This window comes from Haloarcula sebkhae (assembly GCF_014647415.1).
Taxonomy (GTDB): domain Archaea; phylum Halobacteriota; class Halobacteria; order Halobacteriales; family Haloarculaceae; genus Haloarcula; species Haloarcula sebkhae.
Window position 1 is genome coordinate 56682 of the sequence record NZ_BMPD01000003.1, and the last position, 55076, is coordinate 111757.

A 55076-nucleotide genomic window follows, 5' to 3' on the forward strand; every position below is an offset into this window, starting at 1 on the left:
CGTGGACGAACAGCGGCTCGCCGATGTACCCCTCGTCGATGAGGTCCTTCGCTCGCCGGACGGCTGGCTCGGTGTGCATCCGATAGGCTATCATCAGCGTCACGTCGTGTTCCTCACAGACCTCGACCATTCGCTCGGCGCGTTCGATGGTGGCCTCCATCGGCTTCTCACAGAGGATCGCCTTGTCCAGTTCTGCCGCCGTCTCGACGTACGGGAGGTGGAGCGCATTCGGGGTGACGATGTAAACGGCGTCGTACGCGTCGCTTGCGGCCCCATCGTGGAACCCCTCGTACGTAATCGCGTGTTCGACTGTCTCCGAATCAGCTGCCACGTCCGCCGCTTTCTCGCGGTCGCTGCTGACCAGCACAGTCGTTTCACAGAGCTCCGCCGCGTCGACGGCGGGCATCGCCTGTTCGGTGGTCCACCAGCCGACGCCGATCATCGCGAACCGAACTGGGTCGTCGGTCTCTGTCTGTTCTTGCCAGTCTCGACGGTCGAATCCTCCCGTGAGCGCGTTAACGTTCATGCCGCTGTCATCGACTGGCTGGATATTATCTTTTGTGTTGGGACGCCCGTGTCAGCCTGCACTGTTCCAGCGGAACGAATGATAGTTCACCAGTTGAGTAAGCTGGTCCCGACAGATGACATAGGTGTTTGGTACTGTGGAACGATATGATAGTCTCACCCGACGATATCTTACACCGACCGGGGCGACAATTCGAGTGGAAAATGCTGTCTCACGGTCCGTCTGTGGTCTGTCTTCGTCTCCGCTCTCCGGTTTTCCGTATCGAGAATAACGACAGTACAACCGTTACGGAAGGTGTTCCATCATTATGAACGGATGGCCGTGAGTGGAGTACCTCGGTTCGTTTGACAGAGGATCGATTCGGATCTCTGTCCCACCCGCTGTGTGCACACGTGGTATTTCTCGCCGCACTCAGACTGGCCCGGTTAGTGGTATTTCGCGGTAGTGACGCTTGGTCCGGATGCTGGGGCGCTAAAAACGAGAGTGGAACGTCTGTATGGGACAGACAGTGCCGATGCTGGGATCGGTCCACCATCGTCGGTCGGTGGGCTACGACCATGACTTTGCACGCTCTTGCGGTTGCCAAGAGCGACAAGAAGTATCGATTAGTACCATATAAAAACTATGTAGCAAAAATGCCACTTCGTAGTTAGCGGTGATGGCCGCCTCGATTAGCTGTTGCGGTACACCGTCTTGATGTAGCTGAAGAACTCCAGTCCGGCGTCACCCTGCTCGCGGTAGGTGTTCGTCGAGGAGCGCTTGAGGCCGCCGAAGGGAACGTGCAGCTCCAGCCCAGTCGTCTTCTCGTTGACTTTGACCACACCGGACTCGGAACGCTCGATGAACTCGTTTTCCTCCTCGATTTGGTCGGTCACGATGCTGGCCGAGAGCCCGTAGTCGATATCGTTGGCGACCTCGACACCTTCGTCGAAGTCGGAGACGGGAATCACGGCGAGCACCGGCCCGAATACCTCTTCCTGTGCGATTCGCATATCCGACTCGACGTCGGAGAAGACGGCCGGCGAGATGAAGTTCCCGGCGTCGTACTCGCCACCGGTGAGTTCCTCGCCGCCCGTTTCGAGAGTCGCCCCCTCCGACTGTGCGATGTCGATGTACTCCAGGCTTCCCGCGAGTTCGTCCTCACTGACGTGGGGGCCCATGCCGGCCCGGTCGAGGCCGTTTCCGATATCCAGGGACTCTGCATAGTCGACGATGGCGTCAAGGAACTCGTCGTACACGTCCTCGTGGACGATAGCCCGGGAGGTCGCCGTACAGGCCTGCCCCGTCCCGCCGAAGGCTCCGGCTCCAACGATGTCGGCCGCTTTGTCCACGTCGGCGCTCGGCATGACCACAGTCGGGTTCTTTCCGCCCATCTCCGCCTGAGCGCGCTTCCCGTTGCTCGTCGCCTGTTCGTAGACGTGTTCGCCGACCGAGGCACTGCCGGTGAACGACACTACGTCGACGTCGTCGTGGGTGGTCAGTCGCTCACCGACCTCGCTCCCGGGGCCACAGACCAGATTGATAGCGCCGTCCGGAATGCCAGCCTCGTCCAGCGCCTCAACGATCATCGCGCCGACGGTCGGTGCCTGCATCGCGGGCTTGATGACGACAGTATTGCCGACCGCAAGCGCCGGAGCAATCTTCCAGGCCGGGATCGCGATGGGGTAGTTCCACGGCGTGATGAGCGCCGCGACGCCCATCGGCTCTTTCTTCGTCTGCAGGCTGGCCCGTCCGCCACTTGGCTGTTTGACGGTCCCGCCGAAGTCGCGTGCCTTCTCCGCGTAGTAATAGAAGATATCAATCGCCCGCTGTACCTCGCCTTCGGCTTCGCCGAGCGGCTTCCCCTCTTCGCGGGTCAGTGTCTCCGCAAGCTCGTCTTTCCGGGATTTCAGGATTTCACCGGTCTCACGCAGGATCGCACCACGCTCCGGGCCGGGCATCTCGCCCCATTCGTCTGTTGCTGCTGCCGCGGCCGCGACCGCTTCGTCGGCGTCCGCCGCCGAGGCCACCGGAACCGTGCTGACGATGTCAGTCTCGTCTGCCGGGTTCGTGACGTCATGTGTCTCTCCGCTCCCGGTCCACTCACCGCCGATATAGTTCTCATACGTCTGCGTCATACGTTTGATTCATCTCATTCCCAATACTTACGCGTTTCCCATCCTTCGCCGTGCCGCGTCGTTCGACGGTATGGAACGACCGGTTGATGCCGGTGGGTCACGGCAATGCTCGAGAACACCGAAGTCGGTGCCATCGCCGCCTGTCCACCCAACCGGATTGTGACAACTGAATCACAGGGGAATCGCAATCGAAGATCACTAAAATAGCTACCGCTGTCAAACATCACGACAACACAATCTGTGTGTTGCCAGATCTGTCACAACGGGGGCGTGGCCGCGTTGCGATATCTGTGTTGCTGGAAATACTATGTCGGTCCGTACCGGTCTCTCTGATCTATTCTGTTGCCGTGTCGTTATGATTGCTCGTTGCTTCGCCCTCTTCTAGTATATAAATCCACTTCATAGTATAACATGTGTATGTATGTTATCGATCCGTTGCTGGTCGTTGCTGGATCGGCTGTCGCCGGTGCGCCGCTCACCCGCTATTTGATATAGCGATATTTAATTGATAGGGATAACCAGTACCGGCGAAAAAATACCAGTCAATGCGCTGTAGGGCGGCCCAATTCTCTCGAACCAGGTTAAATTTACCATGCTAACGGTTCCAATTTTACCCCTCGATTTCAGATTCTGGATACCAATTCAACAAGTATGTGGACAAATATCACATCAATCTTTCCAGGGGCCATTATTTAGTACTTAAGTTGATACTGGCGTCTGTACCGAAATTAAACCCGGGCTAACTCGTCGCTGTCCACTCTTTCGAGAAGTTCGTCAACAAGTGCACTCTTCCGGTGTGATACCAGCAGATGGCAGTAAATGTCCTCTTCACTGTCCGCACCACAGTTACATAGCGGGCATCCATATGCGTCGCTCTTTGCTCCCTCCGTCGCTCGTTTTGGGATGCTGGCTTGCATATGTAGCTGTAGTGCCTTGCCGAATATAGCGGTTTCTAGGACTGCTATGTTGCTTTCAATGTGTCTATAGAGACTTTCCACACGTCGGCATCGGACGCAACACTACCCGGCTACTTGTCTCGATCGGCGTCGCGACAGACCCACACAGTCGTGTTTCTATCCACGCCTCAAACGAGATTTTGGTCGGTCAGACCAGCTTACTGAAACCGGCGTGTTACGAGCAGTATCTATGACGAAACTGGCCGAATTCTGACTATATACTTCCGATATGGCTGTTGAATCTGGTTGTCTATGTCTGAAAGCGCTGATTGGACATGTTACTGCGCTTTCGCCGTTACTGAACGATACAACTACCGACGGCTGCCTGACGACTTGCTCACCTTTGCGGAGCTACCGTGCTGCGCTCGCTCCTGTAGCCGCTGTATTCGTTCGTCCATCGGTGGATGCGTCGATAAGAGGCGTGAAAGCTCACTGTCCGCTTCGTTGTGTACGTATAACTGCCGCAGGAGACCGGGGTCTGGTTTCGACGCCTGCTCGATCTTCGCGAGGGCACGAGCAAGTCCAAGGGGATTCTCCGTTATCTCGATCGCACGGTCGTCGGCTGCCAACTCGCGACGTCTGGAGTAGCCGAGTATCAGCAGCGTCACCGCGAATCCGAGACCGGCAACGACCTGTAGCGCGTATCGCTGTGCCCGCCCAAGCCAGGAGCGCGACCACGATGACGGGTCGCCGCGTAGCAGTGCGAGTGAACGGGCGATACCGCCGGTGAGTACCACGATGGGGAACACCACGAGGCCGACGAGCCCAATAAGCGTCTGTACGAGGCTGTACGCGACAGTCTGAACGAGCGCATCGCGAGTCTCCAGATGCGCGAGTTCGTGCGCCAGCAGCGCCTCAAACTCCGACACGGACAGCAGCCGGAACAGCTGCCTGTCGACGACGATCGCCCCAGCGCCGCCGCCGATGGCGAACGCGTTCGGAACTGGCAACTCCGCCAGTAGCAGCGTCGGCGTCTCGACGTCCATTTGAGCGACAAGCGTGTCGAGGCGGCGGTAGGCCTCTGGCACGCGCGCCCGAGAGAGTTCGACTGCATCGAGAGACCGCTTGAGCTGCGCCGTTGCAGCCCAGTAGTTCAGGACGCCAAGAGCAATCGCTGTCCCGATAATGACCAGCGTGGCCATCAGTGGCGATGGACGGCTGTCCCACACTGGCAGAAGCAGCATATACCCGACGTATGCCGCCGCGAGATAGACCAGCAGCGACAGCAGTCCGACGACGGCCATGAGTAGCCGTCGGGTCACAGACATGTATGCTGGTACGCCGCTGTGCGAAAAAGTCGCTTCGGTGGTGTCACCGCCGTTCCATCGTTTGACCCCTTCGATGCCTGTTCCGTGGTCGTCGGACTATTTGATATAGCGATATTAGATTTATCTTGACTACAGCAAACGGATCGATGATTTGCTATACCGGTCACAGAGTAGCGCTCTCGGCCTTGCGGCTGGTGATGGCTGTCGAGCGGTGTACGCTGTAGCCGACACGCCTTTTTCACCGCCACACAGACCACTCGGTATGCGAACTGCACGACTCCTGACCGAGGATGGACCGGTCACCGGCGAATACGTTGACGGTGTCATCAACGCCGACGACGGCCAGTACGTGGTTGGCCGCGATGGCCGACTGCTCCCGCCGTGTGAACCAACCGCGCTGTACTGCGTCGGCCGGAACTACGCCGCTACCAATGACCAGATGGATTACGACCGTCCTGAGGAGCCGGACTTCTTCATCAAGCCTCCGACAGCACTACTCGCCCACGAACAGGACATTCTCTACCCGCCGTTCACCGACGAGCTCACCTACGCCGGTGAGCTAGCTGCGGTCATCGGTGAGCGGTGTCACGACCTCGACCCGGCTGACGTTTCTGACGCCGTTACAGGCTACACGATACTGAACGACGTCGACGCGCTGGACCAGCAGGGCCGAACCGCACGCAAAGCCTTCGACGGCTCCGGCCCCCTGGGCCCGTGGATCGAGACTGACGTCGACCCCACCGGTATCGATATGTACACCGACATCAACGACGAGCGCCGACAGTCTGCCAATACCAGCGAGATGCTGTTCGGACCGCACGAGGTAGTCGCGTACCTCTCGGAGCGGTTCACGTTCCGCCCTGGCGATGTCATCGCCTTCGGCAGCCCAGCCAACCCAGGTACGGTCGCGCCCGGCGACACGATCGAGATAACCTACGAGGGTGTCGGGACGCTCCGCAACTCGGTTGTCGAGCCATAACGTATCAGGTCGCCGAAAACGTAGCGTAGCGGCTTTTTACGACATCTATACGGAGAATCGTGGGTTTGGCCAGCTATCGACGATAAACTACTATCTGCTATACGAAATCACTGTAGCCGGGTCCGAATCGTCTCCGCGGTTTGCTCGCCGATACCGTCGATAGCCGTCAGTTCCTCGTCGGAGGCCGCTCTGACGCTGTCCACGCTACCGAAGCGTCGGAGCAGCCGCTTCCGCGTCTCCGGGCCGATGCCGGGGACGTCGTCCAGCGTCGTCGAGACTTCGTCCCGTAGCGTCTGGTGGTACTGGACGGCAAAGCGGTGCGCTTCGTCACGCACTCGCTGGAGCAAGTGGAGCTGTGGGGCATCGTCGTCCCAGTCGTACACGCGGTCTGGCGTGATGACCAGTTCCTCGTCTTTCGCGAGCGCGATGGCCGGAACGTCCCAGCCAGTCTCTGCGAGGGCGTCGCGAGCCGCCCCGAGCTGGCCGTCGCCGCCGTCGATGAGCAGCAGGTCCGGGTCTGGGCGGTCGTCCCGGCCCTCGACGGCGCGCGCGGCCCGCCAGCGGAGGAGTTCGCGCATGTTCGCGTAGTCGTCGTTTTGCTCGGTGAGCTTCTTCCGCCGGTAGTCGCTCTTCTCTGGCGTCTCGTCGACAAACGTGACGTTCGAGCCGACAGCCGACCGACCCTGCGCGTGGCTCACGTCGAAGCCCTCGATACGGCTCGGACGGCTGATTCCCAGCGCATCGGCCAGCCGGCCGCTCTCGTCGTCGGTGCCACCGCGCTGGCGGGCGTTCTTCAGCGCGAGGTTGACCAGCGTCGCCTCTCGACCGGCCCCGGGCACCCCGAGTGTGACACCCTCGCTCTCAAGCCATGCTTCGATATCTGGGTCGGCGGGGTCCTCGGCACAGAGAATCCGGTCGGGTAGCTCCCGCTCGGCGTAGTACTGCGGGATGAACGCCCGATACACGCCGGCGGTGCCTTCGCCGTCCGGTGCTTCGAGCGTGTGCCGGTCCCGTTCGACGAGCTTGCCGCCCTCGGCGTGCAGTCGCGCGACGATAGCTCGCTCGCCTTCGATGGCGGCCCCGAGCACGTCCGTCGTCTGGTATCCTCCGGAGTCACTGACCGCGGTGTCGCCCTCGCCGTGGAGCGCTTCGACGGCCCCGAGCTTGTCACGGAGGTTTGCGGCGCGTTCGAACTCCTGGTTCTGTGCGGCGGCTTCCATCTCGCGGCGCAACGGGTCCGCGAGGACGCCGGTCTCGCCCTCGAAGTACCGCGTGACCGATTCCACGTCCTCGGCGTACTCGGCTTCGCCGATTTCGCCGGTACAGGGCGCGGTACAGATGCCCATTTCGTAGTCGAGACAGGGCCGGTCCCGGTTGCTGTACTTGTGGTCGGAACACCCCCGCAGGCCGTACGCCTCCCGCAGGGCCTTCACCACTGTTTCCACCCGTCCTTTGTCGGTGAACGGTCCGTAGACGGTCGCGCCGTCCTCCGGGTCGCGTGTCACCTCGATTCGGGGGACGGCATGGTCGGTCAACTGGACCAGTGGGTAGGACTTGTCGTCTTTCAACCGGACGTTGTACGGCGGTCGGTGGCGCTTGATGAGGTTCGCTTCGAGCAGCAGCGCCTGTGTTTCGGTATCGGTGACGGCGAAGTCGATCGTCTCGGCTCGCTCGACCATCTTGGCGATGCGCTCGCTCCGCGGGTCGGCGTAGGAGCGCACGCGGTCGCGCAGGTCGACGGCCTTCCCGACGTAGAGGACCCGGCGCGTGTCGTCCCGGCCCTGTTCGAACAGGTACACGCCGGGCTCCCGTGGCAACGACCCCGCGCGCTCTCGAACCTCGTCGGCGTCCATTACTCTGGGGTTAGCGCTCGGCGGGGTTGAACGTCACGGGAGCGGGTCGTCGGGCGGCGGCTGTGCCGTCCCTTCGGCATCGGACGGGGGAGTCTCCGGAACGATGGCGGCTTGGATCCGCTCGACGACGCTCTCGTCGTCTGGTGCGGTCAGTTCAATGTCGTCGTCACCGGCGACGCGCACGACGAGCAGTCGGTCGCGGCTCCAGAGATAGACTCCCAGGACGACAGCGGCAAAGGCCAGCGCGAGGCCGCCGAACAGCCGCATCAGGTCATCTAGCTGCGCCATCAGCGTCAGCATCGTCTGGAGCATTCCCAGCATCCCGCCAATGCCGACGGCGCTGGCGGCACCACCACTATCCAGCGAGACGTTACTGACGAGGCTGTCGAGGCTCACGGTCATCCCGGCTGCTACCAGTACGACGCCGACGACCAGTGCCTTCACGCCGAGTTCGAGGAACGACCAGTCGCCACTCGTGGTGACGTCGACGCCCTCGACGTTGGGGCGGTCGACCTGTCGGTAATTCGACCCCTCGCGGTCCGGCGTGAACACGAGCACGCGGTGGCTCGTCACGACGACGCCACCACGGTCCAGCCGAACGTCTGCTTCGATCACCTCACCGTCGTACAGGAGGCTTTCGGCCCGTGCGACCCAATCCATACACCCCGTTTACCCCGGAGACGTGTATATTCTCCCCCCGTAACCGCTAACTGTGCGCCCTCGAACATGACAGTATGACCGCCGATCCCCGCTGCCCTCACTGCTCGGAGAAAGTCAGTGCGACCGCGACGTGGTGTATGCACTGTGGCCGGGACTTCGATAGCCCGGTCGACGCTGGAACCGGGACAACGGTCCTCGACGCTGGCGGCAGTCAAACCACGTCGGACCTCGAAGCGGCCCTCAACGCCGGTGACCTCGACGGCATCCAGAACGCGCTCGCACAGAGCGACAACGGGCCGACAATCGTCGGTGTCGTATTCGCCGGTATCGCACTGTTCACGCTCCCACTCGTTTCGCCTCCGGGTGCCGCGCTGTATCTCCTTGTCGTCGCCGGCGTCGGGGCAATTGCTGCGACACAGTCGACGTTCGACGCGGCGCTCAGAACCGGCGGGAAGGCACTCGCGCTCGCGCCCTTCCTGCTGGTGTTTATCGACGTGTTCCTCGGATATCTGTTCAGCGGCATGGTAGCGACCAGTGCGACAGTTCTGGTCGGGCCGGCGATTTACGCCGGGCTGGTCATGTACGGTATCCGCTGGTATCGCCGTCGCTGAGCGGGTTGCGCTGGCTCAGTTGCGAGCCATCGTGCATCTCGACCAGCGTGTCGGCGACCTGCTCGACCGCTCTCTCGGCGACGGCCGCTCGCTGGATGTCTGTGAGCGGGGTGTGGCGGCCCATGGTCGAATGTGGTTGTTCAACTGATAAATACTTCGTGGCGGGTATAACTGCCATTTGTGTTTCTTCCCTGTGAGCGTACGCGTGCTTCAGGGCGTGCGCCGGTTCGCTCCGCCCGGTATCAAAACTACCATGCCCCCCGGATTCGAGAGTGTACCTACTACAGGTGGTTCTGTGACCGAAAAACGCGAATACAAAGACGACTACCAGGACAAGACGCTGTATCTTCCGGGGCCGACAGAGGTACGCGAGGACGTTATCGAGGCGATGGCCGAGCCGATGTTCGGCCATCGGATGGACCGGATGACCGACCTCTACACCACCATCGTCGAGGACACGAAGGAGTTCCTCGGGACCGACAACGACGTCATCGTGCTCACGGCGTCGGGCACGGAGTTCTGGGAGTCGACGACGCTCAATCTGGTCGAGGACAGCATGCTCGTGCCGACCTCCGGCGCGTTCAGCGAGCGCCAGGCCAACGTCGCTGAGCGCCTCGGCAAGGACGTCGACCGCATCGAGTACGACTGGGGGCAGGCGGTCAAACCCGACGATATCCGCGACGCGCTCGAAGCTGGCGACTACGACGCTGTCGGGGCCGTGATGAACGAGACCTCGACCGGCGTCCGAAACCCGATCGAGGAAATCGGCGACGTAATCGCGGAGTACCCGGATACCTACTTCATCGTCGACGCTATCTCCTGTCTCGGCGGCGACCAGATCGACATCGAAGCTCACGGCATCGACGCCATCTTCACGTCCACACAGAAGGCGTTCGCCATGCCACCCGGGCTGGCTGTCTGTGCCGTCAGCGACGCGGCCTACGAGCGGGAACTGGAGAAGGACTCTGCGTCGTGGTACGGGGGCTTCCAGCGCTGTCTGGACTACTACGACCGGAAGGGCCAGACCCACTCCACGCCGGCGATCCCGCTCATGCTCGCCTACCGCAAGCAGATGAAACACATGCTCGATGAGACCCACGACGCCCGCGACCAGCGCCATCAGGAGATGGCCGAGTACACGCGCGAGTGGGCCCGCGAACACTTCGACCTGTATCCCGAGGAAGGCTACGAGTCCCAGACGGTCACCTGCATCGAGAACACGCAGGATATCAACGTCGCCGAGACGGTCGAGGCCGTCTCCGAGGAGTACGACATGGTGTTCTCCAGCGGCTACGGCGACATCAGCGAGGAGAGTTTCCGCATCGGGCACATGGGCGAGCACACCGTCGAGAGTATCAAGGAGCTAACCGACGCAATCGAAGACATCGCCGACCTGTAAACAGAGCGATAATCGACGGAGGCCGGGGCTACAGGTAGATTTGGGGCAGTTCGATTCTACGATGTGGCATTTTCACAGTTTGATAATGCTGGGAAGACTATATTACTGATTGCTACTTTGATGTAAACAGACAAACCGTATGAGTAAAAGTAACAGGCGGAGTAGGGACGGCGACACCCCAACATCGATGAACGTGACCAGAAAACAGTTCGACTGGAGCGAGACGCGGCCCAGCGCGGCAGTGACTGAGTACATCTCTGCCATGACCGGCCGGGAACAGACTGACTTCGCACCGCTGTACGAGACTATCGACCCCGAAGCGCTCGATTCACTCCTCGACTCTCCGAAGCGCTCGACACCTGTTAGCATCTCGTTTGAATACGCCGATCACTCGGTCACCGTCCGAAGCGATGGGGAACTCGTCATCGAGGCCCCCAGTTCCAGTATCGGCCGATAGCTGGCAGTTTCTGCACTCTTTCTCTCCCCTTGTCACGGGCGGCAGCGACGTGGGTAACACTCACTCCCAGCTTCCGCCCGTTGCTCCCCTGACCTGAGGGCCGGAGCAGAGCCGTTTTTGTATCCGAGGCGCAACACTCCGTCAGCATGACCACTGCCGAGGACGCCGTCGAGAACCCCTATCTCTCCGATCCGCGGACTGAGTTCGAGCCCGTCGAGACCATCGACGCCGAGACCGCCCGCGACCAGGCGGACCAGTTGCGCGAGGCCATTCGCGACCACGACTACCGGTACTACGTCGAGAACGACCCGGCCATCGGCGATCGGGCCTACGATGCGCTGTTTACCCGGCTCCAGCGACTCGAATCGGCGTTCGATCTCGACACTGATGGCAGTCCGACTCAGCGCGTCGGTGGCGAGCCACTGGACGAACTCCCCGATGTCGAACACGTCGCCCGGATGGGCTCTATTGATCAGGGCGGTGAGGAAGTGGATGTACGGGAGTTCGACGAGCGGGTCCGGGGCCGGCTCGACACCGACGACGTGCAGTACTTCTGCGAGCCGAAGTTCGACGGCCTCTCCGTCGAAATCGTCTACGAGGACGGCGTCTACCAGCGGGCCGCGACGCGTGGTGACGGCGAGGTCGGCGAGGACGTGACCGAGAACGTCCGGACCATCTCCAGCGTCCCCCAGCGGCTCCGCGGTGAGTACCCCGAGTATCTGGCCGTCCGGGGCGAGGTGTACATCCCGCGGGACGCTTTCACGGCGTTCAACCGCGAGCGCGTCGAGCGCGGCGAGGACCCCTTCGCGAACCCCCGCAACGCCGCCGCCGGGACGCTCCGCCAGCTCGACCCGTCGGTGACCGCCGAGCGCCCGCTGTCAATATTCTTCTTCGGCGTCCTCGACGCCTCGGTCGACTTCGAGAGCCACAGCGAGATGCACGAACGGTTTCCCGAGTGGGGCCTCCGGGTGTGCCAGCGGACCGCCGTCGTCGAGGACATCGACGCCGCCATCGACTACCGGAACGACCAGCAGCAGGCCCGCGACGACCTCGATTACGAAATCGACGGTGTCGTCATCAAGGTCGACGACATGGATGCCTGCGACGCACTCGGGTCGACCTCCCGCGCCCCGCGCTGGGCGTTCGCCTACAAGTTCCCGGCCCGGAAAGAGGAAACCACAGTGCGGGACATCGTGGTGCAGGTCGGCCGGACCGGGCGGCTCACCCCCGTCGCGCTCATGGACCCCGTCGAGGTCGGTGGCGTCACCGTCTCGCGTGCCTCACTACACAACCCGTCGCTCATCGCCGACCTCGGCGTCGACGTGGGCGACCGCGTCCGCATCAAGCGAGCCGGCGACGTCATCCCGGATGTCGTCGAAGTACTCGACGACGACGGCGACGGTCACTTCGAGTTCCCGGCAACCTGCCCGGCGTGTGACAGTCCCGTCGAGCGCGATGGCCCAATGGCGTTCTGCACCGGCGGGCTGACCTGCCCCGCCCAGCGCGAGCGCAGCGTCGAGCACTACGCCAGCCGCGACGCGCTGGATATCGAGGGCGTCGGCGAGAAGGCCGTCCAGCAGCTGCTGGACGCCGGCCTCGTCTCGGACCCCGCGGACCTGTACGAACTTACCGTCGAGGATCTCACCGATCTGGAGGGCTGGGGCGAGACCAGTGCCCGGAACCTCGTCGAGGGGATGGACGCCGCCCGTGAACCACCGCTCGCGGACTTCCTCGTCGCGCTGGGCATCCCCGAAGTCGGGACTGTCACGGCGCGAAACCTCGCTCAGGAGTTCGGTACGTTCGAGGCGATACTCGACGCTGCTGACGAGGGCGATACCGACGCGTTCGAGACCGTCCCCGACGTGGGTGAGGCAGTCGCCCGCTCCATCGTGGAGTTCTTCGAGGGCGAGGGCAACCGTGCCGTCATCGACCGCCTGCTCGACTACGTCGATCCGCAGGCCGCCGAGGAAACGGGTGGCGACGCTCTGGAGGGACAAACATTCGTCTTCACCGGCTCACTCGACGGCTACACCCGCAGCGACGCGCAGGAACTGGTCGAGCGCAACGGCGGGTCGGCGACCAGCAGCGTCTCCGGCAACACGGACTATCTGGTGCTCGGTGACAACCCCGGTCAGCGAAAACAGGACGACGCGGCCGAACACGACGTGACGACGCTTACCGAAGCAGAGTTCGAAGAACTGCTGGACGTCGCTGGTGTGCTGTGAGCGGGGGGTCAAACGGTCCCGAGTGAGCCGCAATCGGCTATCGCGATACGTTCGGACGCACGCTCGAACCGACCAATCACGCTATCACCCGTCTCGCGTCTGTGTCCGTTGTTGACCCTATCTATTTTGTTCGCGTATTTCTATTATACTTGAAAGACTATGGACTTCGCCGGTGAGACAGTCCGCGTTCTTCACGTCGACGACAACTCGGACCTCGTGGACGTGACGGCGACAGTGCTCGAACACGAGGACGACCGATTGTGTGTCGAGACCGCGACGAATGTCGATGCGGCGATGGAGCGACTCTCCGTGGAGCGCTTCGACTGTATCGTCTCGGACTACGACATGCCGGACCAGAACGGAATCGAGTTCCTCGAAACCGTTCGTGAGGGCCACGGTGACCTCCCATTCATCCTCTACACCGGGAAAGGGTCCGAGGAAATCGCGAGCGACGCGATATCTGCTGGCGTGACCGATTACCTCCAGAAGGGCTCGGGCACCGAGCAGTACAAACTGCTCGCGAACCGGATCTGCAACGCCGTCGGCGCAAGCAGGTCCCGCCGAGAGCTCGACGAGCGAACCCGGCGATTGGAGTCGCTCATCAGCAGCCTTCCGGGGATGGTCTATCGCCGTCCCAACGCATCGGGCTGGCCGATGGAAACCGTCGAGGGCGAGATCGAATCTCTCACCGGCTACACGGCTGCAGACTTCGAGACTGGGGAGGTAGTCTGGGGCGACGACGTACTCCATCCGGAGGACTGCGACCGGATCTGGGAGACGGTCCAGGACGCGCTCGCGGCCCAGGGTGAGTTCGAGGTGACCTATCGGATTATCACTGCCGACGGCATCGAGAAGTGGATGTGGGAACACGGACACCGAGTTCCGGTGGCAGCGGACGAACCGGACGCACTGGAAGGGTTCGTCATGGACATCACCGACCTCCGGGAGCGAGAGCGCAAACTGGAGCGATACAAGCGGATGGTAAACACGATGCCGGAATCGGCCTGCATCTACGACACGGCGGGGCGGTTCGAACTCGTCAATCAGTATCTCGCCTCGTTCTACGGAACGACGAGAGAGGAACTGGAAGGGGAACCAAGCAGTCTTCTGCCGAAGATCCGGAGCGAGTACGAGGGAGATCCGTACCAGGACCTAATCGACGGTGAACGCGACGAACTCCGTGGGGAGGTGAGCGGCGAGTTCCCCGGCCACGGGTATGAGGTGCTAGAGTACCGGCTCACGCCGCTTGTGATCGACGGGACGGTCGAGGGCGTGGTCAGTGTCACCCGCGAAGTGACCGAGCAACGGGAACACGAGACGGAAATCGCCAGGCAGCGGTCGATTCTCAAAGCACAGCAAGAGGCGGTGATCGACGGGATACTCGTCGTCGACGAGGACGATACTATCGTCTCTTACAACGAACGGTTCGTCGATATGTGGGACATCCCGCGGGACATTGTCGAACGTGGCGACGAGGAAGTCGCTCTGGAGTGGGCAATGGAGCAAGTCGCCGAACCCGAGGCGTTTCGCGTAGATGTTGAGGCACTGTATGAACGCCCCGAGATGACCGCCAGAGACGAACTCGAACTCGCCGATGGTCGCGTGTTCGACCGCTATACCGCACCCGTCGTCGCCGAGGACGGGACGCGGTTCGGCCGGCTGTGGACCTTTCGAGACATCACGGACCTGACGGAACAAAAACGGGAGTTGGCCCAGCAAAACGAGCGCCTCGAAGAGTTTGTCAGCGTCGTCTCTCACGATCTTCAAAACCCGCTACAGGTGGCTCGCAGCCGACTGATGCTCGCTCGCGAGGAGTGTGACAGCGAGCACCTAGACTCGATGGATAACGCGCTCCAGCGGATGAACGACATCGCCGACGACGTCCTCAGGCTGGCCCGCGAGGGAGTTGATATCGGGATGACAGAGCCCGTCGATCTCCGGGAGACGAGCGACGCCGCCTGGACGATCGTCGCGGACGGCGACGAAGCCGCCGAGCTACGGTATGTGGCCGACGAGAACCGGGAGTGGATCGCCGAGGCCGACAGCGACCGACTGTCGGGCCTGTTCGAGAACCTCTTCGGGAATGCGATCGAACACGGCGGCCCGGGGGTAACCGTTTCGGTCGGGCTCCTTGACGACGGAACGGGGTTCTACGTGTCCGACGATGGCCCGGGTATCCCCGCCGACAAACGCGAGAAGGTATTCGAGGCGGGCTACTCAACCGCCGAGGACGGGACCGGCTTCGGGCTCCGGATCGCCAGACAGATCGCCGAGGTCCACGGCTGGGAGATCCACGTCACCGACAGCGAGGGCGGCGGTGCTCGGTTCGAAATCACCGGTGTCGAGTTTCCCGAGTGATGAATCCGTTGTGGTGCTACGACACTCCTGTCGGAGCCGTTGTGAACCAACACGCATCTGGTTGCCGTCGGGAGGCAATCGGTTTGGTACCGTTCCGACTGTTGCTATCGCCGTTCGTTGTGGCTGCAAAGTTGCCAGCACGAGATCGCCGTCAGCGACGACCGTTACAGGTCCTTGTTCTCGAAGACGTAGTAGCCGGCGACCAGCGGGACGACCAGCCACAGGAGGAGGTAGGCGATAACTGCGACAGTGCTGTACTGGGGCGGCAGCGCTGCGTTGGTACATTCGGCACCGGCCTGTGTCACTTCGAGCGTCCCGCCCAGCATTTCCTCACACGTCACCTGCGGACTCGATGTCAGGAGGAGTCGAGAGCGGATCGGCGACCCCTGCAGGATCTCCTGAACGAGCGTGCGGTACGATGCAATGGGACTCAGCAGCGAGACGAACAGCTCGACGTGAAGCTGGGTCACTTGGCCGATGTTCGCGTGGTCCGATAGCAGATTTCCGAGGCCTGCCCCGAGGTTCGACCAGAACACCTGCAGATAGACGTAAATCCCGAGCGACGCTGCCATCGCCCGGCGTGCGGTTTTCAGCGCCGCGGAGAGGCCGATCGCGAACGCCGTGAACACGACGCCGTACGCCATCGTGGCGAGCGCGAACAGCAGGAACGACTCCCACGCGATCTCGATCTCCGACGGGAGCAACACTAACAGGGTCGTCAGGAGTCCGACTGTCACCGGGATGAGCGTGATCGCGCTCCGGCCGACGAACTTGCCGGCGAGCAGTTCACCGCGTGTGTACGGGAGCGACAGCAGTATCTTCAGGGAGCCTCGCTCGCTCTCGCGGGCAATCGCGGCATAGCCGATGACGATTGCCACAGCGGGGAGCAGCGGTGCCGCAATCGGCAGTGCAAAGCGGACGTACGCGTCCGTCGTCAGCGACGCCCCGGCTTCGGCGAACTGCTGGCCGATGTTGAAATACAGGCCCAGCACCGCCGGCAGTGCGAAGAGGACGATGAAAATGAACGAGAGTACCCAGATCCACGGGGAGCGGACCGTGTCACGGAACTCCTTTTTCGAGATCGGGTACCAGTCGGCGAACTCGGAGTTCTTGATGCTCGTGTCGATGTCTCCAAGAAGGCGCTTGACCGGGTTCTGTTCGGCGCTCATGCGTCGACCTCCGCCTGCTCTTGCTCTTGTTGCTCGGTGTAGGCGGCGAACACTTCGTCAAGCGAGGTTTCCTCGGTCTCGAAGTTGGCGACCTCGCTCCCGCTTTCCTCGACAGCGTTGAGCACGGCCATCTTCGCGTCGCTATCACAGCCGACAGTGAGCGTCGTTCCGTCCGCGGTCACCGTCGACACCTCGTCGAGCCCCTCGATAGCCGCGACCGCGGCGTCGGTGCCGTCGCCGTCGGCAAGCGTCACGCGGAGGACGGTGTCTCCAGCGGCGGCCTCGCGCAGCCCGGCGACGCTATCTTTCGCGATGAGGCGACCGTCTTGGAGGATACCGACCGTGTCACAGACGGCCTCGACCTGGCCGAGGATGTGACTGGAGAAGAAGACGGTCGCGCCGCGCTCGTTCTCCTCGCGGATGATTTCGCGCATCAGCCGGGCTCCGTTCGGGTCGAGCCCGGTCGTCGGCTCGTCGAGGATGAGGAGGTCGGGCTCACCGACGAGCGCCATCGCCAGCACGAGACGCTGTTGCATCCCCTTGGAGTAGCCGCCGGCCTTGCGGTCGATGGCGTCGGCGATGCCGACTCGTTCAGCCAGTTCGTCGGCGTCCTCGTCGGCGTCTTTCGATTCGATGACAAATGAGAGGTGCTGGCGACCGGTGAGCCGGTCGTACACGTCGTAGCCTTCGGGGAGGACTCCAGTGCGGGCACGGATTCGCTTCGGTTCTTCGTGGATGTCGTGGCCGAGCACCGTCGCCGACCCGTCGGTCGCGCGGACGAAATCAAGGAGGATGTTGATCGTTGTCGACTTCCCGGCCCCGTTCGGGCCGAGGAAGCCGAAGATTTCGCCCTCCTCGACGGTGAGGTCGACCCCTTGCAGCGCGGTGAGGCTCCCGAACTGCTTGGTGACGCCATCCAGTTCTATCGCTGCCATACGGCGGGTTTGTGACGGCCGCTTGTATAGTCTTTCGTGTTTCAGTTATCAATCAAAAAACTCGATAGACAGGCCGTAGCTGCCGAAACGTTCGCTTACACTTCGGCGTCAGGGTCGTGGCGCTCGGCCATTCGCTGGGCCTCTGTGGCGTAGCGCTCCCGTGTCTCCTCGTCGTTGACCGGTTCGAGTCGTTCGGGTTCGACGTCGATAGCCGCCGTAATCCGTTTGCGCCTGAGCAGGTTCGGCGAGAGTTGCTTGGTCAGGTGGCGGTCGCCGTCCGGGGGCGCATAGATGAGCGTCACCATGCGCTCGTCGCCGTAACTGGAGCGCTCGACCAGCCAGCACTGGACCGTCTCCTCGTCGTCAGTCATTGCTGTATCGTTTGCGTGCCGGCGGTTTATATCTTACAACCCCTCTCGAACCGCCGTCAGCGGGGCACGTTTCGCCCGTGCTCGATTCTCGTGTCGCCAGAACAGAGTCGAATGACGCTCGCCGATGCATCGTCATTGTGTTGTCCGTCACAACTGCAGTGACTGGCAGCGCCGCCCCCGCCGCTGACAGCAGATTTATCCCGACAGCGCCGGGACGATACGGTAATCCGACGTGGGCTCCGACGACTCGCCGTTCGACGACGTATCGGCAGACCGGGACTACCTCCGTGTCCTCCTCACTGCCGTGTGTGTCGCCGCCGTGGTGCTGGCGACGGCGACGCTCCCGATTCTGGCACCTAGTGGGACACAGAGCCCGATGGAGTCGCTTATTCCGCTCCCGCAGGAGAACCCGTTCGGGTCGGCGGGAGGCACCTCGACCGGCGGCAGCGGCGGCCAACTCGGCGCGCTGAACCCGGGGAGCCAGACCAGTGTCGGCGGTTCGATTGGTAGTGGCGACAGTCCGTACCAGTCACAGAACACGGAGCCGCATTTCACCGTCACGAGTTCTGAGCCGGCGTACTGGCGGACCGGCGCGTACGAAACCTACACCGGTACAGGCTGGGACGGGCGGGCGGACCCGCAGGCCTATCAGGGACCGATGGCGGTCGACGGGATGGCTGACTCAACGGTTGACTACGAGGTGCGACTGGCAAAGTCCGCCACGTCGCTACCGACCGTCTGGCGGCCGAAGTCCGTCTCGCGCGACGACGTGATGGTCACCGAGTACGGCGCGGTCACGTCCGAGCGACCGCTCCCTGCCGGAACGACCTACAGCGCGACCAGCGTGACGCCGCCCGATGACCCGGAAGTGCTGCGGACGAGCGGCCGGGACTACCCCGACGCCGTGGAATCACGCTATACGGGCGTCCCGGCGTCGACCTCGGCACAGGTGGGGCCGTTCACCGACCGGCTAACCGAGGACAGCGACTCGCCCTACGAGACGGCGACGACCATCGAGCAGTGGCTGGAGGCGAACAAGGACTACTCGCTGAACGTCAGCCAGCCGCCAGAGGACGATGTGGCCTCGGAGTTCATCTTCCAGATGGACAAGGGGTACTGCGAGTACTTCGCCACGTCGATGGTAGTGATGCTGCGGAGTCAGGACATCCCGGCGCGCTACGTCGTCGGCTACTCGACCGGCGAACAGACTGGCCAGAACCAGTACACCGTTCGTGGCATGAACGCCCACGCGTGGGTCGAGGTGTACTTCGAGGGCGTCGGCTGGGTGAAGTTCGACCCCACGCCGGGGCAAGAGCGCCTTGCGTCCGAACAGCAGGCGATGCAAAACAGCAGTCAGGACTACAGTGCCGCGGAGTCCGGGAGCCCCGACGAGGAGTTCGCCGTCGGGACGCCGACGGACGAACCACAGACCGAAGTCCCGACTGCCGAGGCCGGAGAGCAGTCAGAGAGCGACGGAACCGAGGGCACTGAGACGGGGACGGACGGGACTGGTGAGAGCGACGGCACCGGCGACTCGGGCGACGGACAGACAGTCTCCCAGTCCGGCGAGTTCGTCATCGAACTCAACCGGACGGCGACGCCGGGCGCGGCGGTGGCCGCGACGGTGACCCGTGACGGCGCACCGGTGGAGGGCGTGACGGTCTCGTTCAACGGTGAGCCGGTCGGAACGACGGGCCCGGCCGGCACTGTTTCCGGGACGGTACCCTACGAAGACGAACTGACGATCACTGTCGATGCAGTCGGCGACGCGGACTCACTTGTCGCTCCGTCGGTCCCGCCTGACAGCACTCGTGCCTTCGCCGTGACCGGCCCACAGGCCCAGCAGTCGACGAACGCGAGCTACGAACTGAACACGACCGCGTCGGTGAGTATCACTGGCGAGCAGGTCACCGGCGGCGAGGTGACCGTCACCGCGACTGTCGACGGCGTGCCAGTGCGGGACGGCGATGTCTTGCTCAATGGCGAACAGGTGGCGACGACGGACCGGCAAGGGCGGGCAGCGGTCACGCTTCCGACTGAACCCGGCAACGTCTCGGTTGCCGTCGAGCGCGACGCCGTCAGCGGCAACACAACTGTTGTGCTCGAACGGCTCTCTATAGCAACGTCGCCGTCGCTCCCACTGGCCTTCCCCGTCGCTGGCCAGACGGTGAACGCGACGATGGGTGGGGACCCGGTCACGAACGCCACAGTTACACTCGGCGGCGAGCCGACGGCACGGACCGGCGCGGCCGGTCAGGCGACGGTCGGGATGCCAGTCGCGGCGAGTGCCGAAATTTCCGTTTCGAAGTACGGACAGACGGCCACGACGACCGTCAATGGCCTGTTCGTCAACGCCGCGGGCGTCGTGCTGGCTCTCGGCGTTCTCCTCGCCGGGACGGTCATCGCCGCTCGTCGGCGGAACGTCACGCCGGGGACGGTATGGGGCTGGGTTCGGGCCGCACGTGAACTTGCCATTGGGGCGCTCGTCGGCGTTGCGGTGGTGGCTGATGACCTGCTCGATCGCTTCCGAACGCGTGTTGAACTCACTGTCACAGCACTCCGTGACCTGCTCGCCGGTCACCGGTCGCCGGCGGCGCTGTTCGACGCGTTGCGAGCGTGGATTTCTGAACGCTTTGCAGCGGCCGAAGACGCAGCCAGCGATGCGGTGGCGGCTGTCTCCACAACCGAATCAAACGGAGACGACGGAACGCCCGCGGCTCGTGTTACCATCCGCGAAGCGTGGACGCGCTTTCTGACCCACGTTTCCCTTCGGCGGTACTGGACGCGGACGCCCGGAGAGATCGCGACTCACGCCATCGAACGCGACGGTCTTCCACCGGCCGCGGTTCGGACGGTCCGGGACGCGTTTCGGGCGGTCGAGTACGGCCAGCGGGATCCACAGGAACACGTCGCGGCCGTCGAGGACGCGATCCGGACCATAGAGACGGCCGCCGGACAGCAGTCCGGCGCGACCGACGACACTGACGACGCGATGGAGGGGCGGCCCTGATGCGCCTGCGAACGGTCGTTTTCGGAACTGTGGGGCTGCTGGCGACCGCGGTCGCGGCCTCCCTCGTTTTCGCGCCGACGGCCGCCGGCGAGTCGCTTGTCGCTGTGTTCGGTAGCGTTGCTCCGACAACCATCCTCCTCGCTGGCAGTCTGACCGTCGGACTCTGTGCGGTCTTTGCCGGCTGGCTCGGTGGACTCCTCGGCGGTGGCTCACCGACTGCCTTCGACGTGGCCGTCGACAGCCCCCCGGAAGACGTGACAGCGACGGAGAGTCGGCTGTTCGCCGCTGACATCGACGCGGCCATCGACGACGCCGTCGGTGGCGACGACGCGGCGATGGACACGGTTACCGAGCGCCTCACTGCGGCAGCGACGACGGCCTATGCTATCGAAGCCGGTGTCTCGCAGGCGTCCGCCCACCAGGCAGTCCGTACGGGGACGTGGACCGACGACGCCGTCGCGGCGGCGCTGCTCGCCCCGGACGAACCACAGTCGCTGCTGGCCCGGCTCCGCCTGTGGCTCGACCCGGAGAGCGAGCGCCGCCGCCGCATCCGCCGGACGGTCGACGCTATCGAGCAGGTTTCTGGAGGTGAGCGCTGACGATGGACCGTCGCGTGCGACGCTGGAGTGGCGGCCTCGCAGCCGCGCTGTTTCTCGTCAGCGTCTCGCTTTTGACCGCCGAGCCGTTGTTGCTCGCCGCGACCGCAATCCCGCTCATCTACGTCGCCTACGGCGCGCTCTCGCGGGTGTCGGCGGGAACCGACCTGCAAGCGACACGGTCCGTCTCTGACGCCCAGCCGACGCCGGGCGAGCCGGTTGCGGTCGAACTCACCCTGACGAACACTGGCAGCAATTCGCTGACGGACGTGCGGGTCATCGACGGCGTGCCCGAGGAACTGGCCGTCGTCGAGGGGTCACCGCGGCTCTGCACCTCGCTGCGGCCCGACGAGAGCGCGACCCTGTCCTACGCAGTGATGGCAAAGCGCGGAACCTACACGTTCGATGCCGCCGCGGTGCGGGTACGGACACTGTCGGCCAGCGACGAGGTGACTGTCGACCTGCCCGTGGCCGGCGACGGGACGCTGACATGTTCGAACACCGTCTCTGAAGTCCCGATGGCCGACGCGACACTCCCGCGGGCGGGCACACTTCCGACCGATACCGGTGGAAGCGGGCTTGAGTTCCACTCCACACGGAGCTACCAGCCCGGCGACCCGGTCAACCGCATCGACTGGCGGCGCTACGCCAAGACCGACGAGCTGACCACCATCGACTACCGGGAAGAACAGGCGGTCAGGACGGTGCTGGTCGTCGACGCTCGCCCGCCAGCCCGCGTGACACCGGTGCCGGGGTTCCCGACCGGAGCCGAACTGTCGGCCTACGCGGCCGAGCGCCTGTTCGACGCGCTCTCCCGGACCAGCGTCGTCGCAAGTGTCTGTGCCGTCGGCTTGGCCCCGGAGGATGTCCCCGGCGGGCTCGACCCCGACGGGCTGGCGTGGGTCGACGCCTCGGGCGGCCACGCGGCCGCCCACGCGAGACAGATATTCGACAGCGTGGGCCGCGCCGCGGCTAGACAGTCGGACACCGACGCGCCCGGTGACGCTGCCGTGGCCGAGGACGAGTCTCCACAACAGCCTCGGGGCGAAGCTACGAGGGTGACGACGGCTGACGGCGGTACTATCGAGGACCCGGACCTGCTCGCCGTGCTCGCCCGACTCCCGCCGACCGCGCAGGTGGTTGTGTTCTCGCCGGCCGCCGACGACTGGGCCGTCTCGCTGGTGTCGTCGCTCGCGGTCCGTGAGTACCCGACGACGCTCGTCAGCCCATCGCTGGCCCGCGGGGACTCGCTCGGCGCGGCTGTCGCGGGTACCGAACGCACCGCCCGCCTCCAGCGGGCCGAACTATCCGGCGCGACCGTCATCGACTGGGACCTCGACAGCCCGATCGACGTGGCGCTCCGTGCCTCGCTTGCGGACCTGTTCAGCGTGTAACAATGGACGACCACACCACACTCCCGACCCGGATGCCCTGGACCAGCCTCGCCACCGTCGTCGGCGTGACGGCGCTGCTGGTCGCGGGATTGCTGGGAACCGTTTCCGCCGATCGGGCCGCGCTCGTCGGCGTGGTGACCGGCGTACTGCTGTCGCTGTCGCTGTGGCTGAGCGGCTGGGACCGCTGGCAGGCGGTCGGGACCGTTCTGGCCAGCGTTCTCGCGCTGCCGGTCGCCGTCGGGCTGTCCGTCGCCACTGGCGGGACGGTCGTCTCGCTCGGTGCCGAACTGTTCCCCGTCACTTCCCAAGCTGGCGTCCGACCGGCGGTCGTCAGGCTGCTGTCGCAAGTCATCGTCGTCCTCGGTTGTCTGACCGCCGTCTTCGGCGCGACCGCGGCCACCCGCGGCGTTGTCGACACCGAGCGGGTGGGGGCCTACGGTGGCGTCGTCGTGCGGACGACCGCCGTTCCGTTCACCGTTGGTCTCGTATTGTTCACACAGGGGGCCGTCGACTTCTTGCAGTCTAACGCTGGGACGCCAGGCATTCAGCAACTGACTGGCAAACTGCTCACTCGGGTTCTGGACCCGATTTTCGACCCGGTGCCCGGACGAACGCATATCGCTATCTTCAGCCTGTTGCTCGCTCTCGCCGCCGCGGCACTGGCCCGAGGGCTCGACGCCCTGCCGCTTTCCGAACTCGTCCCGGAAACGAGCGACGCGCCCGACGTCGACAGGGCCGTCGCTGCCGTCGAACGGACGCTCCGGTGGACGGGCCGGCTCGCCTTGCTGGTCGCGCCGGTCGCCGGCCTGTTCGAACTGGGACTCGGTCAGGAATCACTGGCTGGACTGCTCCCGGTCGGGCTGTACGAGCTTATCGTCGCAGTCACGGCCGCGCCGGGCCTCCGCGGCCTCCTCTGGTGGCTGTTCCTCAGTGGGGCGGTCGTCTCGGTGGCTGTCTGGGTCCTCCGGCGGACAGTCCAGAGTTCGGCCGACCGCGTGGGGAGTGTCCTTGCGCCGTACGTCGGTGGCGGCGTCATCACGCTCGGCGCGGTGGCGGTCGCGGGACCGGCAGTCGATGGCATCGAAACGGCGCTCCGGGCGACGCCGGCCGCGGCGGCCGTCGAGCAGTTCCTCGTTCCGGTACTGGACGTGTACGGCGCGGAGACCGTCACGCTGGCGCTGGCCGTCGTAGCGCTGTTTTCGGTCGTCGGTGCAGTTGGACAGCTGTGGGTGGCGCTGGCGACGAATTATCTGCGTGCGCGGACGGCTGGCGTCACGCTCGCCGCGGCCGGCCTGTTCGGAGCGAGCGCCTTTGCCGCGACGCTTTCGACGCCGACGTGGCTGGTGCTCGCTGGCCTAGTCGGTGCAGTCGTCGTCTGGGACGCCGGGTCCTTCGGGACGACGCTGGGGCACGAGGTCGGCACCGGGGCCGCGACGCGCCGGGCCGAACTCGTCCACGTCGGCGGGACTGTCGCGGTGGGCGGCGTCGGCGCGGTGGCGACGCTGGGCCTCTCTGGCGTCGCCCGTGGTTCTATTGCCGTCGAGCCATCGGTCGCCGTGGCCGGCCTCGTGGTCTGTCTCGTCGCTGTGTTGGCGCTGGTGGCCGCGATACGGTAGTTACCGTTGAAACGCCCGTGCCGCCGTGACGCCGAGCGGCCCTGAAATGCTCAGGGACTGACCGCCGGCACCTCGACGCGGTCCAGCACGTCGTCAACGACGGTCGCCGGGTCGACGCCGCGGACGCCCGCGTCGGCGGTCAGGACGAGTCGGTGGGCGAACGCCTCCTCGACGACGCTTTTGACGTCGTCCGGGACGGCGTAGTCGCGGCCGTCGAGGACCGCGGCGGCGCGAGTCGCCTCGAACAGCCGCTGAATACCACGCGGGGAGACGCCGACGTCCACGCGGTCGTCCTCGCGAGTGGCGCGGCCGAGTTCGACGACGTAGTCCCGGAGCGTGCCGTCGACAGTGACTGATTCAACAGTTCGCTGGAGCGCCGGCAGCCGCTCGCCGTCGATGACACTGGTGACGCTCGGGGCCTGTGCTGTGCGGTCGGCCCGCCGGTCGATGAGTTCGCGTTCGCCGCCGAAGTCGGGATAGCCCATCGTGGTTTTGACGATGAAGCGGTCCCGCTGGGCCTCGGGCAGGCCGAAGGTCCCCTCCTGTTCCACGGGGTTCTGCGTGGCGATGACGAAGAACGGCTCGGGCAGGTCGTGGGTCACGCCATCGACGGTCACCTGCTTCTCGCCCATCGCTTCGAGCAGCGCGGCCTGTGTCTTGGGCGGCGCGCGGTTGATCTCGTCGGCCAGCACGACGTTGGCGAAGACGGGGCCGGGCTGGAAATCGAACTCGCCGGTGGCTTCGTTGAACACGTTCGAACCGGTGATGTCAGACGGCAGCAGGTCCGGCGTGAACTGCACCCGCTTGAACGAGAGGTCGAGCGCCGTCGCGAACGACTGGGCGGTGAGCGTCTTTCCCGTACCCGGCACGTCTTCGAGCAGTACGTGCCCCCGGGCGAGAATCCCGGTCATGACGGTTTCGAGGAAGTGGTCGTCAGCGATGACGGCACTGCCGACGGCGTCGAGAATCTGTCGGCTGGTTCGTCCGGCAGTGTCGTGGTCCATACCGGCGTGTAGACAGCCACCGACAAATACCCTCTCCCTCGGTTTTGCCGGCGGGCGGCCCGACTCCGTGTCACTTACCCACAATAAGAGAGTATTGCCGTAACTCTGAGTTATAGATAGCTAGAGATATATGCATACTGCACATGACTGACGACTACGGATTCGGGACGCGCTGTGTCCACGCCGGCCAGGAGGAGCCGGACCCGGTCACAGGGGCACGCGCGCCGCCCATCTATCAGACCTCGTCGTACGTCTTCGAGGACGCCGACACTGCGGCCGACCGGTACGCGCTAGAAGACGACGGGAACGTCTACTCGCGGTTCGACAACCCCACCGTCCGGATGCTCGAAAACCGCATCGCCTCCCTCGAAAACGCTGTCGACGCCGTCGCGACGGGGTCGGGAATGGCCGCCCTTGACGCCGGGACGTTCGTCCTCGCGGCCAACGGCGACAACATCGTGACGGCCTCCTCTATCTATGGCGGCACGCATTCCTATTACTCCAACACCGCCAGTCGCCGGGGTATCGAGACGCGGTTCGTCGACACGCTCGACCCGGACGCCTACGCCGAGGCCATCGACGAGAACACGGCCTACGTCCACTTCGAGACCATCGGGAACCCGTCGCTCGTCGTCCCACCGATGGAGGAGATCGCCGAGGTGGCCCACGACCACGGCGTGCCCGTCTTCGTCGACAACACGTTCGGGACGCCGGCCCTGTGCAACCCGCTGGACCACGGCGTGGACCTCCTCTGGGAGTCGACGACGAAGTGGATCCACGGCTCCGGGACGACTGTCGGCGGTGTCCTCGTCGACGGCGGCTCGTTCCCCTGGGACGAGTTCCCCGAGAAGTTCCCGGAACTGGGCGGGGAAAACGAGGCCTTCGGGAAGAACTTCTCGGAGGCCTTTGGCGACCGCGCCTTCTCGGTCGCCGCCCGCCAGCGCGCGCTCCGCTCGCTCGGCGACGGTCAGAAGCCCTTCGACGCCTGGGCGACCCTCCAGGGTGCCGAGACGCTCTCCCTGCGGATGGACCGCCACTGCGAGAATGCGATGGCTGTCGCCCAGCACCTCGACGACCACCCCGAGGTCGCCTGGGTCACCTATCCCGGACTGGAGAGCCACGAGACCCACGACCTGGCACAGCAGTACCTCTCCGGCGGGTTCGGTGGCATCGTTACGTTTGGACTGGAAGCCGGCTACGACGCCGGCCGGCGGTTCTGCGAGGAGACGGATCTGGCCCAGTTCCTCGCCAACATCGGCGACGCCAAGACGCTGGTCATCCATCCGGCCTCGACCACTCACGCCCAACTCAGCGAGGAAGAACAGCGCGCCAGCGGCGTCACGCCGGACCTCCTCAGGTTCAGCGTCGGCATCGAGGACCCCGAGGACATCATCGCAGACATCGACGCCACCATCGACCGGGTCACATGAACGTCGAACACAACACCGTCTCCCTCGGCGAGTTCGAGTTCGACTGCGGGGAGACGATTCCGGAGCTGGAAATCACCTACGAGGCCTACGGGGAGTTCGACGGCGACAACGCGGTGCTGATCTGTCACGCACTGACCGGCAGTGCCCACGTCGCCGGCCGGGACCGGGTCGACAGCGCCGATCAGGCCCGCGCCTGGTGGGACGACATCGTCGGACCGGGCAAAGCCATCGACACCACGGAGTACTACGTCGTCTGTGCGAACGTGCCCGGCTCCTGTTACGGGTCGACTGGACCGAAAAGCGAGAACCCGGAAACCGGTGAGCCTTACGGTACCGACTTCCCGCCGGTCACCGTCAGGGACTGGACCGAGGCACAGCGCGCGCTGCTTGACGAACTCGGGATTCCGCACCTCCACGCCGTCGTCGGCGGCAGCGTCGGCGGCATGAACGTCATCGAGTGGGCCAAACGCCACCCGGACCACGTCGACCGCATCGTTCCCATCGCCGCGGCCGCGCGACTGGACACGCAGTGTCTCTCGCTCGACGCCATCGCCCGCCGGGCCATCACGACCGACCCGAACTGGAACCAGGGTCACTACTACGGCGAGGACCAAGACCCGCCGAGCGACGGGCTGGCGCTGGCCCGCCAACTGGGCCACGTGATGTACCTCTCGAAGGCATCGATGGAGCGGCGCTTCGGCCGCCGCGCCGCCGGTCGGGACGCCGTCCGCACGTTCCCCACCGACGCCGCGGGCGCGTTCTTTCCCTACCGCGACGTGGAGTCGTATCTCGACTACAACGCCGAGAAGTTCACCGAGCGCTTCGACGCCAACAGCTACCTCTACCTGACTCGGGCGATGGACAACTACGACCTCGCCGCCGGGTTCGAGTCTGACACGGACGCGCTGGCGGCCTTCGACGGCGACGCGTTGGTGATGTCCTTCACCGCCGACTGGCACTTCACCACCCAGCAGGCGGAGGCACTGGCCGACTCGCTCCGCGATGCCGACGCGAACGTCGCCCACCACGTCATCGACTCCGACCACGGCCACGACGCGTTTCTGGTCGAACCGGACAACGTTGGGCCGCCGCTGGCGGACTTCTTAGAGGCCGGCATCGCCGGCAACGCCGTCACCGACTCGGTGGTCGAAGACAGTCAGGAGAGCGACTTCGCACCCGTCCACAACAGCCTGTTCTCGCGGTAGCGACGCGGGCCTTTCAGGGGTGACTGGGCGATTCGCTCTCCCTCGGTCGGCTCGCCGATCATGCAATTCTCGACTCACGCTAGCATTTAACACATTTCGGACCGACTAGCTCTATGTATGGCTGACATGACAACAAACATCGAAAGCGAGGAGTATTCGTTTGGACAGACGGTGTACGACGAGGACGGCAACGAACTCGGGACCATCCGCGGGTTCGACGAACACGGGTTCTACGTCACGGTCGAGAACGGCATCGAAGCGATGTCGAGCGAGCATCTCAGCGCCGGGGCCGCGGGCGAGGCCGAACTGATGTGGCGCTGCTGGGAATGCGGCGAAATGGGACAGATAGAGGACATCCCCGACGAATGCCCGTCCTGCAACGCGCCAAAAGAGGATATCTACTACTGGCAGGAAGATTGAGACGGCTCGGTGGCTGTCTGGAACCACCGACCGTATACGTGGCAGTGATTACGTCTGCTCGAATCGCTCTGCGACGGCCGGTCCGACTGTCTCCTGTACTGTCTCGGCGGCCGACGGCGGGAGCGAGAACCGAAGCGTCGTCCAGTCGAGTTCGAGAATCGCCCGTCCGTCCTCGTCACCGATGACGACGTACACCAGTGTCCCCCCGTAGACTCGCGCCAGCGCGTCGAACGTTTCTGCCGTCATCGGCACCGTCCCGGTCGTGTGTGTGTCAGTCGCGGACACGTCGGTGTGGCCTGCGAGTGTCTCGACAGCGAACCGTTCGTGCTGGGGGGTGTCTCGCCGTCCGACACCGAGGTGGACAAACGCCTTTTCGGGGGACCGCGGTGACGCGTCCAGCACCGCGGCGAGCACGTCCAGCCCGACCGCTTCGTCCGGGTCGGCCAGTTCGAACCGACGCCTAGTTTCGTCTTCCGGCCAGGTCGGCCCCGGTTCGCCGTTGCCACCGATGCCCTCCCACGCCGTGACGATCGTTTCGGTCAGTCGGTCGATACCGATCTCGTCGATAGCCCGAACTACTGCCTCGGCGTCGTCGGAGTCGCCCATGCCCACTCGTTCGCCACTCGCGGCCAAGTGCGTGCTGATTCCGGTACGCCGGTGGTAGGTTTTTGTCCGGGCCGTCCCTGCGAGGCGGTATGGATATCGTCGTCGTCGGGGCCGGGAGCCTCGGCAGCCTCGTCGGTGGCCTGCTCGCCCGCGAGCACGACGTGACGCTCGTGGGCCGCGAGCCACACGTGGGCAGCGTCAGCGATAACGGTCTCTCGGTAGTCGGAATCGAGCAATTCCGGGTCCATCCCCGAGCACAGACGGCGATTCCGCAGCGTGCCGACCTCGCGCTGGTGGCGGTCAAGGCATACGACACCGCCGCCGTTGCAACGGACCTTGCCGACTGTACGCTCGATGCGTGTCTCTCACTCCAGAACGGAATGGGCAACGAGTCGCAGTTGGCCGCCGAACTCGACTGCCCGGTGCTGGCGGGGACGTGTTCCTACGGCGCGCGACTTCGAGAACCGGGTACTGTCGCGTTTACCGGCCGCGGCGAGGTCGTGCTGGGGGACCGCGACGGCGGCCGGTCCGCAGTTGCCGACGACATCGGGGCGGCGTTCCGTGCGGCCGACATTGAGACGACCGTTGCGGCGGACATGCCGACCCGCCTCTGGGAGAAACTCGCGGTCAACGCCGGCATCAACGCGGTGACGGCGCTCGCCCGGGTGGAGAACGGCGCGCTGGCCGACCCGCCGGCCGACGCTATCGCTGCGGACGCCGCCCGCGAGACGGCCGCTGTTGCCCGCGAACAGGACATCGACCTCCCCGACGAGCGTGTGGTGTCGCTCGTCGAGCGTGTCGTCGACGACACCGCCGCCAACCACTCGTCGATGTTTCAGGACGTCTCGGCTGGCCAACGAACGGAAATCGACGCCATCAACGGCTATGTCGCCGAGACTGCGACCGAGCGGGCCCCGGTCAACGAGACACTTGCCGGGCTCGTCAGTACGTGGGAGCGCCACCGTGAGCAGTAACTAGCCGAAACTGACCGCTACCGACGCGATAGCGGGGGGTCTACGTTACTCACAGATACCGAGATGTCGACGCTGAAGGCCGTTCTGGAATCACACAATGACTATATACACGTCTCCTATGTGTGTCTCACATGACTCCACACACCGACGGAGCACGGTACGAAACACCGTGTAATACTCTCGACGGGACCGATGTGCATGGCACAGCGCGGAGGGCACCGGTATGACTGCGGATGACGCGGGTGGGAACCGTATCGCCGACTACGAACTGTTCGAGGTGCCGCCCCGGTGGCTCTTCCTCCGACTGGAGACGGCCGACGGCACCGTCGGCTGGGGCGAACCCGTTGTTGAGGGACGGGCGCATACGGTGCGTGCGGCCGTCGAGGAACTGCTCGATAGTTATCTCATCGGAGAGAACCCCGAGAACATTCAGGACCACTGGCAGGCGATGTATCGCGGTGGCTTCTACCGCGGCGGGCCGGTCCTAATGTCCGCTATCGCCGGCATCGACCAGGCGCTGTGGGACATCAAGGGCAAGCAACTCGGTGCGCCGGTTCACCAGCTACTGGGCGGGCAGGCCCGGGACCGGATTCGGGTGTACCAGTGGATCGGCGGCGACGAGCCTTCCGATGTGGCCAGCGCCGCTCAGGCACAGGTCGACGCTGGGTTCACGGCACTGAAAATGAACGCGACGCCCGAAATCGAGCGCGTCGACACCCCGGCCACGGTTGAGGCTGCCGCGACCCGGCTCCGTGAGGTCAGGGAAGCTGTCGGTCCCGAGGTCGACATCGGCGTCGACTTCCACGGTCGGGTTACGAAGCCGATGGTCAAACGGCTCGCGTCCGCGCTGGAGCCCTACGAGCCGATGTTCATCGAGGAGCCGGTGTTGCCCGAACACAACGACGCGCTGCCGGCGCTTGCGGCCCACACTGACATCCCGATTGCGACCGGCGAGCGGATGTACTCGCGCTGGGACTACAAGGAGGTGTTCGAAGACGGCGCTGTCGACGTGATTCAGCCGGACCTCTCCCACGCCGGCGGCATCACCGAGGTGTACAAGATCGCGTCGATGGCCGAGGCCTACGACGTGGCGATGGCCCCCCACTGCCCGCTTGGCCCGGTCGCGCTGGCCTCGTGTGTACAGGTCGACGCCTGCTCGCCCAACGCACTCATTCAGGAGCAGAGTATCGACATCCACTACAACGAGACCACCGACGTGCTGGACTACCTCGCCGACCCGTCGGTGTTTGACTACGAGGACGGGTTCGTCACCGTACCCACCGACCCCGGCCTCGGAATCGAGATTGACGAAGCGTTTCTCCGGGAACAGTCCCAGCAGGAGGTCGACTGGCACAACCCTGTCTGGCGACACGACGACGGTAGCGTCGCCGAGTGGTAGTCCGGTCGCAGTGCCCCGTCGAACTCCCCGTCAGAGACTGCGTGTGTAACAGCACGGGCACGTACCAAAGGAAAGGGCTCATATCCCGCGCCCGATACGTACCTGTATGGCCTCCTCAACGTCGTGGAAGCGCGATTTTGCGAGCGGCCTCATCGTTCTGTTGCCCCTGCTGGTGACGATTTACGTTATCCTCTATCTCTACTCCATCCTCGCGTCCGCGGCGGTCATCCCTGCGATCGATAGTGAACTGCTAGCGATGCTTGGACTCCCCTCGGGGACTTCGTCTGTTGAACTCGCACGGGTGTTCACGACGCTGATTATCTTCATCCTCATCGTGTTTTCCATCGGCTATCTGATGCGGACGGCCTTCGGCGACATCGTCGAACGCGCAATCGACGACGCGATGAACCACGTCCCCGGACTCCGAGTGGTGTACAACGCCTCGAAGATGGCGGTTGAGACGGCTGTCGGAGGAACGGAAGACCTCCAGGCCCCGGTGAAACTCGAAGTGTGGGACGGGATGCGCATGACGGCGTTCAAAACGGGACAGACGACTGACGACGGCCGCGACGTGCTCTTCTTACCGACGGCGCCGAACATCACGACCGGCTACGTCGTCGAGGTCGAACCGCACCGCTACGAAGAAGTCGACGAACGCGTCGAGGAAGCGTTGACGCGTATCCTCAGCGCCGGCTTCGGTGACACGGACCGAAGTACTGCCACGCCGATTCCGGTCGCCGACGAGGACGACCTCGCGAACGACTAACAGCGCCGTTTAGTGGGCTTTCAGACGTAGTGGAACCACTCTTCGCGGTCGCCGCTCTCGATCACGTCGAAGAAGGCCGACTGCAACTCGTCGGTGACTGGCCCTTTGGTCCCCTCACCGATCTCGTTGTCGTCGACGCTCCGGATCGGCGTGACCTCCGCCGCCGTGCCGGTGAAGAACAGTTCGTCGGCGGTGTATAGCTCACCGCGGGAGATGGTCGCCTCTTCGTGGACGGTGTAGCCCATTTCTTCGGCGAGCGTGATTGCGGTGTTGCGGGTGATGCCTTCGAGGATGCTCTCTGCCAGCCCGGGCGTGTAGATTTCGCCGTCCCGGACCATGAAGATGTTCTCGCCCGGCCCCTCGGCGACGTTGCCCTCCTTGTTCAGGACGATGGCTTCGGTGTAGCCGTTGCGGCGAGCCTCCTCGCCGGCGAGCATGCTGTTGACGTACAGCCCCGTGGTCTTGATGTTGGTCGGAATCTGGCTGGAGGCGTGCTTGCGCCAGGACGACACCATCACGTCGACGCCCTCCTCCAGCGCTTCCTCGCCCAGATACGCGCCCCACGGCCACGCTGCGATGGTTGTCTTCGTCGGGCAGTCTTTCGGACTCACGCCGAGCGAGTCGAAGCCGTAGTAGACGATGGGGCGGATGTAACACGATTCGAACCCTTCCGTCTCGATGAGTTCCGTCGTCGCCTCGGTGAGTTCGTCTTTGCTGAACTCGATGTCGAGGTCGTACGGTTTCGCGGACTTGTACAGGCGGTCCAGGTGTTCCTCCCAGCGGAAGATGGCCGGCCCCTGTTCGGTGTCGTAACAACGGACGCCCTCGAAGACGCCGGTCCCGTAGTGCAGCGCGTGGGTGAGGACGTGGGTCTGCGCATCCTCGAAGTCGACGAACTCGCCGTCCATCCAGATGCGCTCGGTTCCCTCGAACATCTCCGGACGGTCGCTCATCGCACGACCCCTCCGCTGAGTCGGCCGTCGCGATGCCCGCGGGTGATGCCTCCTGCTGTCTCGTCGTGTGTCATATCTACCCCATTGATTCCCGTGGTTAAGAGTGTTGACGATACCCTTGCGGATCAGGGCTGCGCCGTCTGGCACGTCTGGCACGGCGCACTGCCCTGCCGACCGCAAACGCTTTAGTCAAATCTGGCCGTTCGCACCTACATGTCCTCGCTGAAGCGGTCGCTCCACCGTAGCGTCGCTGTCCTGTTGCTGCCGCTGAGCCTGCTCCTGATTCAGACCGAGGTCATCACGCGCAATCTCTCTGGTGTCGTCGAGTCACCGGTCCCTGCGCTCTCTCGGGCCGTAGGTATCGCGTTGTTCACTGGAGCGGTGCTGTACCTCGTCGTCAGCGGTCTCAGACAACTTGCCGCGGCCGCGGATACACCCTTCTGACTCGAAACTCCGATTCGGTTCCGTGGGGACAAACAGTAGCTGCTCGCTTCTCGCGCTGTCGGACGTCGGTCCCGCAACAATCCTAGTACTACGGAGTGGCGACAACGCTGCCTCGGCTACAGCCGCCTGTCTCAGTCGAACCGCTCTAGCAGACTAGCGCCTTCGACGTACACGAGCCCCTCGCGGTCGGCGTAGGCCCGTGCTGCTGCCGGGGGCAACGCTGCACCCGTCTCGTCGTCCAACATCTCACAGACGACGGCGGCCTCGGGCTGGTCGGCCGCGGCCGCGAGCGCGAGCGCGAGTTCGGTGTGACCTTCGCGGTCGGAAAGCCCGTCCGGAGCCGCGCGGAGGAGGTGGACGTGACCCGGTGACCGGAAGGCATCGCTGAACACGTCCGGGTCCGGGTCCGCCGCGACAGTGGCCAGTTCCTGAATCGTCAGCGAGCGGTCGTCGTCGGTGATGCCGGTAAAGGTATCGCGGTGGTTCACCGTCAGCGAGAACGAGGAGCGCTCGTCGTAGGCGAGGTCGTGGTCGGCCGCCGTCGGGTGGTCGAGGACCTCCTGCATGAAAGGCAGTTCCAGCGCCTCGGCAACGCGGTCCGAGAGCGCGACGCAGACGAGGCCCCCGGCGTCGTTGCGCATCCGGGCGACGGCTTCGGGGGTGACGGCTCCGGCCGGGTAGACGAGGTCAGTCTCACCTTCGCGGTCGGCGGCGTCGTGGATCAGCACCGGCTCGCCACGGGCGAAGGCGGCGACGGCGTCGGCCACGCTGTCGGCGTCGACGGCGGTTTCCTCACTCCGAGACATGCACGATCACCTCGTCACCGTCGGCCAGTTCTAGCACGCCACGGAGCTTCTCGGGTGCGATCACTTCGAGTTGCTCCTCGCCGTGGTGGGTCCGTTCGGGCGCGATAACGTGGGCCGGCTCGTACTCGCCGTCGCTCCCCTCTATCGAGGCGGGGTAGCAGTACGCGGGGCCGTACGTCCGCTCGTCGTCCTCCCAGCCCTCGATGGTAACCGGCTCGATGGCGCTCATCCGCGCTCGTTTGCGAACGCTCTCGGCGGTGAGTTCGAGGTTGAGCGTGCCCGCGAACGGCTCGTACCCCAGCCGTTCGATGAACTGCTCCATGTAGCCCGGTAGCGTGATGTAGTGGCGACCCTCGCCCATCCCCGAGGTAACGACCCCGGTCAGATCGACGCTGGCATCGGATTCGAAGATGCGCCGGTAGTCGGCGTACTCGGACTGGAGGCGGCGCTCACCGTCGCCAGTCAGCTCCACCTCCTGCCCGTCGCTGACGATGTCCCGGGCCAGAAACCCGGCGTCTTCGAGCCGCTGGAGCCGCCGCGAGGCGGTCTGGTTCGAGGCGTCCAGCCGTTCGGCGAGATCGGCACAGGATACTTTCGTCGATTCGTCGAGCGCACCGTCGAGGGCGAGCAGTTTCAGCGTCGCCAGCTCGTCCCGACCGACGCCCTGTCCCGTTGATTCAGCCATGCACTGCAGTAGGGATTCCCGCCGGATAAGCATACCGAAGGTGGAATGCATTCCACTTTTGGAACGGAGAAAAACTAGGACAGGGTTGGTAGCAAAAGCGCGATTGTTCTTCTTTGCTGGATACAATTCAACCCGCTGCCTAACACGTTCAGTCCCGTCACACTGTTGTGATGGCGCTGCCTCGCCTTGTGATGCAGTCAGTACTCCACCAGCGGGTCCTGTTCCCAGAACTCGCTCGACTTCTCCAGTTTCGGGACCCACGTGTTCTCGTCCTCGGCGAGCATCGTCACACGGGAGTCTTCGACCTCCTTCAGCACGTCGTGGTCGGGGAGGTACTCGCCCATCTCCCGCGTGAACTCGCGGACCTCGCTGTGGTCGGGCATCGAGTCGCGGTCGAGACGGCCCCGCGAGTGGCCGACGTGCATGTACGCCTTCATCTCGACGAAGTCCGCGTCGGCCCGGTCACACATCGCCGCGTACCACTCGGGGTGGTGCATGTTGTGGCCCTTGACCAGCGTCGTCCGGATGACGGTGCGGGTGTCGTCTTTCTCGGCCAGCACGTCCAGCGTGTCGATGAGCGAGTCCCAGGCGTCGTCTTCCATCGCCTGCACCGTCGAATCGAACGTTTGGCGGTCGGCGGCGTCGACGGAGACGTACATCTGGGTCGGGTCACACCGCTCCAGCATCTCCGTGTTGGTCCCGTTGGAGACGAGGAACGTGGTGATGTCGCGATCGTGGAACTCCTCAATGAGTTCCGGCAGGTGCGGGTAGAGCGTGGGTTCGCCGTCCAGCGAGATGGCGACGTGGCGCGGTTCCATCGCCTGGTCGAACACCTCGCGCGGAACTTCGTCGTTGCCGCCGAAGCCGGAGAGAAGTTCGCGCTGGAGTTCCACGGAGGCGTCGGCGACTGCCGCGGGGTCGTCCCACTCCACGTCGCCGAGTTCGTAGGCGTGGCCGGCGTGGTCCCGCCAGCAGAACACGCATCGTTCGTTGCATTTCACGACCGGCGTCATCTGGATGCAGCGGTGGGACTCGATACCGTAGAAGATGTACTTGTAGCACTTCCCCTCCCCACGCAGGGCGTTTTTCGTCCAGCCGCAGGTCTGGGCGGCCGTGTGGTTCTCGCTGTGGTAGGCCGGGTCCGAGACCTGCTTCGGACCGTCGTCGGCGTCACTCATTGGACACCGGTTCAACAGCCAGCGGCAAAAACTCCCGGATGTTGCGCGTCAGTAGCGATGCTTCGGGACTGCGTTGCGCTTACGTCAGCTTGACGATGGGGTTGCTCATGTGGTGGCCGACGACGTTGCCGTTCTCCATGATCCGGTCGTACCCGTCGGCGTCGACTTCGATCCGCGTCTCGCTGTCTTTCTGCATCAGATAGAGTGTTTCGCTCATACACCTGTGGATGCCCCTGATAGGCAAGACCAGAACTACTAGGTGTATAGATACGCGCTGTGATGCATGCTATATGTATCAAACCGCGCCGGAAATGTGTCTCAGCCGGAAGATTTTGGGGGCTCGACGTTGAGTGCACTAGTATGGGTGTGCTTGACACGGTCTCCGAGCTGTTCGGCTCCGAGGACCACCACTACCGGTTCCGCTGTGACGACTGCGGGACCGAGTTCGCACAGCGCGCGGCGACGGTCGAGAACCTGACCTGTCCGGAGTGTGGCGCTGGCTCGGTCCGATCTGCCGAGGCGGCGTGAGATCGGGCGGCCAGCCGCCCGCCCCATCATCGGCCTAGGTCGTAGAACTCGTCGTTCGGGCGGATATCGGCGAGCTGTGCCAGGCGGTTCGAGAGGTTGAAGAAGGCGGCGACGCTGCCGATGTCCCAGATAGCGCGGCGGCTATACCCGTGTTCCTCCAGCCGTTCGAGGTCCGATTCCTCGATACGGGCGGGCGACTCGGTTAGTTTCACCGCGAAGTCGAGCATCGCCTTGTGCGTCTCGTTGATATCGGCTGTCCGGTGGTTCGCGGCGACCTGCTCGGCGAGCTTGGGCGCGTCGGCGTAGATACGTAGGAGCGCGCCGTGGGCGACGATGCAGTAGAGGCAGTCGTTGACGCCGCTGACGGCGACGATTATCATCTCGACCTCTTCGCGTTCGAGCGCCGTCTCCTCGACCAGCGCATCGTGGTACGCGAAGAACGCCCGGAAATGTGAGGGGCGGTACGCCATCGCCGGGAAGATGTTCGGCGTGAAGCCGGCGCGGTCGGTCTCCGCTTCGATGCGCTCCTGCAGGTCCTCAGGGAGGTCATCGATGGCCGGAGTTTCGAACCGTGTCATCACTGTGTCGGAGTCTGCCATACCACCTGTCCGTCCGGCCCCGGCTTGAAACTTGGTTGCCTGTCTGACAATGGCCGGCGAGAGCCAGTGTATAGTTCTTCCGGGGACGTGGCACGGGATCGAACAGCCACGCCGGCTCTTTTGTCAGACGACGCGACGAGTCAGATGCATGTCAACGACGACAGAAACGACGCAAACGTACGATCTCGGTACCGGCAACTGGAAGGCCGGCGTCCTCGGCGGCATCGCCGGGAGCGCCGTCATGGGTGTGCTGATTCTCGTGATGAACACTGCGACGCTAGCCGTCGCAATCCCATCCCTGTACGGGTTCGCGCCACCGCCGAGTCCGGGGGCCGGTCTTGTCGTCCACCTCTCACACGGTGCAGTGCTGGGTGTGGCCTTTGCAGGGCTGGCGAGTGCGCTGCAGCTGGACACGTCCGGCAAACTGCTTGGACTCGGCGTCGGCTGGGGCGTCGCCACTTGGGCCGTCTTCGCGGCTCTCGTGATGCCGGTCTGGCTCGGTGTCGTCGGCTCGCCGGCCTCGCTGCCGTTCCCGAACTTCGCGCCGCCGTCGCTGCTGTGGCACGTTTTCTACGGTGCTGTCCTCGCGGTCGTCTACGCTGTGACCGCCGACCGCATCTGAGGCGATTGACTCACAATTACTGCTCCTGAAACACGGTCCACTGTCGCTCGTCGGTTTCGGCGTCGGCTATCGCCTCGACCTTTTCACGCTGCAAGTCGTCCAACTGCGCGGTCGCCAGCCGAACCCACGACAGGAACGCCCCGCGGAGCCGCTCACGCACTACTTCGGCCGGCTGTGGGGTGTACACGTACACGTGCCCGCCCTCCGGCCTGATTCGCCGGCGCTTCTCGACGACACCGAGGTCGGCGAGATGGTTGAGATGGCGTGCGACGACGCTCCGGTCGTAGCCGATCTGCTCGGCCAGTGCTGCAACGGTCAACTCACCACCCTCCATCACGCAGAGACAGACGTCCAGTTCGGTGCCGGACATCTCGAAGACCGTCTTGAGCAGAGTTTCGAGTGACGGCTCGCTGACCGCCGTCTCCTCTATCTCGGTCGCCGTCATCGGCTCGCTACAGCACTCCGGGCGATTGTCGCCGATGCCGATGCCGCCGCAGGTCTCACACTCGAACAGCTGTGGTCCGTCAGCGGGGGGTGTCATAGGACGGGCTACTCGCCCCGGCGGTAGAAGCTTCAGGTATGTTCAGGGTAACTACGGGCAGGTGCTCGCGGGTCGCGGTTTCTCGCCCGTCATATAGATGTTAGTCCAAAGGTCTAAGCCCTCCCGGGACGGAATATGATTCACTATGAGCACTGAAACAGAGGACGCCAACGACCTGCGCGAGCGAATCACGAACTTCCTGCGCCGCAACTTCCCCCAGATCCAGATGCACGGCGGGAGCGCGGCCATCGAGGAGATCGACCGCGAGGAAGGCAGCGTCACGATCCGCCTCGGCGGCGCCTGTTCCGGCTGTGGCATCTCGCCGATGACCATTCAGGCCATCAAGACGCGTATGACCAAGGAGATCCCGGAGATCAACGAGGTCACCGCCCGAACTGGGATGGAACAGCAGGAAGGGATGTCCGGCGGAAGCGGCGGCATGAGTCCGTCCTTCCCCGGTGAGTCTCGCGGCGGCGACGTTGGCGGCGACGAAGACGAAGGCCCCGAAGCGCCGTTCTGAGGCCAGTTCTCGATCTTTTTTAGACCTGTTGACCAGCAACGCGTATAGGCGTGCCCGTGTGAGTCTCCAGAGTCCGTGTCCGTGGTCGCCGACTGACGTACAGCGGCGAGTCACACACATTAAGACGACGGGGAAAGACGGCGGGGATATGGAGACGGTCGACACGGTTGTCTGGGCGCTGTGGGCGATGTTGCCGGCGTACATCCCGAACAACGCCGCGGTACTCGCCGGTGGCGGCAGACCGATAGACGGTGGCCGAACGTGGGGCGGGCGGCGAGTGCTGGGTGACGGCAAGACCTGGCGCGGGACGCTCATCGGAACCGCTGCCGGGACGTTACTCGCGCTCGGACTGACGCAGGCCGCACCCGGCGTGAGCGCTGCACTGGGAGCCGACCTCCCGACGTTTTCGGTCCGCGCGGGATTCGGACTCGCCTTCGGTGCGATGCTCGGGGACATCGGTGCATCCTTCCTCAAGCGCCGGACGGGCCGCGAGCGCGGGGCTGCGTTCCCCGGGCTGGATCAACTGGACTTCGTCGTCGGAGCGTTGCTCTGTGCGCTCGTGACCGCGCCGTCGTGGTTCACCGAGACGTTCACCTTCCCGGTGCTGGTCGTCGTTGTCGTCGCGACGCCGGTGTTACACGTCGTGACCAATGGCATCGCCTACCTTCTCGGCCTGAAAAACGAGCCGTGGTAACGCGTCGTGACGGCCCGCGGATTGCACCATAGAACTACCTCGATCGCCCACGAAGCCGCATCCGATGGCCCTGCCCAACTCCTTCCCTGTCGCTAGCCGTGCCTCGCCGGTCATTCGCCGCGCGACAGCCAGCGGCGTGCTCTGCACGGCGGTCTTTCTGCCGACCATGTACGTGCTCCTGCACGCATACGTCGTCCTCACGGTAAGCGTCGGCCCCGTCCACACGCTCGACAGGCTGATCGACTTCGCCGTCGTCGCGGGTGGCATGACGACGTTCGTCGCGGGGTTCGTTTCACAGTTCCTCACTGAGACTTTCCTCGCCGAGAGGACTACGTAACTCCAGCGAATCGGCGAAGAAGTGCGTTTTTACGCGCTGACCGAGGAGTGTCGGGTATGACAACACGCGGGGAGACACTGCAACTGGCGACGCGGGGCTCGGACCTCGCGTTGCGCCAGGCGGCGACGGTTCGGGATTCGCTGAGCAGTCGCCGACTGGCGGTCGAACTCGTCGAGGTGGAGACGACGGGCGACCAGATACGGGACGAACTCATTCACCGACTGGGGAAAACCGGCGCGTTCGTGCGCAGCCTCGACGAGAAGGTGCTCGACGGCGAACTCGACGCGGCGGTCCACTCGATGAAGGACATGCCGACCGAACGGCCCGAGCGCCTCGTCGTCGCGGCGGTCCCCGAGCGGGCCGCCGCCGAGGACGTGCTGGTGACGCCCGACGGCCGCTCGCTTGACGAACTGCCGGAGGGTGCGACCGTCGGTACGTCGAGCCTGCGACGCAAGGCGCAGTTGCTCGCCGAGCGCGACGACCTCACCGTGGAACCGCTCCGGGGCAACGTCGATACGCGTCTTGCAAAACTGCTGGCCCCGTCGCTTCAGCAGGAACATCAGGAACGCCACGAGGCCGAAGAGGAGCAGACGGACGATACCGAGGAGTCCGACACCGACGAGGAGGAGGAACACCCCTACGACCGCACAGTCGAGGAGTGGTTCGACGACCTCACCGAGTTCGAACGGCGGGCGATGGAGCGGGACCCGGACGTGGAGTACGACGCTATCGTGCTGGCGAAGGCGGGGCTCCACCGCGCCGGGCTCACGCGCTACGTCGGGATGTCCGACCTCGATCCCGACCGGTTCGTGCCGGCTCCGGGGCAGGGCGCGTTGGCCGTGACTGCCGTCGACGGTGACCTCGCGCTGGATATCAAAGACCGGCTGGACGACCCACAAACGCGCGTCGAGACGACCGTCGAACGGACGATTCTCGAAGAACTCGGCGGTGGCTGTGTCGCGCCAATCGGCGTCCACGCCCACTTGGAGGGCGGCGTCGTCCACACGCGAGTGCGCGTCCTCTCACAGGACGGCACAGAGGAAGTCTCGGTTGGCCGCGACATTCCGGCCGAGTACCACATCGACGCGGCACAGGACCTCGCGGCGGAACTCGCCGAACAGGGCGCTGACGACCTTATCGCCGAGGCAAAGCGGGACTCGACGGGTGCGGACGACGACGCCTCGACGGCGCGGGAGGAAGACGAGGAATGACGGACGCTGCACCCGGCAAGGTGTATCTGGTCGGCTCCGGCCCCGGCGACCCGGACCTCCTGACGGTCAAGGCAAAACGCCTGCTTGAGGAGGCCGACGTGGTGCTGCACGACAAGCTCCCCGGCCCGGAAATCATCGGGATGATCCCCGAGGAGAAACGTGAGGACGTGGGCAAACGCGCCGGCGGCGAGTGGACGCCACAGGAGTACACCAACGCCCGATTAGTGGAACTGGCCGAGGAGGGTAACACCGTCGTCCGGCTGAAAGGCGGCGATCCGACGGTGTTCGGCCGCGGCGGCGAGGAACTGGCCCATCTCGCGGAGAACGGAATCCCCGTCGAGATCGTTCCGGGAATTACGAGCGCTATCGCCGGTCCCGAAGCCGCTGGGATTCCGGTCACGCACCGTGATTACACCTCCTCCGTCTCCTTCGTCACCGGCCACGAGGACCCGACGAAGGACGAATCCGCTGTGGACTGGGACGCTCTTGCGGCGACCGGCGGGACGCTCGTCGTCCTGATGGGCGTCGGTAAGCTGCCCCAGTACACAGAGGCCCTGCGCGAGGCCGGGATGGACCCCGACACGCCAGTCGCGCTCGTCGAACGCGCGACCTGGCCCGACCAGCAGGTCGCCACCGGCACGCTCGACACTATCGTCTCTGTCCGCGACGAGGCCGGTATCGAACCGCCCGCTATCACCGTCATTGGCGAGGTAGCCGGCGAGCGAGAGCGAGTGGTGGAGTTTCTGGAGGGGTACTGATGCGCGAGGAACCGCGCCTGCGCGTGGCTGCCTTCCGCCCCGACGACGAGCGTCTCGACGATGCGGTCGAACTGCTGGAATCGCTCGGTGCCGACCCGATTCCGGACCCGATGCTGGCCGTCGAGCCGGCGACGGCCGACGATGCCGACGGTGATGGAGACGATAGGCCAGTCACGCCCCGTACTGACGCCGACTACGTCGTCCTGACGAGCAAGACCGGCGTCGAACTCGCCGCCGAAGCTGGCTGGGACCCCGGCGAGGCGACGGTGTGTGCCATCGGCCAGTCGACCGCCGAGGCGCTTCACGAGGCCGGCTACGCCGTCGACATCATTCCCGCAGAATACTCTTCGACGGGACTTGTCGAAACGCTGTCTGGAGCGGTGGCTGGCACACGAGTCGAAGTCGCCCGGTCGGACCACGGCTCCGCAGTGCTGACTGACGGACTGGAAGCCGCCGGTGCGTACGTCCATGAAACCGTGCTGTACCGGCTCATCCGGCCTCCAGAATCGGGCGAATCTGCGGAGCTGGCAGCCGACGGCGACCTCGATGCGGCGCTATTCACCTCTTCGCTCACCGTCGAACACTTCCTCGATGCAGCTGCGGACCGCGGGGTCCGCGATGCTGCCATCGACGGACTGAACGAAGCGACTGTCGGCGCGATCGGTGAGCCGACGCGAGAGACGGCCGAGGACGCCGGTATCTCGGTCGACATCGTCCCCGATCAGGCCGACTTCGAGGCGCTGGCTTGCGAGGCTGTCGAGGCAGCCGCTCCGACACACCACGAATAACGGCTCTGTATAGTTCGACGCCTGCCCGAGCTATTTTGCGGCTTCTTCGACGGCCTCGCGCTCGTCCATCTCTGCCCGTAGCGTCGCCAGCTCGTTCTCGACCGCCCGCTCGCTGGAGAGGCGGTCGAGTTCCTGATCGATAGAGTCGCCCTCGTCGAGTACGGATTCGAGTTGACCGCTCGATTCGAGTTCCTCCAGCGCGGCCGCGCGCGCCTCCATCTGCTCCGTACGCTCCGTCGCGCGCTCGATGGAGCGGTGCACGTCGGCCATCGTATCGCCAGCGCCGGTAAACGCCTCTGAGACCCGGGCCGATGCCTCGGCGGCCTGATAGCGGGCCTTCATCGTTTCTTTTTTCGTCCGGAACTGCTCTACTTGACTGCTGAGTTCGGCCCGCTTGCCGACCAGCCGGTCCTGTGTGTCCTGTAGGTCGTCTATCTGCCCCGTCAGATCCGTGATCTGACTGACGTTCACTTGCTTCTTTTCCAGCGCCCGGCGCGCGAGGTCATCGCGTCCTTCCTGCAGGGCGGCCCGGACCTGCGTGTCGTGTTTCTCGACGTTCGACCGCAACCGAGTTCGGTGGATCTCTAAGCGTTTCTTCTGGGTCGTCACGTCGGCGATACCGCGGGTCACGTCCTGCAGTTCGTCCCGCATCTGCTCGTATGAGTAGTCAAGCTCCACCGCCGGGTCCGAAGTCCGACTGAGAAGAGCGTTGAGCTTAGCGCGGATTGCGAACGCGAACCGTCGGAGCAGACTCATCGAAACCGCTCCGGTCGGACAGGAACTCGAAGCGATTCTGACTGCGGCTCGGACGTGACAATATTCATGTCACTTTGTATGACTGTAGATATTATAATAACAGGGTATTACTCGATTTAATACGTGCTTAATGGGTCACAACGTCGGAAACCCGTGGCTATTCGATTTTACTGTCTGACTACTTGATGGATACCGGAAACAACCAACAGGCGTTGATGACACGGACCACACTGCGCATGGTCGGTACGCTATTGCTCGCACTCCTCACCGGCGCAAGCTTACCGGACGACGCGCGGAACGCCGTCGGCCCGCCCGGAAGCTTCCCGGATCCGGTCTCTGACTTTATGACGGCGAGCATCGAATTGGTTCAGGAGTTCCTCACCGGTGGGAGCGATGCCAGCCCCGGACCGGCCGTGAGCGGAGCGGCGACGGGTGCAGGTGTGTAGGCCGATGGACCGGAAGCTACTCGCCGTTGGTGGCGCCTTCGTGCTCCTGATTGGGGGCGTCGGTGGGGCGTTCGTCGCCGACCTCGGTCCGTTCCAGGCGGAAAGTAGCGGCGAGGACATCTTGGAATTCCCGACGGAGACCGTCGAAGCAACCGAGAGCGACACCACAACCACTGATACTGATGATTCTGACGGCGGCGCAGCACGTACTCCGCCGTTTACGCTCTCCGTCGACTCCATCAAGGAGTGTGGCCGCACCTGCCGAGACGTGACCTCGACGCTGGCAAACCAGCAGAACAGCACGGCGGCGGATGTCACCGTCTACACGCGTATTTACGCGGGTAACTCGACCGATGGCGATGTGGTCCGGGAGGGATCCGAGGACGTGGGTAGTCTTGAAGCGGAGGGGTCATACACTACGACCCGACGCGTCGACCTGTCATTCAGCGACGCGTACGCTATCGAACAGGCGGACGGCTGGATAACCATTCGAACGACCGTCGAGACTGCCGACCGGACGGTCACGCTCAGTGACCAGCGGGAGGTCGCCTGACGGGACAGGTCACTCTGGTACGACTGCCTGCGCGTCTGAACGTTTTTATGCCGGAGCGCACCTATCCCCGGTACGATGACTACGACCGGCCCCGTTCCAGCGCTCGCCGACCGCGCGGCCGCCTGCGCCGACCGACTCCGGGCGGCCGACCGCGTGTTGCTGGCCTCCCACATCGACGCCGACGGGCTGACCAGCGCTGCCATCGCCACCGCGGCGCTGTCGCGGGCCGGCATCCCTGTCGAGACCGTCTTCAAGAAGCAACTCGACGCCGCCGAAATCGAGAGCATCGCGGCCCGCGAGTACGATACCGTGCTGTTCACGGATTTCGGGTCCGGCCAGCTAGACGTTATCTCCGAGCACGTCGCCGCCGGCGATTTCGAGGCAATCATCGCCGACCACCACCAGCCGTCGGACCCGGGTGACTGCCACCCAGACGCGGTCGTCGACACCGACGGCTACGCCGACTTCGAGACGCATCTCAACCCGCTGCTGGAAGGCATCAATGGCGCGTCGGAGCTCTCGGGTGCGGGCGCAGCGTATGTCCTCGCCCGCGCGCTCTCGACCGAAGGGACGGACAACCGCGACCTCGCCGCGCTGGCGGTCGTCGGTGCAGTCGGGGACATGCAGGCCGTCGGTGGCGAACTTGTCGGGGCCAACGCCGGCCTCGTCGAGGAGGGCATTGACGCCGACGTGCTGGAAGAGGGGACCGATCTCTCGCTGTACGGCAAACAGACCCGACCGTTACCGAAACTGCTCGAGTACGCGACCGAAGTGCCGATTCCGGGCATCTCGAACGACCAGGCCGGCGCGACGCGGTTCCTCGAAGGTCTCGGCCTGAGCCTGAAAGCTAATGGCGACTGGCGTACGTGGGCGGACCTCTCCGACGACGAGCGCCAGACTGTCGCCAGCGGGCTGGTCCAGCGCGCCGTCGAGCGTGGCGTCCCGGCGGACAAGATAGAGACGCTCATCGGCACGACCTACACGCTGACCGCGGAACCGCGCGGGACGGAACTCCGGGACGCGAGCGAGTTCTCGACGCTGCTGAACGCCACGGCCCGCTACGAGCGGGCGGACGTGGGACTGGCCGTCTGTCTCGGCGAGCGCGATGCGCCGCTTGAACGGGCGCGGACGCTGTTGTCGAACCACCGGCGAAACCTCTCGGAGGGACTCACGCTCGTCAAGGAGCGTGGCGTCACACAGGCCGGGACCGTCCAGTGGTTCGACGCCGGCGATGCAATCCGCGAGACCATCGTCGGCATCGTCGCCGGGATGGCGCTGGGGACCGACGGCGTCGATTCGGACAAACCAATCATCGCCTTTGCCAGCACCGACGAAGACGAGACGAAAGTGTCCTCTCGGGCGACCGGTCCACTGGTCGGCCGGGGCGTCGACCTGTCGGTCGTAATGCACGACGCTGCGCAGTCTGTCGGCGGCGACGGCGGCGGGCACGATATCGCGGCGGGTGCGACCATCCCAGCCGGCGAGGAGTCGGCGTTCATCGAGGCGGCAGACAAGATTATCAGCGAACAAGTATCGTAACCGAGACGCAGCAAACCGCGCGGCAGTGAGACTGACGACGCTGCCACCAGTATCAGCAATAAAAGCTATACGTCCGCTTCTCCGAACACCCCACGATGGACTCTCGGGGCCTGTTCGATATTGCACTCGTTGTCGTCGCTGGCCTGCTGGCCTACACTGAGACGTTCGGCTTCGCGAACCCGCGGACGACGCTGCAAGAGATTATCGCAGCTATCGCCGGGCTGGACATCCGCGTCTTTCTGGTTCTGGGTGGCATCTTCGGTATCTGCTTCATCGCGTACCTCACGATGTATCTCCCGCAAAAGGACGCACGCACGATCCAACGCTGAATATCGGGTCATCTTTATCCCCAGCCCCGTACCGTTCTGGCAATGACAGAGTTCGATCCCGAGAAGTTCGAGGACAAATACGCGAACTACTTTCCGGAGCTCCAGAAGGCATACAAGAACGCTTTCGAGCGGATGAACGACACGTACGACTCTGAGCTGGTCCACGCGATCGACCAGCAGATCCTCAACGAGTCGGAGCCGTTCTACGAGGACGGCGAGTTCAGCGTCGAACTGCCGGAGAACCCGACCGATCGGCTCTCGGCGATCATCGTCGACGACGAGAAACTCGACGCCGTACTCTCCGAATACATCGACGAGATCGAGCGTGAACTGCGCCGCGTGTTCGATCTCGACGACTGACTGCACTCACCGCAGTTCGGCAATTGCTGCGTTATTCTTGTTCTGACAGTATCCTCGACAAAAACGCGTGGTGATGCCCTATTCGTCGGGCATCATCGTCTCATTCGGTTCGGGAGTCGAATCCGGTTCCGACGGCAATGCGCCGCCACTGCCCACTCCGGTACCGGGGAGCGACCCACCAGGTCCGGACTGGCCGGATTCCGCAGTCTGTGGTGCGTCTTCGGGTGATTTCTCGCCCGTGACGAGGAAGTCAAGCAGGTTCCCGACCAGTTGCTCGTTGTCGGCCCGGTAGAGGAACTCCTGCGTGAAAACGTTCGTGTCACCGACAGTGACGACGTTCCCCGAGCGGGAAACGACGCCGTACGTGTCCTGTCGCCGGGTCTTCGAGAGCGTGGTCTGTTCCGTCGTCGTGAGGGCGGTGTCGCCGCCTTGGACGGGGATCGCGGCGTAGAAGACTGTTCGGTCGACGCCCTCTGTGAGTTCCGTATCTCCTGTTGGCGTGGCGTAGACGTTCTGGTAGTTGGTGTCGTACTCGTGCATGTTGTACAGGTAGCCGTTCCCGTACGAGAGGCCGTACTGGCTCGCCAGTGGGGCCATCGGCATGGTCACGCTATCCGACCGAATCGGGCCGAAAAGCCCCAGTCCGGCGGGACTCGCCTGTGACGGCTCGTTTAGCAAGAGCACGCGACCGCCCGCGTCGCTGAACGCGGTCAAACCGTTCATTTCACTCTCGGTGTAGCGCTGTTCCGCGCCAAGGACGACAAAGGCGTCAGCCGAACGCAGTGACTCGTTGAGCGGGCTCCCACTCTGCCGCTCACCGACGTGGTAGCGCACCGTCGCTCCGTTCTCAGTCAGGGTCGAGACGAGCGGCGTGAGCGCTTCGCGGTCGATATCGCCAGCGTGAGCGACGTCGATAACGACGACCTTCCCGGACGCGTCGGCCGACATCGAGAGGTCACCGCTCTCGTCCGCTGGAGTCGCGACGCCCTCGTTGCTGTTGAACGACGGGGCGTCCACCTGATTTATATCGGGAGCCGATTGTGCACCGCCACCGATCGCGACGGTGCCGACAATCACCGACAGGACGAGTATCCCGACGAAAAACCCTGCTCGAATGACTGGACTCGAACGTGAGCTATCGGCTGACATTTCAGGCACCTCCCTGTGCGGTGCTGTTGTAGATAACCTGTTGGTTCTCCGGCGTGCCGTATATCATGAGGAAGTGGACTGTATCGACGCCCTGGTACGTGTACGGTGCGCCTTCGGCAGCGACGGTCGCGTTCCCACTGGCTCCACTTCCGCCACTGAGGAGGAATATCCCCTGTGGGTCCGCGGGGTTAGTGTACACGACCTGATACTCCGAGAGACCGGCCTCTTCAGCCGCGCCGGCTATCGCAGCTTCGAGTCCGCCGACTTCATCCGCATAGCCGGTCTGGACTGCGCGACCGCCCTGATAGGCCGACGCTTCAGCGACAGTCTCGCGGGAGACGTTGAGCCTGTCACCGCGTTCAGTCATGACCGCACCGACGAAGGCTCGCTTCATCGATTCGAGGCTCGCGTAGTACTGGTCACGCGTCATCCCACGATGGGCCTTGTCGGGGCCAGTGGTTGCGGATGCACTCAGGCCGTCGCTCGGCGCGGTGCCGATGACGCCGACGTGGCCAACGAGGCTGGCCGGCGTCACGTAGATGCGGTCGCTCGGGACCGCGGTGTAGTACGCGCCGGAGGCGGCGTACTGGTCGACGCTCGTGTACACCGGCTTCTCCGCCGAGAGCCGCTTGACGGCCAGATACATCGACTCACTGGAGGCGGCGCTCCCACCGGGGCTCGATATCCGGAGGACGACCGCTTCGACTGACTCGTTGCTACGGAGTTCGCGGAGCTCCTGTACCGTGTCCTGTGAGGTAGAACTGGAAATCGTTTCGTCGATGTTCACTACAGCGACGTACTGTTCGTCATCTTCGGCAACCGACGCCGCATACGGTACGACGGCGGCACCGATGAGAATGGCAATAACCGCAAGTACCGTGTACGACTGGAGGGCAACTGCGACCCGTCTATCGATTGGGTTGTTCATGCGACAACATAGATTCGCTGTCACGTTGGACTAATAAAAGCATACCCTGAACTGCTGGCCCAGAAGTCCCCGTCCCGGAACGACATGAGAAGTTTCCTTACTGTCGACCTGCAATCGATACCTATGGACCAACGCAAGCCGCCAGCCACGGAAGAGGGCTGGTACGCGCTGCACGACTGTCGGAGTATCGACTGGGACGCTTGGCGCGACGCTCCCCAGCGAGTCCGCGATCGTGCGCTCTCGGAGGGGATCGGCTTCCTCGACGCCTACGAAGCCGTCGAAGACGCCGAGGAGGGGCAGACGGCGGTGTACACCGTTATGGGCCACAAAGCCGACATCATGATCCTCCACCTGCGGCCGACGATGGGCGACCTCGACGCGGCCGAACGCCATTTCGAGCAGACGGAGTTCGCCGCCTTCACCGAGCAAGAGTTCTCCTACGTCTCCGTAACGGAGGCGTCGGGCTACACCGAGAAGTCCCGCGAGTACTTTGAGGGCGAGGTCGACGACGACTCCGGGCTGGCCCAGTACATTCAGGCCCGGCTCCACCCTGATGTGCCGGACGAGGAGTTCGTTTGCTTCTACCCGATGAGCAAGCGCCGCCAGCCCGACCAGAACTGGTACGACACGTCCTTCGAGGAGCGGGCGGCCCACATCAAACGGCATGGCGACATCGGTCGCGGGTACGGCGGCGAGGTGAGCCAGATGATCGCCGGCTCCATTGGCTTCGACGACTGGGAGTGGGGCATCACGCTCTGGAGCGACGACATGCGCCACATCAAGGAACTGCTGACCGAGATGCGTTTCGACCCCTCGACCTCGCAGTTCGCCGAGTTCGGCCCCTTCTACGTCGGCCGGAAGTTCGACCCAGCCGAGTTGCCGGCCGTGCTGGCTGGCCAGCGCGTACCGACCGATGGCGAGTCGGTTCCGGAGACGCCGGCGGACGTTGCGGAACACGAGCACGCGTCGGCCGGTACCGGCGCGAGTCACAGTCAGGCCAAGGAGCCTACAGCGAGCGACGCACAGGCTGGGGCACACGCCGGCGGTGACACCGGCAGCCACGGCGGGACCCATCCCGGAAGCGCCAGCGAAGGCGACCATCCGCATTCCGAGGACTCGTCCGACGAGGGCGATTCGGATTCTGCAAGTAGCTCGGGCGGTCGGCCTGACGTTTCAGCGGACTTCGAGGAGATAGACGACGCCGCACAGCGGCTCGGTCGGCTGGGGCTGCACGAGGGCGACGCGTACGACGCCGGCGACTACGCGCTGGTGTTCCACTCTTCGGCCGATGCGGAGGATATTGTCGACGATGTCTCCGACCTCGAAAGCAACTTCGACCACTACGACCGCCACGTCCGGACGGCCGTGCGTGCCGACAGTGGTCAGACCTACGTCGTCAGCATCTGGACGGCGAAAGACGCCGCCGAGACGGCAGCTGGGTTCCTGAAAGATATCGACGGTGTCGACGAACAGCTCGGCGGCTCCCTCGGTGAGGATGGCGGGAGCGCCGAGACTGCGGACGACAGCGACGCCCAGACCGCCGAGTCGTCCCAGTCCATCCGCGAGACGCTCGAATCCGCGGGCGTCTACGCCGGGCAACCGCACGGCGAGGACGTGTACGCCCTCGTGGTGTACTCCGAAGCCGACGCGGAAACGCTCGACGAGGAAGTCACAGACCTTCGGAGTGCGTTCGAGCGCTACGACACGCACGTCCAGACCACGGTGTACGGCGACACCGACGGCGATGTTGCGGCCGTCGCGTCGCTGTGGGACACTGAGGACGCCGCCCAGACCGCTAGCGACTACCTCACCGACCTCCCCGGCGTTGTCGGCCGCCACGGCGAGGGCGACGGCTTCGGGACGATGGGGATGTTCTACACGGTCAAGCCCGAGTACCACGACGACTTCGTCGAGAAGTTCGACACCGTCGGTGGCCTGCTCGAAGAGATGGACGGCCACCGCGAGACCTCGCTGCTGTTCAATCACGACGACGAGAACGACATGTTCATCGCGAGCCAGTGGGACTCACAGGAGGACGCGATGGCCTTCTTCCGCTCCGACGACTTCTCGGAGACGGTCGACTGGGGTCGGGACGTCCTGGCCGACCGACCGCGGCACGTCTTCCTGGCCTGAATCGCAGGCCACCTATTCGCTATCGAACGGCGACGAGCCGTAGCCGCCTGTAGTCTGCGACCCAGGTGTCACCGTCGAAAAGCGTCGGGTGGAGCCGGTCCTCGACAGCCGACAGCACTGCCGCTTGCTCGCTATCGTCGACACCAGCGAAGAACTCATCACCGAACATCTCAATCCAGTTCTGGAGCCCGTCTTCACCACCGTCGAGCGGCGTCGGTCGGTCGAATAGCCGTGAGAACTGCAGTTCGAGCCCGTGGCCTTCGACCCGCGGCGCGTACTCGCCGATACTCGGGAAGTACCAGGGATGACTGGCGTCGTAGCCCCGCGCATCCAGTTCGGCGATGAGTGCGTTGGTTATCGCGGCCACGTTACCGTGTCCGCCGAACTCCGCGACGAACCGCCCGTTCTCAGTCAGTGTATCGGCAACCGTCGATAGCACCGCGTCGTGGTCCTCTCCGGGAATCCAGTGCAGCGCCGCGTTCGAAAACACCGCATCGAACGGCTTGTCGGTGGTATAGGACCGCACGTCCGCCTGCTTGAACGCGAGGGTCGGATAGGCGTCTCTGGCCCGTCCGACCATCTCCGCCGACGCGTCGATACCGACCACCTCGGCACCGCTGTCTGCGATTTCTGCAGTCAGGTGGCCGGTGCCACAGCCGACATCCAGTATCCGCTCGCCGGAGTGGGGGTCCAGCAGGTTGACGACCGACTGACCGTGTTCGTGGACGAACCCGTGGCGGTCGTCGTAGTCGTCGGGGTCCCAGTCGTTGCCTGGCATAGCCTGTGCTATCCCGAGATGTAGTCAAAAGAATACCGACGGTGTTTCTGCCCGGTTTAGTCGTCGTCTTCGGTTACAGTTCGGTCGATATCTTTCTCACCGAAGAAGATGTCCGCTCCGTCTTGGGCCACCTTCTCTGCGAGAACGGCACACTTGACGCGCATCGGCGAGATGTCGACGCCGAGCATCTCCGTGATATCGTCGCGATCCATCGCTTTCAGGTCCTCGACTGCCATCCCAGCCAGTTCCTGTGAGAGCATCGACGCGGAGGCTTGGGAGATGGCACAGCCATCGCCCTGGAAGGCGACCTGCTCGATGGTCTCCTCATCCTCGTCGAGGACGACATCCATCCGTATCTCGTCGCCGCACATCGGGTTCTCGCCGATGTGGGTAAACGTCGGGTCCTCGATCTCCCCGTAGTTCCGGGGGTTCTTGTAGTGATCGAGGATCTGCTGCCGGTACATATCCGAGCCACCGATACCCATAATTGAACTATGATACGGCTGTCAGTCGGAAAAACGTTCCGAGGTATCGGTTCGCACGTCTGCTGTTTCGTGGGCGGAAGCGCCACTGACAGCCTGAGCGGTCCGGCAGGCTCTCCTCCGCCAGTAGGTAATATTTACTGCCGCCGTCCGGTCTGTCACTCTGTGGGAGAGAACAACGCTCCGTCTCCAACTGACCATGCCGTTCGGCTCGTGGGGTTTGTCAGCGACGAACCGGTGATTCGCCAGATCGGCAACCGGGCGCTGTATCTCGGCAACAAACACGCGGCACGGCCCGAGGCACACAATCGGTCCTTCGAACACGTGCTTTCGGCGACGAGCGAGGCCTACCCGCTCACGACCGCCCACCATCCGCTTATTGATGGCTCGGGCAACGAATGGGCGGCGTTCGAGGCGGCCGTCGATACCGCCCGGCGCTTCGTCAGAGCGGACGGCCTAGCGCTGATTCACTGCAAAGCCGGCGTCTCCCGGAGCGCGACGCTGATTGCGACGGCACTCGCTGCCGAGGAAAAGCGGCCGCTTTCCGATGCGCTGGCCAGCGTACAGGCGGCTCGGCCGATTGCGACTCCGAACCCCGCACTCTATGAGCTAGCCGTCATCTATCTCGCTGCAGACCGGTGACACTCATCCACGCTTCCCGGGGCTACTCCGTGACAGCGTTCTCGTCTTTCCTGACGACTTCGTCCCGGATCCGGTCGACCCACAGCGCAACCGGCCAGTCAGCTGTCTGAGCCGGTCCATCCCCTTCGAGCAATTCGAGTCGTCCAACCGAGTCCGGCGGCATCGCGACTAGTCCTTGATGCGTGGTCTCACCTATTGTTTCGATCTTGTGCCGCGCCCCACCGGGTAGATAGACGAACTCGCGCTGCTCTGCCCTGAGGACCTGCTCGTCTCCGTCCTCGCGTTTCAGCGTGTATCTGGCAGCGCCATCGAGGCACAAACACACCTCGTCGAAACTGGGCGCGTGCGTGTGCCAGTCGATGACCGCGCCAGGGTCCATCTCGAAGTACAGCAGCTTGAATTCGTTCGTGAAACACACCGGATACGTCCGGATGTCGTCCCCACCCTGTTCGAAGTGGCTGGCATCGTCGAGCGACACCTTGTACATCGTCTGATCGGGGAGGTGCGTGTAAGCGAGCGACGCCGGCGTCAGCGGCTGCTCCGCTTCATCGGTATCAGTCATCGTCCCGACAAAAGTTATCGTCGGAGTGTCATATAGCTGCCGTGTACATCGGCACTATATCACAACTGAAAATACCATCTGTTGCATCCCATATAGGGACTGAGCGTGCGATTACGCGAACAACTGTCGGGCGTCGTCAATAGCCGACACGAGCTTGTCAACTTCCTCGCGCGTGTTGTAGATGTAGAACGAGGCTCGCGCAGAGGCGGGGACGCCCATCTTGTCGTGGAGCGGTTGCGTACAGTGGTCGCCAGCGCGGATAGCGACGGCAGAGTCGTTGAGGATTGAGGAGAGGTCGTGAGCGTGCACCGAGTCGAGGTTGAACGAGACGAGGCCACCGCGCTCCGTTCCCGCCGACGGACCGTACGTTTCCACGTCACCCTCTTCTTGGAGCTGTTCCAGCGCATACTGGGCGAGCTGTTCTTCGTGGCGCTGGATCCGTTCCATCCCGATGTCGTCGAGGTAGTCACAGGCCTCCGCGAGCGCGATGCCCTGGCAGATGACCGGTGTGCCGGCCTCGAATTTCCACGGAAGGTCGTTCCAGGTGGCGTCCTCGAAGGTGACTTTCTTGATCATCTCGCCGCCGTAGAGGTACGGCTCCATCTCTTCGAGGATGTGTTTCTTGCCGTAGAGGACGCCAATACCGGTCGGACCGGCCATCTTGTGTCCTGAGAAGGCTAGGAAGTCGGCGTCGATGGCCTCCACGTCGACCGGGCGGTTCGGGACCGACTGTGCGCCGTCGACGAAGATATACGAATCGTGGTCGTGGGCGATATCCGCCAGTTCCGAGACGGGGTTGACCGTCCCCAGCGTGTTCGAGACGTGGACGACGCTGACCATCGCGGTGTCGTCGGTGATGATTTCCCGGGCGTGATCCATATCGAGCGTGCCGTCCTCATCGACGCTGATGTAGCGACAGGTCGCACCGGTCTTCTTGGCGATCTGCTGCCAGGTGACCAGCGAGGCGTGGTGTTCCATCTCCGTGAGCACCACTTCGTCTTCGGGCCCGAGTTCATTCAGGCCCCAGGCGTAAGCGACGAGGTTCTCGCTTTCGGTGGTGTTCTTGGTGAAGATGATCTCCTCACGTTCGCCCGATGCGCCGATAAACTCGGCGACGCGGTCGTGAGCGTCCTCGTAGGCGACGCTGGCCTCCTGACTGAGCTGGTGGAGGCCGCGGTGGACGTTTGCGTTGGTCGTCCGGTAGTAATCCGCGATAGTCTCGACGACCGGTTCGGGCGTCTGCGTGGTGGCCGCGTTGTCGAGATACACCACTTGCTCGCCGCCGAACTCGCGCTGGAGGATGGGGAAATCCTCACGGATACGCTCCACGTCCAGTAGTTCAGATTCAGCGTGTCCCATTGGTTCTATTCAGGGGCTCAACAGGCAACATTCCTTCGGTTCACCTAGAACTCCTCCCGTCCGGTAGCGGCCGTTTCTTGCCCTATCCGGAG

Annotated in this window: 57 protein-coding genes and 1 pseudogene (2 of these 58 cut by a window edge); 32 read left to right on the plus strand and 26 right to left on the minus strand. The window is 64.0% G+C overall.

Annotated features, from left to right (window positions below; all coding sequences use genetic code 11):
- The 3 genes from gfo6 to IEY38_RS09990 all read right to left on the minus strand — a co-directional run.
- Positions 1-526, minus strand: the start of a protein-coding gene (gfo6, locus tag IEY38_RS09980; protein ID WP_188977471.1) for a D-xylose 1-dehydrogenase Gfo6. 557 nt of this gene lie to the left of the window's left edge; only the first 526 of its 1083 coding nucleotides appear in the window; its start codon is at positions 524-526; its stop codon lies off the left edge, out of view.
- 671 nt (positions 527-1197) lie between these two features.
- The gene (gene xacF, locus IEY38_RS09985) at positions 1198-2643 is read right to left on the minus strand and encodes a 2,5-dioxovalerate dehydrogenase (protein ID WP_188977473.1); all 1446 of its coding nucleotides are present in this window, start codon (positions 2641-2643) and stop codon (positions 1198-1200) included.
- A gap of 1267 nt (positions 2644-3910) precedes the next feature.
- Positions 3911-4867, minus strand: coding sequence for a M48 family metallopeptidase (locus IEY38_RS09990; protein WP_229775268.1), 957 nt, complete (start codon positions 4865-4867; stop codon positions 3911-3913).
- A gap of 262 nt (positions 4868-5129) precedes the next feature.
- Between IEY38_RS09990 and IEY38_RS09995 the strand changes: the two genes are divergently transcribed.
- Complete coding sequence (locus IEY38_RS09995) at positions 5130-5846, plus strand: fumarylacetoacetate hydrolase family protein (RefSeq protein WP_188977475.1); 717 nt, start codon at positions 5130-5132, stop codon at positions 5844-5846.
- Between the two features lie 107 nt (positions 5847-5953).
- Here the strand turns inward: IEY38_RS09995 and IEY38_RS10000 are convergent, their stop codons facing one another.
- Together IEY38_RS10000 and IEY38_RS10005 are read right to left on the minus strand one after the other, a co-directional pair.
- Positions 5954-7699, minus strand: coding sequence for an excinuclease ABC subunit C (locus IEY38_RS10000; protein ID WP_188977477.1), 1746 nt, complete (start codon positions 7697-7699; stop codon positions 5954-5956).
- Positions 7700-7732: 33 nt separating this feature from the next.
- Positions 7733-8359: a hypothetical protein gene (locus IEY38_RS10005; protein WP_188977479.1), complete on the minus strand. Its 627-nt coding sequence runs from the start codon at positions 8357-8359 to the stop codon at positions 7733-7735.
- Between the two features lie 137 nt (positions 8360-8496).
- On the opposite strand from IEY38_RS10005, the gene IEY38_RS10010 reads away from it, so the two are divergent.
- The gene (locus IEY38_RS10010; RefSeq protein WP_188978214.1) at positions 8497-8970 is read left to right on the plus strand and encodes a hypothetical protein; all 474 of its coding nucleotides are present in this window, start codon (positions 8497-8499) and stop codon (positions 8968-8970) included.
- On the opposite strand, the gene IEY38_RS10015 is transcribed toward IEY38_RS10010, so the two are convergent.
- Positions 8936-9094: a hypothetical protein gene (locus tag IEY38_RS10015; RefSeq protein WP_188977480.1), complete on the minus strand. Its 159-nt coding sequence runs from the start codon at positions 9092-9094 to the stop codon at positions 8936-8938. The two genes, IEY38_RS10010 and IEY38_RS10015, sit on opposite strands and share 35 nt — an antisense overlap.
- A 171-nt stretch (positions 9095-9265) precedes the next feature.
- On the opposite strand from IEY38_RS10015, the gene IEY38_RS10020 reads away from it, so the two are divergent.
- The 4 genes from IEY38_RS10020 to IEY38_RS10035 all read left to right on the plus strand — a co-directional run bounded on the left by IEY38_RS10020 (position 9266) and on the right by IEY38_RS10035 (position 15409).
- The gene (locus IEY38_RS10020; RefSeq protein WP_188977482.1) at positions 9266-10369 is read left to right on the plus strand and encodes a pyridoxal-phosphate-dependent aminotransferase family protein; all 1104 of its coding nucleotides are present in this window, start codon (positions 9266-9268) and stop codon (positions 10367-10369) included.
- A 187-nt stretch (positions 10370-10556) separates the two neighbouring features.
- The gene (locus tag IEY38_RS10025) at positions 10557-10826 is read left to right on the plus strand and encodes a HalOD1 output domain-containing protein (RefSeq protein ID WP_188978216.1); all 270 of its coding nucleotides are present in this window, start codon (positions 10557-10559) and stop codon (positions 10824-10826) included.
- A gap of 146 nt (positions 10827-10972) precedes the next feature.
- Positions 10973-13051, plus strand: coding sequence for an NAD-dependent DNA ligase LigA (ligA, locus tag IEY38_RS10030; protein WP_188977484.1), 2079 nt, complete (start codon positions 10973-10975; stop codon positions 13049-13051).
- A gap of 159 nt (positions 13052-13210) precedes the next feature.
- Entirely contained in the window at positions 13211-15409 is a 2199-nt protein-coding gene (locus IEY38_RS10035; RefSeq protein WP_188977486.1) for a hybrid sensor histidine kinase/response regulator, read from the plus strand.
- A 164-nt stretch (positions 15410-15573) separates the two neighbouring features.
- Here the strand turns inward: IEY38_RS10035 and IEY38_RS10040 are convergent, their stop codons facing one another.
- The 3 genes from IEY38_RS10040 to IEY38_RS10050 form a co-directional block, all read right to left on the minus strand.
- Entirely contained in the window at positions 15574-16578 is a 1005-nt protein-coding gene (locus IEY38_RS10040) for an ABC transporter permease (RefSeq protein ID WP_188977488.1), read from the minus strand.
- Entirely contained in the window at positions 16575-17513 is a 939-nt protein-coding gene (locus tag IEY38_RS10045) for an ABC transporter ATP-binding protein (protein WP_188977490.1), read from the minus strand. Before IEY38_RS10045 ends, IEY38_RS10040 begins: the two co-directional genes overlap by 4 nt.
- A 95-nt stretch (positions 17514-17608) precedes the next feature.
- Positions 17609-17884, minus strand: a complete 276-nt coding sequence (locus IEY38_RS10050) for a hypothetical protein (protein WP_188977492.1) — start codon at positions 17882-17884, stop codon at positions 17609-17611.
- Between the two features lie 232 nt (positions 17885-18116).
- Here IEY38_RS10050 and IEY38_RS10055 point away from each other — a divergent pair, with 232 nt between their 5' ends.
- Genes IEY38_RS10055 through IEY38_RS10070 form a run of 4 tightly spaced genes read left to right on the plus strand, consistent with a single transcriptional unit; the run spans position 18117 to position 24500 of the window.
- Positions 18117-20894: a transglutaminase TgpA family protein gene (locus tag IEY38_RS10055; protein WP_188977494.1), complete on the plus strand. Its 2778-nt coding sequence runs from the start codon at positions 18117-18119 to the stop codon at positions 20892-20894.
- Positions 20894-21493: a DUF7269 family protein gene (locus IEY38_RS10060; protein ID WP_188977496.1), complete on the plus strand. Its 600-nt coding sequence runs from the start codon at positions 20894-20896 to the stop codon at positions 21491-21493. Before IEY38_RS10055 ends, IEY38_RS10060 begins: the two co-directional genes overlap by 1 nt.
- 2 nt (positions 21494-21495) lie before the next feature.
- Entirely contained in the window at positions 21496-22884 is a 1389-nt protein-coding gene (locus tag IEY38_RS10065; RefSeq protein WP_188977498.1) for a DUF58 domain-containing protein, read from the plus strand.
- A 2-nt stretch (positions 22885-22886) separates the two neighbouring features.
- Positions 22887-24500, plus strand: a complete 1614-nt coding sequence (locus tag IEY38_RS10070; RefSeq protein WP_188977500.1) for a DUF7519 family protein — start codon at positions 22887-22889, stop codon at positions 24498-24500.
- Between the two features lie 50 nt (positions 24501-24550).
- Here the strand turns inward: IEY38_RS10070 and IEY38_RS10075 are convergent, their stop codons facing one another.
- Entirely contained in the window at positions 24551-25504 is a 954-nt protein-coding gene (locus IEY38_RS10075) for an AAA family ATPase (RefSeq protein WP_188977502.1), read from the minus strand.
- A 143-nt stretch (positions 25505-25647) separates the two neighbouring features.
- Between IEY38_RS10075 and IEY38_RS10080 the strand changes: the two genes are divergently transcribed.
- From IEY38_RS10080 to IEY38_RS10090, 3 genes are all read left to right on the plus strand, one after another.
- A complete protein-coding gene (locus IEY38_RS10080) occupies positions 25648-26934 on the plus strand; it encodes an O-acetylhomoserine aminocarboxypropyltransferase/cysteine synthase family protein (RefSeq protein WP_188977504.1) in 1287 nt (428 codons plus the stop codon).
- Positions 26931-28139, plus strand: coding sequence for a homoserine O-acetyltransferase MetX (gene metX, locus IEY38_RS10085; RefSeq protein WP_188977506.1), 1209 nt, complete (start codon positions 26931-26933; stop codon positions 28137-28139). The genes IEY38_RS10080 and metX overlap by 4 nt, the downstream gene beginning before the upstream one ends.
- A 117-nt stretch (positions 28140-28256) precedes the next feature.
- Positions 28257-28559 carry a DUF7130 family rubredoxin-like protein gene (locus IEY38_RS10090; RefSeq protein ID WP_188852035.1) on the plus strand — a complete coding sequence of 101 codons (303 nt, stop codon included), beginning with the start codon at positions 28257-28259 and terminating at the stop codon, positions 28557-28559.
- Between the two features lie 48 nt (positions 28560-28607).
- On the opposite strand, the gene IEY38_RS10095 is transcribed toward IEY38_RS10090, so the two are convergent.
- On the minus strand, positions 28608-29165 hold the full coding sequence (locus tag IEY38_RS10095) for a hypothetical protein (protein WP_188977508.1): 558 nt from the start codon (positions 29163-29165) through the stop codon (positions 28608-28610).
- A gap of 89 nt (positions 29166-29254) precedes the next feature.
- Between IEY38_RS10095 and IEY38_RS10100 the strand changes: the two genes are divergently transcribed.
- The 3 genes from IEY38_RS10100 (at position 29255) to IEY38_RS10110 (ending at position 32304) form a co-directional block, all read left to right on the plus strand.
- Positions 29255-30139: a ketopantoate reductase family protein gene (locus IEY38_RS10100; RefSeq protein ID WP_188977510.1), complete on the plus strand. Its 885-nt coding sequence runs from the start codon at positions 29255-29257 to the stop codon at positions 30137-30139.
- Between the two features lie 223 nt (positions 30140-30362).
- Positions 30363-31538 carry a galactonate dehydratase gene (gene dgoD / locus IEY38_RS10105; protein WP_188977512.1) on the plus strand — a complete coding sequence of 392 codons (1176 nt, stop codon included), beginning with the start codon at positions 30363-30365 and terminating at the stop codon, positions 31536-31538.
- Between the two features lie 106 nt (positions 31539-31644).
- Entirely contained in the window at positions 31645-32304 is a 660-nt protein-coding gene (locus IEY38_RS10110) for a DUF502 domain-containing protein (RefSeq protein ID WP_005536337.1), read from the plus strand.
- Positions 32305-32324: 20 nt separating this feature from the next.
- On the opposite strand, the gene IEY38_RS10115 is transcribed toward IEY38_RS10110, so the two are convergent.
- A complete protein-coding gene (locus IEY38_RS10115; RefSeq protein WP_005536336.1) occupies positions 32325-33257 on the minus strand; it encodes a branched-chain amino acid transaminase in 933 nt (310 codons plus the stop codon).
- 213 nt (positions 33258-33470) lie between these two features.
- Between IEY38_RS10115 and IEY38_RS10120 the strand changes: the two genes are divergently transcribed.
- Complete coding sequence (locus tag IEY38_RS10120; protein WP_188852031.1) at positions 33471-33701, plus strand: hypothetical protein; 231 nt, start codon at positions 33471-33473, stop codon at positions 33699-33701.
- Positions 33702-33832: 131 nt separating this feature from the next.
- Here IEY38_RS10120 and ribB read toward each other — a convergent pair whose 3' ends face one another.
- From ribB to IEY38_RS10140, 4 genes are all read right to left on the minus strand, one after another.
- A complete protein-coding gene (ribB, locus tag IEY38_RS10125) occupies positions 33833-34507 on the minus strand; it encodes a 3,4-dihydroxy-2-butanone-4-phosphate synthase (protein ID WP_188977514.1) in 675 nt (224 codons plus the stop codon).
- The gene (locus tag IEY38_RS10130; protein WP_170097669.1) at positions 34494-35192 is read right to left on the minus strand and encodes a DUF120 domain-containing protein; all 699 of its coding nucleotides are present in this window, start codon (positions 35190-35192) and stop codon (positions 34494-34496) included. Before IEY38_RS10130 ends, ribB begins: the two co-directional genes overlap by 14 nt.
- A gap of 197 nt (positions 35193-35389) precedes the next feature.
- Positions 35390-36370: a 4-demethylwyosine synthase TYW1 gene (gene twy1 / locus IEY38_RS10135; RefSeq protein WP_188977516.1), complete on the minus strand. Its 981-nt coding sequence runs from the start codon at positions 36368-36370 to the stop codon at positions 35390-35392.
- A gap of 79 nt (positions 36371-36449) precedes the next feature.
- Complete coding sequence (locus IEY38_RS10140; RefSeq protein ID WP_004518317.1) at positions 36450-36587, minus strand: hypothetical protein; 138 nt, start codon at positions 36585-36587, stop codon at positions 36450-36452.
- Positions 36588-36730: 143 nt separating this feature from the next.
- Between IEY38_RS10140 and IEY38_RS10145 the strand changes: the two genes are divergently transcribed.
- On the plus strand, positions 36731-36898 hold the full coding sequence (locus tag IEY38_RS10145) for an FmdB family zinc ribbon protein (protein WP_188977518.1): 168 nt from the start codon (positions 36731-36733) through the stop codon (positions 36896-36898).
- Between the two features lie 26 nt (positions 36899-36924).
- On the opposite strand, the gene IEY38_RS10150 is transcribed toward IEY38_RS10145, so the two are convergent.
- A complete protein-coding gene (locus tag IEY38_RS10150) occupies positions 36925-37497 on the minus strand; it encodes a peroxidase-related enzyme (protein ID WP_188852028.1) in 573 nt (190 codons plus the stop codon).
- Positions 37498-37645: 148 nt separating this feature from the next.
- On the opposite strand from IEY38_RS10150, the gene IEY38_RS10155 reads away from it, so the two are divergent.
- Positions 37646-38119, plus strand: coding sequence for a DUF6789 family protein (locus IEY38_RS10155; protein ID WP_188977521.1), 474 nt, complete (start codon positions 37646-37648; stop codon positions 38117-38119).
- A gap of 16 nt (positions 38120-38135) precedes the next feature.
- Here the strand turns inward: IEY38_RS10155 and IEY38_RS10160 are convergent, their stop codons facing one another.
- Positions 38136-38660, minus strand: coding sequence for a helix-turn-helix domain-containing protein (locus IEY38_RS10160; RefSeq protein WP_188977523.1), 525 nt, complete (start codon positions 38658-38660; stop codon positions 38136-38138).
- A gap of 145 nt (positions 38661-38805) precedes the next feature.
- Between IEY38_RS10160 and IEY38_RS10165 the strand changes: the two genes are divergently transcribed.
- From IEY38_RS10165 to IEY38_RS10190, 6 genes are all read left to right on the plus strand, one after another.
- Positions 38806-39180 carry a NifU family protein gene (locus IEY38_RS10165; protein WP_058993009.1) on the plus strand — a complete coding sequence of 125 codons (375 nt, stop codon included), beginning with the start codon at positions 38806-38808 and terminating at the stop codon, positions 39178-39180.
- A gap of 148 nt (positions 39181-39328) precedes the next feature.
- Positions 39329-39874, plus strand: coding sequence for a CDP-2,3-bis-(O-geranylgeranyl)-sn-glycerol synthase (locus IEY38_RS10170; protein ID WP_188977525.1), 546 nt, complete (start codon positions 39329-39331; stop codon positions 39872-39874).
- A gap of 64 nt (positions 39875-39938) precedes the next feature.
- Complete coding sequence (locus IEY38_RS10175) at positions 39939-40211, plus strand: hypothetical protein (RefSeq protein ID WP_188977527.1); 273 nt, start codon at positions 39939-39941, stop codon at positions 40209-40211.
- Positions 40212-40267: 56 nt separating this feature from the next.
- Positions 40268-41422: a hydroxymethylbilane synthase gene (hemC, locus tag IEY38_RS10180; protein WP_188977529.1), complete on the plus strand. Its 1155-nt coding sequence runs from the start codon at positions 40268-40270 to the stop codon at positions 41420-41422.
- A complete protein-coding gene (cobA, locus tag IEY38_RS10185; protein ID WP_188977531.1) occupies positions 41419-42180 on the plus strand; it encodes a uroporphyrinogen-III C-methyltransferase in 762 nt (253 codons plus the stop codon). The genes hemC and cobA overlap by 4 nt, the downstream gene beginning before the upstream one ends.
- On the plus strand, positions 42180-42968 hold the full coding sequence (locus IEY38_RS10190; protein ID WP_188977533.1) for a uroporphyrinogen-III synthase: 789 nt from the start codon (positions 42180-42182) through the stop codon (positions 42966-42968). Before cobA ends, IEY38_RS10190 begins: the two co-directional genes overlap by 1 nt.
- Before the next feature lie 30 nt (positions 42969-42998).
- On the opposite strand, the gene IEY38_RS10195 is transcribed toward IEY38_RS10190, so the two are convergent.
- Positions 42999-43724: a PspA/IM30 family protein gene (locus IEY38_RS10195; RefSeq protein ID WP_188977535.1), complete on the minus strand. Its 726-nt coding sequence runs from the start codon at positions 43722-43724 to the stop codon at positions 42999-43001.
- A gap of 185 nt (positions 43725-43909) precedes the next feature.
- On the opposite strand from IEY38_RS10195, the gene IEY38_RS10200 reads away from it, so the two are divergent.
- The 5 genes from IEY38_RS10200 to IEY38_RS10220 all read left to right on the plus strand — a co-directional run bounded on the left by IEY38_RS10200 (position 43910) and on the right by IEY38_RS10220 (position 46951).
- Positions 43910-44170, plus strand: coding sequence for a hypothetical protein (locus IEY38_RS10200; protein ID WP_229775270.1), 261 nt, complete (start codon positions 43910-43912; stop codon positions 44168-44170).
- Between the two features lie 4 nt (positions 44171-44174).
- On the plus strand, positions 44175-44723 hold the full coding sequence (locus tag IEY38_RS10205) for a hypothetical protein (protein ID WP_188977537.1): 549 nt from the start codon (positions 44175-44177) through the stop codon (positions 44721-44723).
- Between the two features lie 75 nt (positions 44724-44798).
- Positions 44799-46262: a single-stranded-DNA-specific exonuclease RecJ gene (locus tag IEY38_RS10210; RefSeq protein ID WP_188977539.1), complete on the plus strand. Its 1464-nt coding sequence runs from the start codon at positions 44799-44801 to the stop codon at positions 46260-46262.
- Between the two features lie 95 nt (positions 46263-46357).
- Positions 46358-46591, plus strand: coding sequence for a hypothetical protein (locus IEY38_RS10215; protein ID WP_188852013.1), 234 nt, complete (start codon positions 46358-46360; stop codon positions 46589-46591).
- 42 nt (positions 46592-46633) lie between these two features.
- Complete coding sequence (locus IEY38_RS10220; protein WP_188977541.1) at positions 46634-46951, plus strand: DUF5783 family protein; 318 nt, start codon at positions 46634-46636, stop codon at positions 46949-46951.
- 78 nt (positions 46952-47029) lie between these two features.
- On the opposite strand, the gene IEY38_RS10225 is transcribed toward IEY38_RS10220, so the two are convergent.
- Entirely contained in the window at positions 47030-48100 is a 1071-nt protein-coding gene (locus IEY38_RS10225; RefSeq protein ID WP_188977543.1) for a DUF4350 domain-containing protein, read from the minus strand.
- A 1-nt stretch (position 48101) separates the two neighbouring features.
- The gene (locus IEY38_RS10230) at positions 48102-49028 is read right to left on the minus strand and encodes a S49 family peptidase (RefSeq protein ID WP_188977545.1); all 927 of its coding nucleotides are present in this window, start codon (positions 49026-49028) and stop codon (positions 48102-48104) included.
- Positions 49029-49151: 123 nt separating this feature from the next.
- On the opposite strand from IEY38_RS10230, the gene IEY38_RS10235 reads away from it, so the two are divergent.
- A complete protein-coding gene (locus IEY38_RS10235) occupies positions 49152-51161 on the plus strand; it encodes a heme-binding protein (RefSeq protein ID WP_188977547.1) in 2010 nt (669 codons plus the stop codon).
- Between the two features lie 19 nt (positions 51162-51180).
- On the opposite strand, the gene IEY38_RS10240 is transcribed toward IEY38_RS10235, so the two are convergent.
- A complete protein-coding gene (locus IEY38_RS10240) occupies positions 51181-51939 on the minus strand; it encodes a class I SAM-dependent methyltransferase (protein ID WP_188977549.1) in 759 nt (252 codons plus the stop codon).
- A gap of 56 nt (positions 51940-51995) precedes the next feature.
- The gene (gene sufU / locus IEY38_RS10245) at positions 51996-52424 is read right to left on the minus strand and encodes a Fe-S cluster assembly sulfur transfer protein SufU (protein ID WP_004964685.1); all 429 of its coding nucleotides are present in this window, start codon (positions 52422-52424) and stop codon (positions 51996-51998) included.
- Between the two features lie 162 nt (positions 52425-52586).
- Between sufU and IEY38_RS10250 the strand changes: the two genes are divergently transcribed.
- Entirely contained in the window at positions 52587-53063 is a 477-nt protein-coding gene (locus tag IEY38_RS10250) for a dual specificity protein phosphatase family protein (RefSeq protein ID WP_188977551.1), read from the plus strand.
- A gap of 22 nt (positions 53064-53085) precedes the next feature.
- Here the strand turns inward: IEY38_RS10250 and IEY38_RS10255 are convergent, their stop codons facing one another.
- The 3 genes and pseudogenes from IEY38_RS10255 to IEY38_RS10265 all read right to left on the minus strand — a co-directional run.
- Positions 53086-53625 (minus strand): cupin domain-containing protein, encoded by a 540-nt coding sequence (locus tag IEY38_RS10255; RefSeq protein ID WP_188977553.1) that lies wholly within the window; start codon positions 53623-53625, stop codon positions 53086-53088.
- A 111-nt stretch (positions 53626-53736) separates the two neighbouring features.
- Positions 53737-54984 carry an aminotransferase class V-fold PLP-dependent enzyme gene (locus tag IEY38_RS10260; RefSeq protein WP_188977555.1) on the minus strand — a complete coding sequence of 416 codons (1248 nt, stop codon included), beginning with the start codon at positions 54982-54984 and terminating at the stop codon, positions 53737-53739.
- Positions 54985-55066: 82 nt separating this feature from the next.
- Positions 55067-55076, minus strand: a pseudogene (locus IEY38_RS10265) (hypothetical protein) (it continues 455 nt past the right edge of the window).

Excerpts from the sequence above, each read along its gene's own strand:
- xacF (WP_188977473.1), bottom strand. The coding sequence starts at position 2,643 with ATGACGCAGACGTATGAGAACTATATCGGCGGTGAGTGGACCGGGAGC.
- IEY38_RS09990 (WP_229775268.1), bottom strand. The coding sequence starts at position 4,867 with ATGTCTGTGACCCGACGGCTACTCATGGCCGTCGTCGGACTGCTGTCG.
- IEY38_RS09995 (WP_188977475.1), top strand. The coding sequence starts at position 5,130 with ATGCGAACTGCACGACTCCTGACCGAGGATGGACCGGTCACCGGCGAA.
- IEY38_RS10000 (WP_188977477.1), bottom strand. The coding sequence starts at position 7,699 with ATGGACGCCGACGAGGTTCGAGAGCGCGCGGGGTCGTTGCCACGGGAG.
- IEY38_RS10005 (WP_188977479.1), bottom strand. The coding sequence starts at position 8,359 with ATGGATTGGGTCGCACGGGCCGAAAGCCTCCTGTACGACGGTGAGGTG.
- IEY38_RS10010 (WP_188978214.1), top strand. The coding sequence starts at position 8,497 with ATGCACTGTGGCCGGGACTTCGATAGCCCGGTCGACGCTGGAACCGGG.
- IEY38_RS10015 (WP_188977480.1), bottom strand. The coding sequence starts at position 9,094 with ATGGGCCGCCACACCCCGCTCACAGACATCCAGCGAGCGGCCGTCGCC.
- IEY38_RS10025 (WP_188978216.1), top strand. The coding sequence starts at position 10,557 with ATGAACGTGACCAGAAAACAGTTCGACTGGAGCGAGACGCGGCCCAGC.
- ligA (WP_188977484.1), top strand. The coding sequence starts at position 10,973 with ATGACCACTGCCGAGGACGCCGTCGAGAACCCCTATCTCTCCGATCCG.
- IEY38_RS10035 (WP_188977486.1), top strand. The coding sequence starts at position 13,211 with ATGGACTTCGCCGGTGAGACAGTCCGCGTTCTTCACGTCGACGACAAC.
- IEY38_RS10040 (WP_188977488.1), bottom strand. The coding sequence starts at position 16,578 with ATGAGCGCCGAACAGAACCCGGTCAAGCGCCTTCTTGGAGACATCGAC.
- IEY38_RS10045 (WP_188977490.1), bottom strand. The coding sequence starts at position 17,513 with ATGGCAGCGATAGAACTGGATGGCGTCACCAAGCAGTTCGGGAGCCTC.
- IEY38_RS10050 (WP_188977492.1), bottom strand. The coding sequence starts at position 17,884 with ATGACTGACGACGAGGAGACGGTCCAGTGCTGGCTGGTCGAGCGCTCC.
- IEY38_RS10060 (WP_188977496.1), top strand. The coding sequence starts at position 20,894 with ATGCGCCTGCGAACGGTCGTTTTCGGAACTGTGGGGCTGCTGGCGACC.
- IEY38_RS10065 (WP_188977498.1), top strand. The coding sequence starts at position 21,496 with ATGGACCGTCGCGTGCGACGCTGGAGTGGCGGCCTCGCAGCCGCGCTG.
- IEY38_RS10070 (WP_188977500.1), top strand. The coding sequence starts at position 22,887 with ATGGACGACCACACCACACTCCCGACCCGGATGCCCTGGACCAGCCTC.
- IEY38_RS10075 (WP_188977502.1), bottom strand. The coding sequence starts at position 25,504 with ATGGACCACGACACTGCCGGACGAACCAGCCGACAGATTCTCGACGCC.
- IEY38_RS10080 (WP_188977504.1), top strand. The coding sequence starts at position 25,648 with ATGACTGACGACTACGGATTCGGGACGCGCTGTGTCCACGCCGGCCAG.
- metX (WP_188977506.1), top strand. The coding sequence starts at position 26,931 with ATGAACGTCGAACACAACACCGTCTCCCTCGGCGAGTTCGAGTTCGAC.
- IEY38_RS10090 (WP_188852035.1), top strand. The coding sequence starts at position 28,257 with ATGGCTGACATGACAACAAACATCGAAAGCGAGGAGTATTCGTTTGGA.
- IEY38_RS10095 (WP_188977508.1), bottom strand. The coding sequence starts at position 29,165 with ATGGGCGACTCCGACGACGCCGAGGCAGTAGTTCGGGCTATCGACGAG.
- IEY38_RS10100 (WP_188977510.1), top strand. The coding sequence starts at position 29,255 with ATGGATATCGTCGTCGTCGGGGCCGGGAGCCTCGGCAGCCTCGTCGGT.
- dgoD (WP_188977512.1), top strand. The coding sequence starts at position 30,363 with ATGACTGCGGATGACGCGGGTGGGAACCGTATCGCCGACTACGAACTG.
- IEY38_RS10110 (WP_005536337.1), top strand. The coding sequence starts at position 31,645 with ATGGCCTCCTCAACGTCGTGGAAGCGCGATTTTGCGAGCGGCCTCATC.
- IEY38_RS10115 (WP_005536336.1), bottom strand. The coding sequence starts at position 33,257 with ATGAGCGACCGTCCGGAGATGTTCGAGGGAACCGAGCGCATCTGGATG.
- IEY38_RS10120 (WP_188852031.1), top strand. The coding sequence starts at position 33,471 with ATGTCCTCGCTGAAGCGGTCGCTCCACCGTAGCGTCGCTGTCCTGTTG.
- ribB (WP_188977514.1), bottom strand. The coding sequence starts at position 34,507 with ATGTCTCGGAGTGAGGAAACCGCCGTCGACGCCGACAGCGTGGCCGAC.
- IEY38_RS10130 (WP_170097669.1), bottom strand. The coding sequence starts at position 35,192 with ATGGCTGAATCAACGGGACAGGGCGTCGGTCGGGACGAGCTGGCGACG.
- twy1 (WP_188977516.1), bottom strand. The coding sequence starts at position 36,370 with ATGAGTGACGCCGACGACGGTCCGAAGCAGGTCTCGGACCCGGCCTAC.
- IEY38_RS10140 (WP_004518317.1), bottom strand. The coding sequence starts at position 36,587 with ATGAGCGAAACACTCTATCTGATGCAGAAAGACAGCGAGACGCGGATC.
- IEY38_RS10145 (WP_188977518.1), top strand. The coding sequence starts at position 36,731 with ATGGGTGTGCTTGACACGGTCTCCGAGCTGTTCGGCTCCGAGGACCAC.
- IEY38_RS10150 (WP_188852028.1), bottom strand. The coding sequence starts at position 37,497 with ATGGCAGACTCCGACACAGTGATGACACGGTTCGAAACTCCGGCCATC.
- IEY38_RS10155 (WP_188977521.1), top strand. The coding sequence starts at position 37,646 with ATGTCAACGACGACAGAAACGACGCAAACGTACGATCTCGGTACCGGC.
- IEY38_RS10160 (WP_188977523.1), bottom strand. The coding sequence starts at position 38,660 with ATGACACCCCCCGCTGACGGACCACAGCTGTTCGAGTGTGAGACCTGC.
- IEY38_RS10165 (WP_058993009.1), top strand. The coding sequence starts at position 38,806 with ATGAGCACTGAAACAGAGGACGCCAACGACCTGCGCGAGCGAATCACG.
- IEY38_RS10170 (WP_188977525.1), top strand. The coding sequence starts at position 39,329 with ATGGAGACGGTCGACACGGTTGTCTGGGCGCTGTGGGCGATGTTGCCG.
- IEY38_RS10175 (WP_188977527.1), top strand. The coding sequence starts at position 39,939 with ATGGCCCTGCCCAACTCCTTCCCTGTCGCTAGCCGTGCCTCGCCGGTC.
- hemC (WP_188977529.1), top strand. The coding sequence starts at position 40,268 with ATGACAACACGCGGGGAGACACTGCAACTGGCGACGCGGGGCTCGGAC.
- cobA (WP_188977531.1), top strand. The coding sequence starts at position 41,419 with ATGACGGACGCTGCACCCGGCAAGGTGTATCTGGTCGGCTCCGGCCCC.
- IEY38_RS10190 (WP_188977533.1), top strand. The coding sequence starts at position 42,180 with ATGCGCGAGGAACCGCGCCTGCGCGTGGCTGCCTTCCGCCCCGACGAC.
- IEY38_RS10195 (WP_188977535.1), bottom strand. The coding sequence starts at position 43,724 with ATGAGTCTGCTCCGACGGTTCGCGTTCGCAATCCGCGCTAAGCTCAAC.
- IEY38_RS10200 (WP_229775270.1), top strand. The coding sequence starts at position 43,910 with ATGGATACCGGAAACAACCAACAGGCGTTGATGACACGGACCACACTG.
- IEY38_RS10205 (WP_188977537.1), top strand. The coding sequence starts at position 44,175 with ATGGACCGGAAGCTACTCGCCGTTGGTGGCGCCTTCGTGCTCCTGATT.
- IEY38_RS10210 (WP_188977539.1), top strand. The coding sequence starts at position 44,799 with ATGACTACGACCGGCCCCGTTCCAGCGCTCGCCGACCGCGCGGCCGCC.
- IEY38_RS10215 (WP_188852013.1), top strand. The coding sequence starts at position 46,358 with ATGGACTCTCGGGGCCTGTTCGATATTGCACTCGTTGTCGTCGCTGGC.
- IEY38_RS10220 (WP_188977541.1), top strand. The coding sequence starts at position 46,634 with ATGACAGAGTTCGATCCCGAGAAGTTCGAGGACAAATACGCGAACTAC.
- IEY38_RS10225 (WP_188977543.1), bottom strand. The coding sequence starts at position 48,100 with ATGTCAGCCGATAGCTCACGTTCGAGTCCAGTCATTCGAGCAGGGTTT.
- IEY38_RS10230 (WP_188977545.1), bottom strand. The coding sequence starts at position 49,028 with ATGAACAACCCAATCGATAGACGGGTCGCAGTTGCCCTCCAGTCGTAC.
- IEY38_RS10235 (WP_188977547.1), top strand. The coding sequence starts at position 49,152 with ATGGACCAACGCAAGCCGCCAGCCACGGAAGAGGGCTGGTACGCGCTG.
- IEY38_RS10240 (WP_188977549.1), bottom strand. The coding sequence starts at position 51,939 with ATGCCAGGCAACGACTGGGACCCCGACGACTACGACGACCGCCACGGG.
- sufU (WP_004964685.1), bottom strand. The coding sequence starts at position 52,424 with ATGGGTATCGGTGGCTCGGATATGTACCGGCAGCAGATCCTCGATCAC.
- IEY38_RS10255 (WP_188977553.1), bottom strand. The coding sequence starts at position 53,625 with ATGACTGATACCGATGAAGCGGAGCAGCCGCTGACGCCGGCGTCGCTC.
- IEY38_RS10260 (WP_188977555.1), bottom strand. The coding sequence starts at position 54,984 with ATGGGACACGCTGAATCTGAACTACTGGACGTGGAGCGTATCCGTGAG.